Origin of the sequence: Tunturiibacter empetritectus, assembly GCF_014201375.1 — a bacterium.
Taxonomy (GTDB): domain Bacteria; phylum Acidobacteriota; class Terriglobia; order Terriglobales; family Acidobacteriaceae; genus Edaphobacter; species Edaphobacter lichenicola_D.
The window spans coordinates 345,502-399,776 of record NZ_JACHDZ010000003.1 but is presented as its reverse complement, the minus strand read 5'-3'; the positions used below and the strand labels follow the sequence as shown (position 1 = coordinate 399,776).

The window sequence follows — 54,275 nt, the reverse complement described above, 5'->3', positions numbered from 1 at the left end:
TGCCGCCCTTGGAGGCGCAGTAGGTGGAGAAGTTGGGGAAGACCATGTCCTCGTGGACGGAGGAGATGTTGATGATGCGGCCGGGGAGTTTGGCGTCGCGGAGGCGGCGGACGAAGGCTTGGGTGAGGAAGAAGGCGCCCTTGAGGTTGACGTTGAGGAGGGCGTCGTAGTCGGCTTCGGTGACGTCCCAGAAGGCGGCTTCCTTTTCGATGCCGGCGTTGTTGACGAGGATGTCGCAGCGGCCTAGCTGGGTGTAGGTCTGATCGACGAGGTTTTGTGTGTCGGCGAGAATGGAGACGTCGGCTTGGACGAGGATCGCTTTGCCGCCGGCGGCTTCGGCTTTGGAGGCGGTCTCCTGGGCCTGCTCGATGTGGTTACGGTAATCAACGACGACGGTGGCTCCTTCGCTGGCGAAGCGAATGGCGATGGCCTGGCCGATGCCGGAGCCTGAGCCGGTGACGATGGCTACTTTGCCTGCGAGACGACCTGACATGGAAGACTCCTATCTTTTGGTGGTTTTTTTTGCGGTCGACTTTGCAGGGACTTTCTTTTCCGCGGGAGCTTTTTTCGTGGCCTTCTTTGCTGTTTTCTTTGGAGCTTTTTTTGCTGCGGATTTTGTGGCTGGCTTTTTGGATTCTGGTTTTGTTTTGGCGATGATTTCGGAGAGAAGAGTTTTGGCTTTTTCCAGTTCGGCGTGGCGTTCCTGAGATAAGTTTTTGCCGGCGCGGTTGATGTAGAAGTTCAACATCTGCATGCCGGAGGCGGGACCCTTGGGCGAGACCTTCTTCGTGGCGAGGGCTTTGGCTATAGAGGAAGAGCTCTTTTTGAAGAGGCCCTCGTCGGGATGAGTTGAGTCGGTGTCTACCTCTGCGGACCATTTTTTCTTTGTCGCCATGAGTGTCTCCCTCGGTGCTTTCTCGGCAGTCTCTCTGCTCGCTGCTTCGTTTTGTAGGATGCGAGCCTGGGACTTTTCCTGACGGCGTTTACGGAAAAATGTTGTAAGGAGGGTGCTGCACTCTTCGGCGAGGAGGTTGGGGATGACTTCGACTCTGTGGTTGAGCTGGGGGTGGTTCATGACGGAGAGGACGCTGCCGCAGGCTCCGGCTTTGGGGTCGGGTGCGGCGTAAACGAGACGGCTGAGGCGCGCGTGGAGGATGGCTCCGGCACACATGGCGCAGGGTTCGAGGGTGACGTAGAGGGTGCAGTCTGCGAGGCGATAGTTGCGGAGGTGAAGGCCGGCATGGCGGAGGGCGACGATCTCGGCGTGGGCGGTGGGGTCGGAGTCGCGGAGGACACGGTTCTGGCCGCGGCCGATGATCTTGTCTCCGTGGACGACGATGGCGCCGACGGGGACTTCGCCGTTGGCTTCGGCGTCGTTGGCTTCGGCGAGGGCCTGGCGGAGGTAGACTACGTCGTTTTCGCTGGAGGGCATGGAGGCTAGTTTAGCTTCGCTTTGAGCTGATTGCGACTAGGAGAGATTGGGGCCGGCTTCGGATTCGAGGGCGTCGAGGAAGGATTGCATGATGTGAAAGCGGGGTATGGCGAGGGCTCTAGAGGTGTCGAGTTTGAGTTGATCGGGGAGGGTGGCGAGTTGCTTTTTGAGGGCGTGGAGTGCTTCGGTGAAGGTGCAGAAGCGTGTGTCGCTGCCGAGTTTGGCGAGGGTGCGGGTGATGCCGATGGCGCCCAGCAGCTCGAGGATGTCGGCGTCACGGGCGATGGTGGCTTCGAGGGTGAGGGGCGTGTCTTGCGGCTGGTGGGTGCAGATGACGTCGAGGACAGCGGGGATTTTTTCCGCGGGGAAGCCGACTTCGGTGAGGATGGCGGGGGCTTTCTCGACGATGTAGGCGACGTGGTCCCAGGTCTTGAGGGCTTCGGGGTCTTCGGGGCGTTGGCCGATGAAGACGCCGAGGTCGTGGAGCCAGACGGCGGCGAAGACTACGTCGTCGTCATATTTGCGGCCGTGGCCTATCTGCTGGGTGAGGGCGTACAGGCGGGGCTGATGGCCGAACTTGTGGGTCGGGTTCGCGTTCGCGGCGATGTAGTTCTCGATGGCGGCGCGATAGGGTGTTGTATTCACCGTCATGCGGGCTCCTGTTGGCTGAGGCAGTGAAGTGTGCCGAGGCCCCAGACGAGGTCTACGGCGTGGATGCCGATGATCTCGCGGTCGGGGAAGCAGGCGGCGAGGATGTTGAGGGCGTGGCGGTCGTTGGGGTCGTTGAAGGTGGGGACCAGGACGAGGCCATTGGCGATGTAGAAGTTGGCGTAGCTGGCGGGGAGACGCTGGCCTTCGAAGACGACGGGGGCGGGCATGGGGAGCTCGACGATCTCGAAGGGCTGGTTGGCCAGATTGCGGAAGCTGCGGAGGCGGTCGAGGTTTTCGGCCAGGGGGAGATGGTTTTCGTCGTGGGTGTTGGGCTCGACGGCTGTGAGGATCTTGTTTTCGCCTACGAAGCGGGTGATGTCGTCGACGTGGCCGTGGGTGTCGTCGCCGGCGCAACCTTTGTGGAGCCAGAGGACTTTCTCGATGCCGAGGTAGTCGTGGAAGGCCTGCTCGAGGCGCGCGCGGGTTTCGGCTTCTGTGCCGAGGCCGGGGTTGCGCTGCTGGATCTCGGAGAGGAGACACTCTTCGGTGGTGAGGAGCAGGCCGGCGCCGTTGGTGTCGATGCTGCCGCCTTCGAGGACGAGGCGGTGGGGGTGGCCGATGTGGTTGACGCTCTCGGGTTGCGACTGGGGCATGTTGTAGAGCTTGGCGACGTGGTTGGGGATCTGGTCGTCGCGATGCCAGTTGTCGTACTTGGCCCAGGCGTTGAAGTGCCAGTTGGTGATGGCTAGTTCGCCTTGCGGGTGTTTGGTGGAGGCTTCGGTCATCTTATTGATGGGGGCTTCGGTCATCTTTTTTACGAAGATGGGGCCGGAGTCGCGGAGCCAGACGCGGTCGGTGGGCCAGTGGTGGAAGTGGAGGCGGGCGAGGTTGGCTCCGGCGCGGCGGAGGAGGTTGGTGGCGCGGCGCTCGGCGGCGAGGTCGTTGACGAGGATGTGGACGTCTTCGACGCGGGACAGATGGCGAACGATTTCACTGTAGACCCAGGGGATGGGTTGGAACTTGCCGGGCCAGTCTTCGGCGTTATGAGGCCAGGCGATCCAGGTGGCGGCGTGTGGGGACCACTCGGCGGGCATGCGGTAGTGGGTCGGGTTGTCGGTCGTGCGGCTCACCTAGCTGCTCCCTCTTGGGAGGGTACCCCCTCCCCGGTCAAAAAGTGTGCAAAGTATTCCAATCATGCGGCTTAGTGGTGGACTTCCGAGGCGTTTAAGACAAAGTAACAACCTTGGATCACGGTTGGATGAACTGGCGTAGGCATCGGTCGCTTGCTGGCGAAAGAGCCCGCTTATTTAAGTATATCTGTTTGGAGATAACTGATACGCCACGCGAATGTGCTGGATTGAAGCGGGTTTCGCATAGTTTGGGGGTTGACAGAGTTATGGCGGCGGGAGTTGTTTGCCGGCATAGTGGGAAGGCGGTTCGCACTTCGTGCGAATGCCCACTCATGCGGTGAGACTGCATGAATGGGGCACCCGGCTTTTGGCGGATTGTGGGCATCGAGAAAAGCACACCCAGGGGCTAAAGCCCTTTCTTCCTAGCCGCGAGGGAGGGCCAAGCCTGAAGGCTTGGCTTACCTAGAAGCGGTTCGTGCGTGGCGCGAATGCCCACTCATGCCGTGCATAAATGGCACCAGCTTCTTCTATTGCTGTGACTGTGGACCCGGGTGAAAACGGTTGTTACTGATATGTGGAAGGATGTGTTGGCGCAATGTATCAGCTCTGCGTGAGATGGCATTGGTGGTCTCGAAATCGGTGCGCGCCTCGATTGGGATTAATCCGCGAAGTGAACGTCCCGCACGTGCAGCTGCGACCCATTCATCAAGTCCTTCTATATAGCGTTTGAACGCGTCTTGAGGGCTCCCGTAATCACGATCTTTCTCTAGATAGGCGGATGGAATATCTCCAACAAATACCCAGGTCCATTGGTCTTGGCCAAGGTTTGAGATATCAGCGCGAAATAGAAAAATCGCGAGGACGCCGCCGAATCCGTCTGCGAAGAAGCCTTCTTTCAGTTGCAAACACCAAGCGAATGAAAGGATGTAACGCTCAGCCTTATCGGCCATCTCTCTTAGAAGACGCGTGTCTGTGTCATCCTCGCCGACGATGCTGTCTAGTGCGATAACGCGCTCGGGTTTCAACATATCTAGTCGATGAAGCGGCTGGTGATGCCGTTGTAGGCGTCGATGCGGCGGTCGCGGAGGAAGGGCCAGTTGCGGCGGGTGTCTTCCTGGAGCTTGAGGTCGATCTCGCCGATGAGGATCTCTTCTTTGTCGTGGCTGGCTTGCGCGATGACTCGGCCGAAGGGATCGGCGATGAAGCTGCCGCCCCAGAACTCCAGGCCTGAGCTTGGGGTGTGGTCGCCGGGGCCGAGCATCTCGACGCCGTTGTGGATGACGTCGCCGTGCTCGTGGCCCACGCGGTTGACGGCGCCGACGAAGACTCCGTTGGATATGGCGTGTGCGCGCTGGGTGGTCTGCCAGGCGGAGTACTGGGCGTCGCCGTACTCGGCTTTTTCGCTGGGGTGCCAGCCGATGGCGGTGGGATAGAAGAGGGTGCTGGCGCCGCGGAGGGCGGTCTCACGGGCGGCCTCGGGGTACCACTGGTCCCAGCAGACTAGAGTTCCGACGGAGCCCTGGGTGGTGGCGAAGGCTTTGAAGCCGAGGTCGCCGGGGGTGAAGTAGAACTTCTCGTAGTAGAGGGGGTCGTCGGGGATGTGCATCTTGCGGTAGATGCCCTTGATGGAGCCGTCGGTCTCGATGACGGCGGCGGTGTTGTGGTAGAGGCCAGGTGCGCGGCGCTCGAAGACGCTGGCGATGACGACTACATTTTCTTCTTTGGCGACGGCGCATAGGCGCTCGGTCGAGGGGCCGGGGATGGACTCGGCGGTGTCAAAGAGGGCGTGCTCTTCGCGCTGGCAGAAGTATTGGGCGCGGAAGAGCTCGGGGAGGCAAATGACGTTGGCTCCGGCGCGGGCGGCTTCGCGGACACGGTCGGCGGCTTTGTCGAGGTTGGCTGCGGTGTCGGGGACGCAGGACATCTGGATGAGGCCGATGCGTTTGTTGGGGATGGTCTTGCTGTTGGTTGTCGTCATGATGATCCTGATTCAAGTTTATAGGCGTTTGTTGCTGAAGGTGAGGTCGTTGGCGGCCAGAGAATGGGTAATTTGCGAGAGCTTAATCTTTTGGGTGCTTGGCGCCTCGGTGGAAAGCGGTTCGCGCGGGGCGCGAATGCCCACTCATGCGATGAGACTGCATGAATGGGGCACCCGGCTTTGATTGTCCGGAGGATACTGACTCTCTGCCAGTGTCCTCCGGGGTCTAGCTCTTCGGCGTGACTGGTACTGTGCGGGCGATGGGTTCGAGGCGGTTGACGCTCTGGAATGGGAGCATCCAGCCGGGATATTCGGGCGGGAGTGCACTTACTTCGTCGAGCTGCTTGAGTTCTTCGGTGGTTAGTTTGAGGTCGACTGCGGCGAGGTTGTCTTCGAGCTGGTCTAGGCGTTTGGCTCCGATGATGATGGAGGTGACGACGGGTTTGGCGAGCAGCCAGGCGAGAGAGATGCGGGCGGGGCTGCAGTTGTGGGCCTTGGCGATAGGGGCCATGACGTCGAGGATGCGCCAGGTGCGCTCTTTGTCGACGAGAGGGAAGTCGAACTCAGAGCGGCGGGAGCCTTCGGGGCGCTGATTTTCACGGGAGAACTTGCCGGAGAGAAGGCCGCCGGCGAGTGGGCTCCAGACGAGGAGGCCGGTCTTCTCGGCTTCGAGCAGGGGGACGAGATCGCGTTCGAGGTCGCGGCCGGCGATGGAGTAGTAGGCCTGGAGGGTGTCGAAGCGGGCGAGGTTTTTGAACTGAGAGATGCCGAGGGCTTTGGCGATCTTCCAGGCCTGCCAGTTGGAGACGCCGATGTAGCGGATCTTGCCTTGCTGGACGAGGGTGTCGAGTGCGCGGAGGGTCTCTTCGATGGGGGTGACGGTGTCGTTGCCGTGGATCTGGTAGAGGTCGATGTGGTCGGTCTGGAGGCGGCGGAGGCTGGCGTCGACGGCGTCCATGATGTGGCCTCGGGAGGCGCCGACGTCGTTGCGACCCTGACCGGTGCGGCCGAAGACCTTGGTGGCGATGACTACGCTGTGGCGGGGGGTGTTGAGATTTTTGATGGATTGGCCGAGGGCCTTTTCGCTCTCGCCTTCGGAGTAGACGTCGGCGGTGTCGAAGAAGTTGATGCCGGCGTCGAGGGAGGCCTTGATGAGCTGGTCGGCTCCGGCCTGATCGACGGTGCCGATGGCGCGGAAGAGGCCGGTGCCGCCGTGGAAGGTCATGGTGCCGAAGCAGAGGGTGGAGACGAGGAGGCCGGTGTCACCGAGAGTCTTATATTGCATGCGTATCCTTTTCGCCGAGGGTTCGGACAGACATTTGATTAGACGTGTTTGCAGCGGACCACGATTCAGGCGCATGGATTCAGGCGCATGGAAGTGCGTTGGTCGTAGATGTTCTTTGCGTTGGATGGGTGAGTTTGCTTTCTTGCCGGTGAATTTTCTGTTAGTTTTGAGGTGTGGAGCGGTTTGATCAAGGTCAGGCGCGCCCTCTTCCAATCACCTAAAAACATCTTTCCCGGCAGTTGCAGTAAGACGTGTATCTCATTGCAGAAGGAGTGTTATTTTGAGCGAATTTCGTGATTTTCTGGAGCTTTCCTACGGCGAACTTGAGGACCTGAACCTGGCGGCCAAGGAGCAGCGCCGGAATCGGGTTGCGGCCGATGTGATTCGGGAGGAACGGTTGAAGTACCTGACCGATGAGCGGCGGATCAAGGCTGTGACGGTGTTGTTCAGCGATCTCGAAGGCCGTCTGCACATGCTGGACTACGACAAGAAGTTTCTGGTGAAGAGCTACGACAACCTGACCTTCGATGGCTCGTCGATTCGCGGATTTACGGCGCAGCGGGAGAGCGATCTGCGGCTGGGGATCGACTGGAGCGCGTTTTACTGGGTGCCGGCGGATGTATTTGGCGCGGGCAAGGTGATGGTGTTCGGCGAGGTGATCGACAAAAACGGTGCGACGTATGGCGCTGATATTCGCGGGGTGCTGAAGCAGTTTTCGCAGGAGCTGTTTGATAAGAACGGCTACACGCTGAATGCGGCGAATGAGATTGAAGGGTTCCTGTTTGAGGGGATCGATGCTGAGCGGAGCTATCACGAGACGGGCAGCTTCGAGTATGTGAACAAGGGCGGGTACTATCACTCGCTGCCTGGCGATCCGCTGCGGGAGTTCATCGATACGACGGCGGAAGTGCAGCGGGCGATGGGTTTTGAGAACGAGAAGGACCATCCTGAGGTTGCGCCTTCGCAGTTTGAGATCAACTACAGCTATGGAGAGGTGGTGGCTGCCGCGGATCAGATTCAGCTCTATAAGCTGATCTGTAGACAGGTTGCGACGCAGATGGGCATGACGGCGAGCTTTCTGCCGAAGCCTGTTGTCGGCGTCAATGGCAGCGGCATGCACACCAATGTCTCGATTACCAAGGGCGGCAAGAATCTTTTCTGGGACCCGAAGGGCGAGGAGAAGATCTCGAAGATGGCGTGGCAGTTTACGGATCGCATTTTGACGCATGGCAACGACATTTGCCTGCTGCTGAATGCGAGTGTGAACGCATATCGCCGGCTGGATCCTCACTTCGAGGCGCCGAATCAGATCAAGGCTTCGGCTACGGATCGTGGATCGATGGTGCGGATTCCGATCGGGAATGAGAAGTCGGCGCGGGTTGAGGTTAGGTCGGTTGGGCCGGATGCAAACCCTTACCTGGCGCTGTACTCGATCTTCAAGAGCGGTCTGCATGGGGATACTTCGAAGATCAAGAACCTGCGTCAGGCGGAGCGGTATCTGCCGGACAACGTCTATACGGCGCTCGAGAACTTCCGTGCGGCGGAGTGGACGACGGAGTTGCTGGGCGAGGATGTGAAGGCCCGGTATGCGGATCTGAAGCAGGCTTCGGCGGATCGCTGTGCCCGGTTGCTGGGGACGATTGTGAAGGCGCCTGAGGTGCAGTTCCACCACGATGTTTATAACCAGCTGCTCTGGAATATCTTTTAGTGGTTGTCCCAAAGAAGGAAGGGCCGATGAGATCTCTCGTCGGCCTTTTTTCTTTTCGATGGTCGCGAAATATAGCGCGTGCTAGAGTTCTACCGACATGAAGACTTGGGCCTTGTTGAGTTTCACGGCTTGTGGAATTAGTTTGCTGCTTTGTGGTTGCGGTGGGGGAAGTACATCGGCGACTGTAAGCCCATTGGCGGGAAATTGGCTTCTCGTCGGGCCGATGCCGACGAACGGGATTTCGTTTCCTCCTCCTTCGAGTGGTGTCAGACTTGCAATGACCTTCGATGTGGTGGGCGATCAGGTGATCGCGGGAGGTTTCGGTAGTAATTTCTGCGACAACGTTCAGGCGGGGTTCGGGTTTGGGGACGTGGCAGGCGGGATTCTTGCTGCGGATGGGAGTTTTACGGCGACTCCGGCAAACTCTCCTCTGGACACGATATCAATCAAAGGTACGGCTCCAAAGGGAAGCGGAGAGCCCTGGTCTGGCAGTTACACCGTGTCTTTGGGCGGACATGCGCCTGCGTGCGACGCGAATCTTTCGGGAACATTCACCGCGACATCGTTTCCATTGGTGAGCGGAGTCTATGTTGGAACCGGGAGCACTCTGGCTGGTCCGAATGGCGTTCCGAAGGCAGTGCCAGTGACACTCCAAGTGACGCTGCAGCAGGGCGGGACAGTGGCGAATCCGGGGAACGGAGCGGCTTCGAACTATTTCAGCAGCGCTTTGCTCAAAGGCAGTATCAAGGTGCAGGGATCTCCCTGTTTTAGTTCTGGCGCGACGCAATCCACGCCTGCGAGTGCTGTCTTCGGCAATATGGTGGAGGCAAGATTCCTGATGGATGACGGCTCTACGCTTATTGTTTCTGGCCCGTTGACCGATGTTACGGAGAGCCACATTGCGGCGGGCATCGTTCTGGTCGAGGGAGGGAAGTGCGGCGGTTTCACGAATGCTATCGAACTCCCTGGGCTTGACCGTCAGAGTTGATTCAATCTACGAGATGACTGGGCTTGTTGTTGACATAGGCTTTGTGCTGCTGCATTCTTCTGCTGTTGTTGGAGGGAGGGTTTCTCCTTGGATACGGAACGGTCTTCGCTGTTTGTTCCTGCTGCGGTTTTAGGGGTTTGTCTGCTGCTGGGGTTGGTGGTGGGTGGTTGGGTGCTCGGGTCGCAGATCAAGGACCTGAAGCTGGCGGACCGGTATGTGACGGTGAAGGGACTGGTGGAGCGGACGGTGAAGTCGGATACGGCGATCTGGCCGGTGAGCTTCAAGGAGGCGGGGAATGATCTGCCACAGGTGTTTGCGAAGAGCGAGACGGATAAGAACTCTGTGCTGAAGTTTTTTGCGGCGCAGGGAGTTCAACCGAACGAGATCTCGGTGGGGCAGATCAAGGTGACGGACAAGTTGGCGAATGAATACGGCGGGAACAATACCGGGCCGCGGTACATTGTGGAGCAGACGGTGACGGTGTAGTCGAAGGACGTGGATAAGATTGCGAAGGCGGGGCAGAAGACGGCGGAGCTGGTGCAAGCAGGGATCGTAGTTGGGGGCGGGAATGGGCAGGGTGGGATTCGGTATCAGTTTACGGGGCTGAATGCGCTGAAGCCGGACATGATTACGGAGGCGACCCGGAATGCGCGAGCGTCGGCGGATCGGTTTGCTGCGGACTCGGGGAGCCAAGTGGGATCGATCCGGTCGGCGAATCAGGGAGTGTTTTCGATCTCGGCTGCGGAGAGTGGTGCGGCTGCGGGTGACGAGGGAGATGGTGGCGGGACCAATGCGGACGCTAGCATCATGAAGAAAGTACGGGTAGTTGCGACGGTGGATTATTACTTGGTTCGATAAACGCACGCGTATGCCGCATACCGGTTGCCACTCGTCTTGCGCGGATGGTAGCCTCGGTCTTCGAATTCTTCTGCGGAGACGACGACGATGCAAACAAGCTACAACGGAATTCCAGTGCCGGCGAATGGGCAGGCGATCGAGTATAACAACGGAAAGTTTACGATTCCCGATCATCCGATTATTCCGTTCATCGAAGGAGATGGAACGGGGCGGGATATCTGGAAGGCCTCGCAGCGGGTGTTCGATGCTGCGGTGGCGAAGGCTTATGGGGGGAAGCGATCGGTTGTGTGGTACGAAGTGCTGGCGGGGGAGAAGGCCTATCGTCAGACGAAGAACTGGTTGCCGGATGACACGGTTAAGGCTACGGTGGACTTTCGCGTGTCGATTAAAGGACCGCTGACGACGCCGGTGGGCGGGGGGATTCGCAGCCTGAATGTGGCGTTGCGGCAGTTGATGGATCTCTACCAGTGTGTGCGGCCAGTGAAGTACTATGCCGGGGTGCCGAGTCCGGTGAAGCATCCGGAGAAGCTGAATGTGGTGATCTTCCGTGAGAATACTGAGGATATTTATGCCGGGATCGAGTTTCGGCAAGGTACGCCTGAGGCTGACAAGTTCATTGCGTTTGTGAACGATGACATGCTGAAGGGGACCAAGAAGAAGATTCGGCTGGACTCGGGTGTGGGGGTGAAGCCGATCTCGATTACGGGGTCGAAGCGGCTGGTGCGAGCGGCGATTCAGTATGCGCTCGACAACAAGCGCAAGACGGTGACGCTGGTGCACAAGGGAAATATTCAGAAGTTCACCGAAGGGGCGTTTCGCGAGTGGGGGTACGAGGTTGCGTCGCAGGAGTTCCGCGAGCAGACCGTGACGGAGCGGGAGAGCTGGATTCTGGGGAACGTGGAGGCGAATCCGAAGCTGACTGCCGAGGAGAACGCTGCGCTGATTGAGCCTGGCATTGAGTTTGCCGCGAAGGAGTTTGGGGAAGAGGTGATCGCTGAGGTGAAGTCGGTTCTGGCTTCGATCGGCGATTCGCATGGCGGTGGCAAGTGGAAGACGAAGATCTTGATCAACGACCGGATTGCGGACTCGATCTTTCAGCAGATTATCTTGCGGCCCGAGGATTACAGCGTGCTGGCGACGACGAATCTGAACGGGGATTACATCTCGGATGCTGCTGCGGCTCAGGTCGGCGGGTTGGGCATTGCGCCGGGTGGCAATATCGGCGATGGATACGCAGTGTTCGAAGCGACGCATGGGACTGCGCCGAAGTATGCGGATAAGGACGTGATTAATCCAGGGTCGGTGATTCTTTCGGGTGTGATGCTGTTTGATTTTCTCGGCTGGACCGAGGCTGCGCGGTTGATTGAGTCTTCGATGGAGAAGACGATTGGGCAGAAGTTCGTGACGTATGACTTTGAGCGTGGGATGCAGGGCGCGACGAAGGCCAAGACGAGCGAGTTTGCCAGCCGTATGATTGAGAATATGGGCTAGCTTCCGAGGAGGTCAGTGATGATCACAGGTGGCAATGCAACGATTTTTGTGGCAAACATGGATGCATCGCTGAAGTTTTACAGTGAGGTTCTTGGGCTGAAGGTAAGCAGTCATTATGGAGATCACTGGGCAACGGTTGAGGCGGGGTCCTTCACGATTGGGTTGCATCCGACGTCGGAGAAGCATCCAGCTCCGGGGACACCGGGGTCGATTATGATCGGTTTGGGCATTGACGAGTCGATTGATGCGGCTGCGGCTAGGCTGAAGTCGCTGGGTGTGAAGGACGTCGGTGAGGTTCAGCGTGATCAAGGTGGAAGCTTCGTTCACTTTAGTGACCTGGATGGGAACGAGCTTTACCTCTGGGAATCGGCTAAGTGGTCGTAACAAATTTTTTGAATAGTAAGACAAGGAGAAGGAATGCGGAAGAAGGTAACGATTGTTGGTTCGGGGAACGTTGGAGCGACGGCGGCGCATTGGATTGCGGCGAAGGAGCTTGCGGATGTGGTGCTGCTCGATGTGGTGGAGGGTGTGCCGCAGGGCAAGGCACTCGATCTGCTGCAGGCGATGCCGATTGAGAAGCGCGACTGCAGCATCATCGGAACCAATGATTATGCGGATACGGTGAACTCCGATGTGGTGGTGATTACGGCGGGGATTGCGCGTAAGCCCGGGATGAGCCGGGATGATTTGCTGACGACTAACCATGGGATTATGTCGAAGGTTGTTGGCGAGGTGGTGAAGGCGTCGCCGAATACGATCATCATTGTGGTGTCGAATCCGCTGGATGCGATGGCGCAGACGGCGTTCAAGCAGGCTGGGTTTCCGCGCGAGCGTGTGATTGGAATGGCTGGCGTGCTGGATTCGGCGCGGTTCCGGACGTTCATCGCGGAAGAGCTGGAAGTGTCGGTGGAGAATGTAACTGCGTTTGTGCTGGGTGGGCACGGCGACACGATGGTGCCGCTGTCGCGGTACTCGACCGTGGCGGGGATTCCGATTACGGAGTTGATTGAACCGGCCCGGCTGAAGGAGTTGGAGACGCGTACGGCCAATGGGGGCGCGGAGATTGTGAAGCACCTGAAGACGGGGTCGGCTTACTATGCTCCATCGGCTGCTGCGGTGGAGATGGTGGAGGCGATTCTGAAGGACAAGAAGAAGATTCTGCCTTGCGCGGCTTATCTGCAGGGGGAGTATGGGATCTCGGGCTTGTATGTCGGGGTGCCTTGCAAGCTTGGGGCCAAGGGGCTGGAGCAGATCATCGAGATCAAGCTGACACCGGAGGAGCAGGCTGCGCTGCAGAAGAGCGCGGATTCGGTGAAGGAGCTGTGCACGGTGATTGGTGTGGCCTAGAAGTTTTTTAGTCGATGGAAAGGGCCTGCTCGATGAGCAGGCCTTTTCTGTTGATCGTGCCTGGGAAGACAACGGGTTCTGATTTGGGAAAGAACTGGTGAGAGATACGAACAATAACTAATGGCGCGAAGTGTTGCGCCGATATTCACTCAAGGCAGATGGCAACAGGCCTGCGCTATCTTCGCGTTGAAGAGATAGTTTTGATACGTGCGAGGCTCCGGGTAATCGCACAGAACGAAGGTTAATTTGGACGGCACGCAGAGCTTCCATCAGATTTTGGATACGGCGGATAGGAGAGAACGATCGTCCGCGTGGTTTTTTCTTACTGTGTTGTGGATGCAGTTGGCGGCAGTGGTGGCGATCGGGCTGCTGATCTTTGCGAGTTTTGTTCGCTAGGGCTCTCGTTAGAGTGGGCTCTTCGCGGGTATAGATGTGGGGGTTTCTACTGCTCGTAAGTTGTTGAGGAAAGCTTACCGCTACGCTGTACTGTGAAGCATGGAATATCCGATGCATGCCATTGCTGCGCATAATAATGCGAACGTCAATATGAAGCGCATTACAATTTGGCGTCTCAGGTTGCTGGTGGGATAACTAATTCTGTGAACACGCCAAGCTGGGAGCCACCAAAAACGCCGAAGTGTCTATCGGGGTTGGCCTGTCTGCTCTCACTCACGAGCCGCCAAATTGCCCGCCAGATCATTGCATAGAAAATGAAGGCAGCCAAAAAAAGAAGGTAACTCGTAGTCTTCACCAACACTCCTAATCTTACGGAAAACCCTAGCACTAATAACCGAAGCAAATATCCCAGAAAGCCGCAAACAGAAGGCCTACTCCAAGAGTAGGCCTTTCTCGTTACTCAAAACGAAGTTAAGCTACGCGTTCGATGGTGACGGATTCGAGGACGACTGGGGTTTTGGGGCGGTCCATGCCATCTTTGCTGACCTTGGAGATCTTTTCTACGATGTCGTAGCCTTCGACGACTTCACCGAAGATGGTGTGTTTGCCGGTGAGCCAGCTGGTGTCGGCTACGGTGATGAAGAACTGGCTGCCGTTGGTGTTGGGGCCGGCGTTGGCCATGGCGAGTTTGCCCTTCTCCTGGAAGCCGTGTTTGGAGCCTTTGGTCTCGTCGGCGAACTTGTAGCCGGGGCCGCCCATGCCGGTGCCTTCGGGGTCGCCGCCCTGGATCATGAACTGGGGGATGACGCGGTGGAAGATAGTGCCGTCGTAGAGCTTGGCGCCCTTCTTGCTGCGGCTGTTCCACTCCTTGGTGCCTTCGGCGAGGCCGATGAAGTTGGCGACGGTTTCGGGCGCGTCCTTCTCGAAGAGCTCACAGACGACGGTTCCTTCGCTGGTCTTGAATGTTGCGTACGTGCCTGGTTTGGTTGGCATTTCGAAATCTCCTTGCAGTGACTGGTTGAGTGCTTTGTTAGCAGAGAGGCGTTTCCGTTGAGATCGCGGAGGCCGGAAGATTATTTGGGTGGCGCAGCGGTGGCGGCTGGTGTCGCAGGTACGGCGGGCGCCACTGGTAGCGGAGGCATCGGCTGGCCGTCGCGCACGATGGTGATGCGATTGATGACGACTGGCGTAATTGGCTTGTCGCTGGAGTTGCGTTCTACGCGCGCGATTGAGGCGACGAGTAGAGCGGTGTGGGCGTCGCACTGGCCGAAGATGGTGTGCTTGCCGTTGAGTTGCGGGACCTCGGCTTCGGTGATGAAGAACTGAGAGCCGTTGGTGCCGCCTCCGGAGGGGCCGGGGCCGGCGTTGGCCATGGCGAGGAGGCCGGGTGTGTCGAAGGTGAGGTCGGGGTCGATCTCGTCCTGAAAGAAGTAGCCGGGGTCTCCGGTGCCGTCGCCGACGCGGTCGCCGCCCTGGATCATGAAGTTGGGAATGACACGGTGGAAGGTTGTGCCGTTGTAGAAGGGCTGATGGTGCATCTTCTGGAGGGTCTTGGGGTCGGTCCAGTCTTTGGTGCCTTCGGCGAGACCGATGAAGTTGGCGACGGTGACGGGGGCCTGTTTGTCGTAAAGTTTGCAGGTGAGCCGGCCCATGGTGGTGTCGATGACGGCGGTGGGGCCGGTGGGGACGACGGGGGCTTTGATGTTGCTTGTGGTGCTGGGGGCGTCGGGTAGAGCGTCGGCTGGGGGCGGTGGGGTCGATTGCGCTGGGGGTGACTGTGCCTGGACGGATACGGCTAGGGCCAGGGAGAGTGCGAGAGTGCGAAGCATCATGCGGTTGTAGCTCCAACAAACAGGCTAACGCAGACGGGCGGTGGGAGCAACGTGGGGATGTCTTAGAGAATGCGTCGGAGGAGGCTGCGAACAAGTTCGAGAGAGCCTCCGTAGACGACGTGAGCTGCCCAGTGTTGGAGGTGATCAGTGGCGGGTGCGTCGGTGGTCGAGGGAGATAGCTGGAAGGCTGGGACTGCGACCTCGTCTGCGGCGAGGAAGAGTAGCGTGCCGTAGGCTGTGCCTGCACCGGTAGTGACTTCGGGCAGGAGTTCGGAGGAGACGCCGTAGACGACGCCCATTAAAGTGCCGAAGGTGTAGTGGACGGCCTGCCCGGCTTTCTTTTTTTCTTCCTTGCTGAGATCGGTGTGGGTTACTTCGGCGATCTTACGAGCGACGATCTCGGTTGAACCCTCTTGCTCCGCAGCCTTTTGCTCAGAAGCTGCTTGCTCGCGATTGATCTGCGATGGGGCTTCTCCGTCTGCAAGCTTCTTCTGCTTTTCGAGTGCTTTTCCTCCTGCGCTGCTTAGTTTCTGAAACTGATCCATGATGAGTGTGGCGACGATGCCGGCTGTGACGCCTGTAACGATTCCCCTGAGGATGGAAGGTTTATCTTTGCGCATGTTTTCCTCAAGCGATTGAGATGCAAAAGACAGTAACCAAGTAATGTTTTATGCATCTCACCCAGTGGAGGATCTACAAGATGGCGAAGTTTGCGTTGTATGCGGAGTTGAAGGCGAAGCCGGGGAAAGAAGCGGATGTTGAGGCTTTTCTGAAGCAAGGTGCGGAGATGGCGAAGGCAGAGGCCGGGACCGTGCACTGGTATGGGTTCAAGGAAGATAAAGGTGGGGTGTTCGGGGTGTTTGACACCTTCAATGATGAGGCGGGGCGTGAGGCTCACTTGAATGGTGAGATTGCGAAGGCTTTGATGGCGAATGCGGAGACACTTTTCTCTGAAGCTCCGAAGATACATAAGATTGAGTTGGTAGGCGAGAAGGTCTAGTTCTTAACCTTTGCATCGAATCGGTTATGGGTTGTGATCGGAGGCGGCCTGCACTTCGCGGAAGACGCGGAGCAGGTTGCCTCCGAGTAGTTTGTGCATGTTGTCGGCGGAGTAGCCGCGAGCCATGAGGGCGGCGGTGATCTTGGGGAGATCGGCTGCGGAGTCGATGCCGGCGGGTGGGACGGGAATGCCGTCGAAGTCGGTGCCGATGCCGACGTGATCGATGCCGGCGACCTTGATGACGTGGTCGAAGTGATCGATGAGGGAGTTGAAGGGCGCGCGGCCGATCTTGTCGGCGAACTCGCGATCGACCTTGTCGGAGGCGGTGTAGGGGACTGGCTGCCCTTTCGCTCTGTACTCAGCTTCGAGGGTTTTTTGCGCTTTTTTGCGTTCGGGCTCCTGCGCGGCCCAGGCTTTGCGCCAGTCTTCGTCGATGAAGGCGGGGAAGAAGTTGACCATGACGACGCCGTTGTTCTTCTTCATGGCGAGGAGCATCTCGTCGGTCATGTTGCGCGCGGCGTGAGTGAGGGCGCGGGCGGAGGAGTGGGAGGCGATGATGGGGGTGCGTGTGGTGGCGATGACGTCCGAGAAGGTTTTATCGGAGACGTGGGAGATGTCGACCATCATTCCGAGGCGGTTCATCTCGGCTACGACTTGTTTGCCGAAGGGCGTGAGGCCGTTGTGGTGGTGGACTTTTTCGTCTTCGATGTCGCCGGAGGAGTCGGCCCAGTTGTTGGTGTTGGACCAGGTGAGGGTCATGTAACGGACGCCAAGACGATAGTAGTCGCGAAGGAGGCCGAGGTCGTTTTCAATGGAGTGGCCGCCTTCGATACCCATGAGGACGGCGAACTTTCCTTGGGCGTGGGTGGCGAGGATGTCGTCGGAGGAGAGGCAGAGAGCGAGTTTGTCGGGGTGTTTGCGGACCTGCTCGAGGGTGCCGTCGATGAGCGAGAGAGTGCGGTGGGCGCTGGCGTTGGCGGGGTATTGGTTGGGGTCGACCCAGATGGAGAAGAACTGTGCGTCGAGATTGCCTTGTTTGGCGCTGTCATAGTTGAGCATGCCGCCGTTGAGGGGATCGGTGAAGTCCCAGTGTTCGTCGATGAAGCGTTGGGGGGTGTCGGCGTGGGTGTCGATGACGATTGCGGATTGGTGGACGGCGGCGGGATCAGTCATTGATTTTGGGGAGTTTGTTTGGGAGTGGGCTTGCAGGGTGAGAAGGAGAAGGATAGAGACGAAGATGCCGCGTTTGTGCATGTTGGCTCGCCACTCTTTCGGTTGCGGAATAGCCGATTGTAACAAGTGTGTTTTTTTCCTTGCTTGTGGTTTTTTGAGGCGATAGTTTGCGATTTTTTTCTGTGCGTGGGAAAAGGTGTTTTTGTGTGGGATTTTGGGAAAAAGCGTGGGGTTGACGTGGTGTTTTTGTGGTGAGAACGTGGTGAATTGTGTGGCTAACGTGGTGTTGTTGCACCACATTTTTGTGCGTCGAAAAATACGCCATTCTTTCTAAGTTTATTTTCGTTTTTTGTTGAGAGCTGGATGGTGCGTTGGAGCAACCTTCATGGTGTGCGATGCCATCTGTTGAAGGAGAGGTGATGTTATGGCACAGGGTATGAATTCTTCGAAGACCGGCGCACGTCCTTCGCACGAAGCGATTGAAGAGGGGAGTACCGCGACAGAGGTTGGCAAGACCGATCAGCAGAAGATGGATCATGCAGCGATGGAGAGTGCCAAACGCGCTCAGAACCGGATTCATTCGAATGAGGAGAGGACTCCGGCGAACTCGATATTTTCGAAGTAACTTTCGACAAACAGCTTCCTGTGTAGAGCAGTAACGAGGCGGAGATGCCCCGCGGGCCGGCGGGGCATCTCCGTATTTGTTTGCGTGGCTTAGAGTGCGGCTGTGCCGGCTTCGGCTACGGCGTGGTCCTGTACGCCGGAGCCTCCGCTGACTCCGATGGCGCCTACAACTTTGCCTTCCTTCTTGAGTGGGATGCCGCCGGCGAAGATCATGACCTTGCCGTCGTTCGAGGCGTGGATGCCGAAGAACTGGTTGCCGGATTGAGAGTTGTCGCCGAGGTCTTTGGTGGTGATGTCGAAGGCGCGGGAGGTCCAGGCTTTCTTCTGGGCAATGTCGATGGAGCCGAGCCAGGCGTTGGTCATGCGCTCGAAGGCGATGAGGTTGCCGCCCTCGTCGACTATGGCTACGTTCATGGGCTGGCCTAGTTCTTCGGCCTTCTTTTCTGCTGCGGCGATGATGCGGCGGGCGTCTGCTAGTTGGATCATTTTTTCTCCTGATACGAGCTTATCGGTTTGACGCTTGCGGTGTGTGCGGAAGGCTTGGAGTTCATAAGCAGATGAGTCAAAATTTTACATTCCCACCCATCGCGGTGAGACTGCCATGATGGGGCACCCTAAGATTTAGGGCTGCGTGACGGAAGACGGTTCGCGCGTGGCGCGAATGCCCACTCATGCGATGGGGCCGCATGAATGGGGCACCCGGCTAGCTTTTGAAGTGGACCTGGACGTTGAGTTCGACACGAACCGGTTGGCCGTTTTTTCTGGAGGGTTTGAATTTGTAGCTCTGCACAGCCCCAATGGCACTTTCTTCGAGTTCTTTCACTGCCTGCTGATCTGCAGGGCTGTTAGCTCCCTTGATTATGGTGTGGGCGACGTGGACGTTGCTTGTCGTTCCATCGGGTTCAACATAGCAGTTCACAATGACAAAACCATCAAGCTTTGCCTTGTGAGCAGCTTTTGGGATCTTTGGTTCGGTTGAATGAGTCAGGATCGGCGATGAAACGTCTTTCCCGACCTTCGCGACTTCCAGCGTTTGTGATTGAGAACCCGTTAGTGGCGCCGTAGCTGTGGGATTATCTTGCAGTGTCTCTGGTCGTGCCAGAGCCGGAAGAAGCAAGAAAACGACTAAAGAACTTATATTTCTAAGCGGTTGCGGCATCAGAGGATGATTCAAATCGGCCATCCTAACGGGCGAAGAGGTCTTTTACTTGTTGGATGAAGACGTCGCGGCCCATGTCGCTGATGGCTTCGGTGAGGGGGAGCTGTTTGGGGCAGGCCTGGACGCAGTTTTGTGCGAAGCCGCACTCCTGGATGCCGCCGTCTCCGGCCAGGGCGCGGAGGCGTTCTTCTTTGAGGACGGAGCCGGAGGGGTCCATGTTGAAGAGCTTGGCCTGGGCAATGGTGGCGGCGCCGACGAAGTTGGTGACGTCGTTGAACTGGGGGCAGACCTCCATGCAGATGGTGCAGCTGATGCAGTTCGAGAGGGGGTAGCGCTGTTCTTGAATTTGAGGAGCCTGACGTGGGCCGGGGCCCAGGTCGTAGGAGCCGTCGATGGGGACCCAGGCTTTGACCTTCTTGAGGTTTTCGAAGAGGACGGAGCGGTCTACGGCGAGGTCGCGTACTACGGGGAACTTCGAGAGCGGGGCGAGGGTGATGGTCTGGTCTTTGTTGGGGCCGGTGAGCTTGTCTACGAGGGCGGAGCAGGCCATGGTGGCCTTGCCGTTGATCAACATCGCGCAGGAGCCGCAGATCTCCTCGAGGCAGTTGGAGTCGTAGGTGATGGGCGTGGTCGGCTTGCCGGAGACGTCGACGGGGTTGAGCGCTATTTCGCCGAGGAGCGAGGTGATGTTCATGCCCGGACGGTAGGGGATTGCGAAGGTCTCGGTGGTGGAGGGGGCGTCCGGGGTGGACTGGCGCTTGATCTCGACTTTGATGGTGCTGGGCATGCGACTGCTCCTTAGGGCCTGCAGATATCCTGTGCCTTCGGCGTGGGGTTGAGCTGGAGGCGTTTGGTGGTGCGGGCTGCAGTCGCTAAGGGTGGAGTTAGAAGCTGCCGGTTTTGTGGAGGCGTTCTTTTTCCAGCGTGGCGACTGCTATGCCTTCTTCTTTGCTGACCGGAGGACGGCCCTTGAGGGCCATGGTCCGCTCGTTGGGGTGAAGGTGCGTGGTGTAGAGGTACATATATGCCATGACTGCTGCGAATATGACGGACAGGGCGATGTAGACGAGATCTATGCGTTCCATGCCGCATTAGACGGCGGAAACGCAAGACAAGGCAACTGTTGCCTACGATCTTTTCGCTCTTTTCTAGTGCAACGCAGCGCATCATTCGTCACTCAGCTTCTTGCAGATAGGTCTTCAACTCGTCTTGTGAAATTTCTTTTTCGCACCATAAGCAGGTTGTAGTGGTGATAGAGCTAGATTTGCCAAGATCTATTCGGACTCCTAGTCCATCTCCAGTTGAAGCAACGGTAAAGCCGGAATCTGGATCCTTCAGAGCCGTCCGCATCTCTTCGCAGCACATGGAATGACTCCGTACATTTAGGCGGTGGCGTCGTAGCGGCGGGGGCGTGGGGTGATGTGGCTGATGTCCACTTCTTCGAACTCGAAGGCGGGGGCGTTGTCTTTGAAGCTGGCTTTGGTGGTTTTGAGGAACTTTTCGTCGTTGCGTTCGGGGAAGTCGGGTTTGTAGTGGGCTCCGCGGGACTCGTCGCGGAGGCGGGCGCCCTGGACGATGACGCGGCCCAGCTGGAGCATGTTGTAGAGCTGGCGGGTGAAGGCGAAGCTGGTGTTGGCCCACTGGCTCTTGTCGGAGAGGTTGACGTTCTCGTAGCGCTCGAGGAGTTCGACGATCTTGGCGTCGGCTTCGTCGAGGCCGGCGTTGTAGCGGATGATGGTGGCGTGCTTGGTCATGGTTTCGCCGAGCTCGCGCCAGAGCTTGAAGGGGTTCTCGGTGCCGGGGTTGTTGAGGAGCTGGTTGTTGAACTTCTTCTGACGGGCGAGCTCGGCGGCGTGGCCACCGTCGCCCTCTTGCGGGGGGAGGGCCTTGGCGTAGGCGAGGGCGTGGGGGCCGGCGACGAAGCCTCCGTAGATGCAGGAGAGGAGCGAGTTGGCGCCGAGACGGTTGGCTCCGTGGATGGAGTAGTCGGCCTCGCCTGCGGCGTAGACGCCGGGGATGTTGGTGCGCTGGTCGAAGTCGACCCAGAGACCGCCCATGGTGTAGTGCATACCGGGGAAGATCTTCATGGGGACTTCGCGGGGGTCGTCGCCGACGAACTTTTCGTAGATTTCGAGGATGCCTTCGAGCTTGTTGAGGCGTTCGGCGGGGAGGTGGGTGAGGTCGAGGTAGACCATGGGTTGGCCGTCGATGCCCATGCCGTGCTCGTAGACGACTTTGAAGATGGCGCGGGTGGCTACGTCGCGGGGGACCAGGTTGCCGTACTTGGGGTACCACTCTTCGAGGAAGTACCAGCGGTCGGTCTCGGGGATGGAGCGGGCGGTGCGCTTGTCGTTCTTGTCTTTGGGGACCCAGACGCGGCCGCCTTCGCCTCGGGCGGACTCGGACATGAGGCGGAGCTTGTCTTCGCCGGGGATGGCGGTGGGGTGGACCTGGATGAACTCGCCGTTGGCGTAGAAGGCTCCCTGTTGATAAAGTGCTGATTGAGCTGATCCGGTGCAAACTACTGAATTGGTGGACTTTCCGAAGATGGCTCCGTTGCCTCCGGTGCAGATGATGACGGCGTCGGCGGGGAAGGTGCGGGTGTCCATTGTGCGGAGGTCCATGGCGCAGATACCGCGGGCTTCGCCTTTCGAGCCGAGGACTGCGGAGAGGAACTCCCAGCCTTCGTACTTGGTGACTTTGCCTTCGGCTTCATAGCGGCGAACCTGTTCGTCTAGTGCGTAGAGCAACTGCTGGCCGGTGGTGGCTCCGGCGAAGGCGGTGCGCTGGTAGAGGGTGCCACCGAAGCGGCGGAAGTCGAGGAGGCCTTCGGGGGTGCGGTTGAAGGGGACGCCCATGCGGTCGAGGAGGTCGATGATGGCGGGGCCCTGGGCGGTCATGTTTTTGACGGGGGTCTGGTTGGCGAGGAAGTCGCCGCCGTAGACGGTGTCGTCGAAGTGCTTGAGGACGGAGTCGCCTTCGCCTTTGAGGTCCTTTGCGGCGTTGATGCCTCCCTGGGCGCAGACGGAGTGGGAGCGCTTGACGGGGACGATGGAGAAGAGGTCGACCTTGCCGCCGGCTTCGGCGATCTTGATGACTGCGGCTAGTCCGGCTAGGCCGCCGCCTACTACGATGATTCTGGGTGTTGCTGCCATGGTGACCTCAGTGCAGTATCAAAAAGCATGTTGTGAAAATACTTACTATTACGCCGACGAATCCTGTGATCGCGGCTACGCCCGCCGTCCTATAAATCAATCGAATCTTCGATTCAGGGTGCATCAACGTATGTCTATGCAGCACTGATTTTGACTTTGCACTCGTTATCCACAAAATTGAAAAACTCTCGCGAATCGAATTCGGCGGGCTTATCTCCCAACTCATGCGCTGGAACATGAGATTGCTCACGAGCATTCCTATTGCCACCATGCCGAGACACAGACAAAACAGGATATCCGTAGCGGCAATAAAGAACATTTATCTGGTTTCCCCCGGCTGCTCTGGGTTTGTTGAGTTTGGCGGTGGGACTGTTGGTGCGGGTAGGTCGATGCCGGCGGGTTGGGCGGGCATCACGTTGTCGGGGGCGTTGGGGTACTTCCAGACTACGGCGTAGATGCTGGCGAGGCCCATGAGGCAGAGGGCCAGGCCGAAGGCGGTGCAGACGTAGCCGAATCTCTTACGGGCCTTTTCGCCGGGGGTGATGCCCCACTTGGCGGCGAAGAGCCAGATGCCGTAGGCGAAGTGCCAGGTGGTGGCGATCATCGCGATGACGTAGATGGCGAGCATCCAGGGGTTCGAAAGTTCAACCTGTACTTTATGGAAGGCTGCGCCGGGGTTCTCAGGGAGGGAGATGCCGCTGAAACGTTGTCGCCAGATGTGCTGGACGATGTAGAAGAAGGCGATGATGCCGGTGATGCGCTGGGAGACGTACATCCAGTTGCTGGCCCAGGGGTAGACGTTGACGCTGACGCGGCCGCGGAAGGCGATGAAGAGTCCGTAGAGGGCGTGGAAGGCGAGAGGGATGAAGATGAAGGTCCACTCGAGGACTCGGACGAGCGGGAGGGAGTTGAGGAACTTTACCTGCTGGGCGTAGGCGAGGGGGCCGTTGAGGGTCTCGAAGTTGGAGATGATGTGCTCGACGAGGAAGGCGCCGATGGGGACGATGCCGGAGAGGGAGTGGAGCTTGTGCCAGAGGAAGGAGTGGCCCTGGCCGGCGCGGAGTGGCTGCACACCTTTGAGTGGCGGGGTGGCAGGAGGGGCTGGCGGGGCGGCGGTGGCCATGGGGACTCCTTGAAATCGCGATGGATGCACTTATGGAGATAAGAAAAAGTGCAGCATCGCGATTATTCCGCCGTGGGATTAGCAGCGTCAAGGAAAGTAAAGGAATTTGTGCGGTTATCGTTAAGTTTGTGCGATTAAGTTGCATCGCGTCGAATAGCGGGCGGATTGTGACGCTTCAGAGTCGCTATTTCTAGGCTGGCCGGCAGTAGAACTCGAGGCGAAAACCGTTGGGGTCGTTGAACCAGATGTACTCTTTGCCTCCGTGCGAGTCGATGCCGATGCCACTGTGCTTGAGGCCGGATTTGTTCAGGTGATCCTCGATCTTGCGAAGGTCGGCGGGATCGTGAACTCCGAAGGCGCAGTGGTTGAGGCCGGGCTGCTCCTTGTCGTAGGGTGCGATGGGCTTGGTGGATGGGGTGAAGAAGAGGGTGGTTTCGCCGATCTGGTAGACGAGGAAGTCTTTGCCCTGAGCGACGGGTTCGCCAAAGAGGGCGCGGTAGAACTTCTCGGTCGGTTCGAGGTCTTCGACGCGGAAGACGAGGTGATCGATATGGAGGTTGGGTAGCATGGGTGGAAGTCTATCAAGCGTGGGGTTCGAGGTAGGGAGCGAGCTCGTCAAGGAGGCTGGCGAAGGCTCGGCCACGGTGGCTGAAGGTGAGCTTGGTGGTGGTGTCGAGCTCGGCCATGGTCTTGTGCTGGGCGGGGAGGTAGAAGAGGGGGTCGTAGCCGAAGCCGTCGGTGCCGCGGGGGGCGGTTAGGATCTCGCCTTCTACGGCTCCGTGGGCGATGGCGAGGATGTGTCCGTTGCGTGCGGCGGCGAGGACGCAGTGATAGCGGGCGCTGCGTTCGGTGAGAGGGATGTCCGTGAGGTTCATGATGAGGTAGAGGTTGTTGCGCTCGTCGGGTGTGAGGGGGGCGGAGTCTGTTGGGGCAAAGTTGTGGTCTTCGGCGTAGCGGGCGGAGCGGACGCCCGGGGCTCCGTGGAGTGCGTCAACTTCGAGACCGGAGTCGTCGGCGAGGACGATTTCATTGGGGGCGTGGAGGGAGTAGTAGATGGCCTTGAGGCGGGCGTTGCCTTCGAAGGTGGGCTCGTCTTCGGCGGGGGCGAGGATTTGTTTGAGATTGGGTAAGGGAGCGAGTGTGATCTGCGGAGAGGCGGCGGCGGCGAAGTCTCGGAGCTTGCCGGGGTTGGTGGTGGCGAGGTAGAGGATGGGAGGGCTTTGGGGCATTTGGGTTTAGGGTACACGCCGCAGGATGGCTGGGTGAAGCCACCCGGTATTGGAGTTTTACATTCCCACCCATCGCTGTGAGACTGCGATGGATGAGGCAACTCGGGGATTTGTACGTGGGTGAGGGAAGACGGTTCGCGCGTGGCGCGAATGCCCACTCATGCGATGAGACTGCATGAATGGGGCACCCGGCACCCGGCGAATGCCCACCTTAGCGGCGATGAGACCGTCGCGAGGATGGGGCACCCGGCCGGGTGCTCCGCTGATGGCGATTAAATTTTATTGGTGGATTGCATGTTGTTGGATTGTCCTGCTGGAGTTAGTTACCGGTGATTCTGAAACGGACGAAGGCTACTACTCCCCAGGGATGGGCTCCGTAGGTGGAGACTAGGGCGCTGGGTGTGGTGTAGGTGGTGAACTGGGCTCCTGGGGCGGTGAGCAGGTGAGGGAGGACGCGGTAGTCGCGATCGTAGCCGAAGGAGTAGGCGGCGACGTGGCCGATGGGGGATTCGGTGAAGTTGGGAGGGAGTGGGGAGCCGGGGGGGATGAGGAGTTCGTTGGAGCGGCCGGCGTTTTCTATGCGTGTCCATACGTAGTTGCGGGTGCGGAATTTGAGGAGGGATTCGAGGAGGTAGGAGTTTACTTTGCTGTTGTCGGTAAGGGATTTTGTGCGGCCCCATATGAGAGTGGTGGACCAGTTGTTGGTTGCTGTGGTGCCCATGTCCATGCCGGGCATGCTGGTGGTGTTGTGGTGAATGCCGAAGGGAAGGTTGTAGATGACGGAGGCGGTCTGGCGCTGCTGGTCTTCGTGGGGGTAGAGGGCTTCGGGGCTGACGATGTGGGCGACGGAATATTGGGTGCTGAGGTTTTTTGTTGGGGCGAAGGTGATGCGCGAGGAGTAGCTGTCGACGGCGTGGCCGTTGGGGGAGGGTTGGAAGCCCCAGCGCTGCTCGGTGGGCTCGGCGCCGTGGAAGCCGGACTCTTCGAAGCGGAGCCAGCGCCATGTGATGCCGCCGGTGAAGACGTTGAAGGCGATGTGGGTGGAGTCCTCCTGGTGGTGGCCGAGGGCGGCGATGGGATCCTCGGACGCGGAGAGGCGGTGGGGGTAGGCGGTGGGGCCGATGGCGGGGTCGCCCACGGGGGCGGCGTAGAGGCTGAGGAGGGTTTGTTTGCCGAGGCGGAGGTCGTAGAGGGCGGCGACCTCCATGAAGAAGTCGTGGGGGTGCTGGCCGTCGATGATGGGTTTGCCGAAGGCGGTTTCGCCTTGCTGGAAGAGCTCGGGGAACTGGCGGCTGGAGATAGTGGCGGGTTCGAGCGAGAGCATGGTGCGGAGGGTGAGCTGGCCGTATTGGCCGTGGGAGCCGAGCTGACGAATGGCCATGGGCATGATCCAGTTGGTGGAGTAGACCTTGTCGCCGCCGCGGGCGTTGGCGGGGCTGGGGCAGGAGAGGTTGAGTTGGTTGCAGGCGTCGGGGGATGGCCCGGTGGGATTGGATGCTGTGTGTTGCTGGATCGCGGAGATGGAGGCGGTGCCGTGGAGCATGAGCATCCATCCGTGGGTTGAGTGCATGAGCATGGAGACGGGAGTGGAGGCGGGTTCGGCGCTGGTGCCGGAGGTGGTGTGATTGAGGATGGCGTCGATGAGGTTTGATGGCGGCTTCATCATGTCCATGCTCATGTTCATTGGCATGGTGGTCTTGTCAGGCGGGGATGTCTGATCGGAGTCCATCTTCATGCCGGGCATGTTTGGCATGGGTTGGTTTGTCTGAGCCAGTGTCAGCGATGGCGTGAGAAAGGCCAACGAAAACAGGGCCGCTGTGAGGATGGAGCGCATGAGAGTTCCTTGTCTTGAGGCGTGCGTTGTTGAGGACAGCGTTGAAGGCGCTGTAACGCGGGGAGGCTCAAGAGGGAATCAGATACGAAGCGGGGTGCGAGGAGGGAGTGGAGGCGGTGCCGTGAGTCGAAGGACGGGTGCGAGCAGTGGGGATGAGATCTCGTAGCCGAGTGCTGAGACAGGGATTGCGTGGAGTTGGAGCTGCGGCTCAGTCTGTGTAGAAGCTACTGCAGGTGCTTGCTGCTGCTGTGCGCTGCAACAGGAGGGATCGAGGGGCGATTGTTTGGGGCAGTGATCGCAGGAGGATTGCTTCGGCTGTGCGATCGTGACGCAGGTGGCTGCGCTGACGAGAAGAGTCAGGAGGCAGAGCAGCGTCGCGAAGAGGTGCACAGCTTTTTTCATCGTTGTACGGTTTGACGAAGATATCGGGGCAAGGGATACATATGCCCGTGGAATTATTTTGCTGTTGCGATTGTATTCTCAAGTGAGTTGGAGGGGAAGGTATTCGGGCTGGTGTTTGATTTCGTGTTGCAGCAGCCAGCGTTTTCGCTCGATGCCTCCGCCGTAGCCTGTGAGCGAACCGTTGGATCCGACGATGCGATGACAGGGGACGACTACACCGATGGGGTTGGAGCCGTTGGCTAGTCCGACTGCTCTGACGGCCCTGGGTCTGCCGATCTGTTCGGCGAGCTTTGCATAGGAGACGGTTGTGCCATGTGGGATCGTGCGCAGCGCGCGCCAGACGTCGCGTTGAAATGGGGTGCCGGCTGTGCGTACGGGGAGTTCGTCTATAGCGGCGAGCTCTCCTGCAAAGTAACGCTTCATCACGTCGGATAGTCCAGACGGATTGCTGGCTGGCTCAAGCCTGAACCCGTTGTGGCCATAGTGAAGCCGGAGGGACTTATGCAGGCGGTCTTCATGGTCTGTCCATTCAACGGCTCGCAGGTTTCCGTCGTGATCGGCTACGATGACCATCTCGCCGATCGGCGTGTCGAATCGATCTATCAGCAGATTTAGGGGTTCATGCATGTGCTCTCTCGCTAGGAAAAACTTCGTTTGCGTTGGCGGCCCACAGGTGTTGTGCCGCGTAGGCGCGCCAGGGTCTCCACGACTCGGCGCGGGTGAGGAGGCTGGTTGGAGTCGCGGGGGTTCCATCGACCTTTGCGGCGCCACGGAGCAGGCCGATGTCGGATGCGGGGAAGGCGTCCATCTCGCGAAGTGCGCGGAGGGCGATGTATTGGGCGGTCCAGTCGCCGATACCAGGAATGGTGCGCAGACGCGCGATGGCTTCTTCGGTTGTTCCAAGCGGACGGAAGAGGTTGGGGTCGTCGGCTGCTGCTTGCGCGAGCGCTTTCAAGGAGGCGAGGCGTGCGGCGGGCATGCCCAGGCCTAGTGATTTTGCGGTGGCGATGCGCTTTGCTGTGGGGAAGGTGTGGGTGAGGCCTGCAGGTATGCTGGGGCTCTTTAGTAACGGCTTGCCGTGGAGGGCGACGAGTTGTCCTGCGAGTTTGCGGGCGGCAACGACGCTGATCTGCTGGCCGAGGATCGCGCGAACGGCTAGTTCGAATCCATCCCAGCCGCCTGGGGCACGCAGGCCCGGGCGTAGGGCTACCCACGGCGCCAGCTGCGGATCGTGCGAGAGATGTGCGTCGATGGTCTCGATGTCTGCGCCGATGTCGAAGAGGCGACGCACGCGGGCTACGATTGCCGGAAGAGACTTCACGGATGGGAAGATGATTGTGACGCTCAAGCTATTCTTCTGCGGCAGGTGCGCCACCGCGATGCTTCCCACCGAGCCATCAACTTCGACCGTGCGTCGATAAGTTTCTTTTTCGATCACTTCGACACCGGGGATTGCTCGAGCTTGAAGGAAGCTAAGCATGGATTGCCAGTCGTAAGGCGGGCGATAACACAGGCGGAGTGTGATGCCTGCCTCGGCAACTGGACGACTTGCGGAAGACTTTCGCCGCAGTGTGCTGGGTGGGCGATGGAAGAGTTTTTGAAAGAGTTCATTGAACCTGCGCAGGCTACTGAAGCCTGCAGCGAGCGCAACTTCGGCCATGGGCATTTGAGTTTCGTGGATGAGATGTTTGGCGAAGAGGATGCGCCGGGTTTGGGCTACGGCGATTGGTGAGGCTCCCAGGTGCTGAAGGAATAGCCTTCGTAGTTGGCGCTCACCGACGCCAAGACGTTCGGCGAGTGCTTCGACGGTCTTGTTTTTGCCGTCTAGCGCGCCGTCGGCGATGAGGGCCAGAGCGCGCGAGACGGTGTTGGAGGTTCCTCGCCATGAAGCTGACTCAGGGGCGGTTTCGGGGCGACAACGGAGGCAGGGTCGATACCCAGCTTCGTGAGCGGCTGCGGCGGATGGGAAGAAGGTGCAGTTTTCGTACTTCGCGGTCCGAGCCGGACAGATGGTGCGACAGTAGATGCCGGTGGACTTGATGCCTACAAACATCAGGCCGTCGAAGCGAGGATCGCGGGTTTGGAGAGCCCGGTGGCAAGTCGCTTTATCCGGCAGTTCCATCCATGAAGTTTCTCATGCGGGGCTCGTGAAACTCGCGGTTTTCGGACGCGTACAGTTTTTTGAATTGCAGATGCTGGATTAGGGTACTTTGATGCCTGGGAGATTCATTGAGACGCTGCGGCGTGTCGCAGGAGGATGATGTCGACGCGGCGGTTCTGGGTGCGTCCGTCTTCGGTGTCGTTGCTGGCGACGGGGTGAAACTCGGCGTAGCCAGCGGCGGCGAGCTTGGCGGGATCGATAGGGCCGCGTTCGAGGAGGAGGCGCGCGATGGCGGTGGAGCGGGCGGTGGAGAGCTCCCAGTTGCTGGCGAACTGCGCGGTGTGGATGGGGACGTTGTCGGTGTGGCCTTCGACGCGGAGTGGACCTGCGGGGAGGGTGTTGGCGAGGATCGAGATCATGGGGATCGATGCCGGGCGAATCTCTGCGGAGCCGGAGGGAAAGAAGCCGGCTTCGTGAAGGGAGATAACGAGGCCATCTGGGGTGATGCGCATGGCGATGCCGCCGGGAGGGATGCCACCGGCGGCGACCTGTTCGGCGATGAGTTTGCGCAGGCGGGCTTCGGTCTCTTCTAACGTTTCCTGCGGGCTCTCTGCGCTGCTTGAGGATGGAAGGGGACGCACGATCGGCGAGGGGATGGAGTTGGTGATCGCGGAGGCGTTGATGTCGGTGAGCGGCGGCGTCTTCGAGTGAGCGTCGAAGGTGCCGAGGGGAGTGAAGGCGGTCTGCATGGCTTCGGAGAGCTTGAGCTGCTTTTTCTTGTCCGACTGGCTGGAGGCGAAGAGGACGACGAAGAAGGCGAAGAGCAGCGTGATGAAGTCGGCGTAGGATACCAGCCAGCGCTCGTGGTTGACGTGCTCGGGATGTTTCTTCTTGCTCATGCGCCAGCCTCTGCGGCCTTGCCGGACTTGGGTGGATGCGAGTCGAAGAGGTAGGTGCGGAGCTTGGTCTCGATCATGCGCGGATTCATGCCCTCGAGGATGGAGATGACACCTTCGAGCATCATCTCTTTGATCATCTGCTCTTCGCGGTGGCGGAACTTGAGTTTGCCTGCGGCGGGGAGACAGATGAGATTGGCCATGGCGACGCCGTAGATGGTGGCGACGAAGGCGACGGCGATGCCGCGACCAACCTCATCGATGTTGGAGAGATTCTTCATGACCTGGATGAGTCCGAGGACTGCGCCGATGATGCCGACGGTGGGAGAGTAGCCGCCGGCGGCCTCGAAGACAGCGGGGATCTTTTCTTCGATCTCGGATTTGTTGTCGAGTTCGAGCTGCATGATCTTGCGGACCTCCGACGGTTCGGTGCCGTCGACCGCGAGCATGAGGGCTTGTCGGAGGAAGGGGTCGGAGACGGTGGAGAGGTCGGCGTCGAGGGAGACGATGCCACTTCTGCGGGCCTTGTTGGCGAAGGCGACGATCTGGGCGAGCGTGGCTTCTCCGTTTGATCCTTTGTGGAGGAAGACTTTTGCGGCGGCCTTGATGGCGGCGAGGAAGATGTTCATCGGAAACTGGAGCATGACGGCGCCGAGTGTGCCCCCGATAACGATCATGGCCGCAGTGGGCTGGGTGATCTGGGCGATGCTGCCGCCTTCGACCATCATGCCGGCGAGAATGCCGATGAGGGCGAGAGCGATACCACCAATGCTGGCGATGTCCATGGGTCTCCTCTTCCAGGGTGAAGTTGATTATTCGTGAGAGGCTTTGCGGTCTGGATTCTTGTCTGCGTTGCGAAGCTGCTGGTCGGCGTCGTGCGCGGACCTTGCGATGAGAGCGGGTGCGGCCTCGGGCCAGGCCTGGCGAAGGACGGCGGCGCGGAACTCGAGGGTGAGCTGCGAGACCTGGCTGCAGGGCTCGAGGACGATGAGCTTTTCGCCGGTGATCAAGGTGAGGACGGTGTCGGGTGAGGCTTCGGCGTATTTGATGAGGTCGCAGTTTACGGCGAGAGGACTACCGTTGAGGCGTGTCAGTTCGATCATGTGTTTAAGGACTCCTCCCAGATGTCTCATCGGCGGGGAAGTTGCTGTCAATAGGAGCATGTGGAAGGTGACCATGACGGTGGAGCGAAATGAGATTTGCGTAAAGTCGGCGCGGGTGACGCCGATGAGGGGTTTGAACGCGGAGCCTACCGCTAGGTGAACCGGATCTCACAGACTGCTTCGGCAGTGAGGTGAGTTCGCCGGTCGGACACCCGGGACTGGCGTCGCGGTAACTCAAACCGAGCAGTACAGGAGCGTTTACCCATGTCCTTGGGCATTCTTACCAACGTTGCAGCAACCTATGCAGAGAACAACCTCAACCAGACACAGGGCAGTCTCCAGAATGTCCTTCAACAGCTCTCTTCTGGTTCGCGCATCAACAGCGGCGCGGACGACGCGGCCGGCCTTTCGGTTGCTGACGGTCTTCGCGCCAACGAAGCTGCTTTGACCCAATCGGCCCAGAATGCCCAGAACGGTGTTGGCTTGCTGCAGACCGCCGATGGCGCTCTGTCGCAGGTGACGAACCTGCTCGACCGGGCGACGACACTGGCGACTGAGGCTTCTAACGGTGGTTTGACCGCGGCGCAGTCGACTGCGGCCGATACGGAGTTTCAAAGCATCATCACAGAGATCGGCAACATCGGCGGCAAGACGAACTTCAACAGCACCGGTGTCTTTTCAGCGGTTGCGACGAACTTCGTGGTCACCGACGGTACCACAGCGGGAACGACGACGATTGCCACCACGACCGGTGCTTTGAGTTCGACCAGCATTGGCGGGGTCACGTTCGCTCCCGCTACCGACACGCTGACGACCGCAGCATTGGCCAAAACCACGCTGACCGATATTACCAATGCGATCTCCGGTATTTCGGCGCAACGCGGAACCCTCGGCGCCGGCATCAACCAGTTGAACGCCGCTGCGAACGTTGCCAGTTCGGAAGAGGTGAACCTTTCGTCTGCTGAGAGCAGCATTCGTTCGACCAACTACGGTCAGGCGACCAGCGATCTGGCGAAGTTCCAGGTGCTGAGCCAGACCGGTATCAGCGCGCTGGCGCAGGCCAACAGCGTGCAGCAGGAGATTTTGAAGCTGCTGCAGTAAGACGTGGAAGCGAGCGGCGGCCGGATGAGATGGTCCGGTCGCCGCTGCTTCGGTTATGGGCCTCCGATGATCACACTTAGAGATTTCTAATTCAACGGGCCATCAGGCTGGCTCGACGATTGCTTATTGCCGTGTAGGAAAGCGGGAAGATGACATGGGTACAGTTGGATTAAGTTTCGGATCGGCGACCAGCGGCCAGGGATTTGACGTAGCGACAACCGTCACGGCGATTCAGGCGTCGGAACAGGCGATTGAAACTCCGTGGAAGAATCAACTGACTACGCTGCAGGCCCAGGATACGGTCTTCAGCGGGCTTGGGACTGACCTCGGAAGCCTCACGACAGCCTTGCAGTCGCTGACGGATTTTAACGGAGTCTTTGCGGAGAAGCAGGGATCGAGTTCCAATACCGATCTGTTAAGTCTTACCTCTGCTGGTTCGTCGGCTGTGGCCGGTAGTCACACGGTCACGATTACCCAATTGGCGCAGACCTCATCCGATGTTTCGACCGGGATCCCGAGTGCCAGCGATACCCTTACCGGTACCGTGACGATTCAGGGCAAAGTGTTTGACACTGCTACCAATGGCAGCAATACGCTTACGGGCCTGGCTGCCGCGATCAACTCGGCCGCCATCGGTGTCACTGCCAGCGTGATTACGGATTCTTCCGGGTCGCGGCTCTCGCTTGTAAGCGGAACCAGCGGTGCGGCTGGACAACTGGCCGCCATCACCAGCACCCTGGCCGATGGTGCCACCAGCATAACGTTTCCGGGCCCTCCCAATAGCGGTCAGCAGGGACAAGACGCTCAAATAACCGTGGATGGGGTTCACGTCACGAGTCCGTCCAACACCGTGACCGGAGCGATCTCCGGTGTGACCTTTCAGCTGCTCTCGTCTGCCTCTCCTGGGACGCAGGTACAAGTGCAGGTTACCGACAACACGACGGACATAGAAACGGCTGTGAGTAACTTTGTCTCCGCCTATAACACGGTGGTTAAGGACATTAATACCGAGGAGACGAATAGCTCTACAGGCACTGCTCCAGCTCTTCTGGGGAGTCCGATATTGGCTCAGTTGCAGAGCCAGCTAACGGGGGCGCTCTTCGGAGGGTCGGCGAGCGGCTCGATCAACAATTTTGGCCAGTTGGGAATCAGTCTGAACAACGACGGGACTCTGACACTGGACTCGAGTACGCTCAGTAGCGCGCTCAGTTCGAATCTCTCCGACGTTACCGGGTTTTTTCAGAGTTCAGGCAGCTTCGGCCAGACGCTCACAACGGCGGTGAACAATCTCGGCACGCAGGCTCCCAACGGCGCGATCTATCTTGCGCAGCAGCAGAATGCGGCGCAGGAGAAGGCGTTGAATGCAGACATCGCTAACGAAGATACGTTGCTCTCGGAGCAGAAAACACAGCTTACAAATGAGCTGAATGCTGCGAACCAGATCCTGCAGTCCATTCCCAGCCAACTGAACCAGGTGAATGAGATTTACAGCGCCGTTACCGGCTTCAACCAGAATCCGAGTGGATAAATCAATGAGTGAAAGAAACTATCAGCAGCAGTCTTTGGGGGGCGCAACCGGAGTTGAGCAGATCGTTGCGCTTTACGATGGCATGGTTCGGTTTCTTTATCGGGCGATGCAGTGTGTGGAGGAGGACGACGTTCGCGGGCGACGCATCGCGGTGAAGAAGGTGCTGGATATTCTGACGTATCTTCAGGCCCGGCTGCGTCCGGATCTGGGCGGAACGGTGGCTGCTTCGCTGGCAGACTTCTACGCGACGATGTTCACGATGACGCTGGAGGCATCGCATCTGGAGTCGAAGGAGCAGTTTGAAGAGGTGATCGGGTTTGTTCGCAATGTTCGGGAGGCATGGATGGTAGTGGCACGCGATCCGGAGGCAGGCAGGGTGTTGCCAAGAGAGCTGCGGACGCGGGAGGAGCGGTTCGTTCCGCAGGCGGAGGTGTATGGGCCTGTCGGTGAGGTTGCTGCTTCGGGGTGGTCGGCGTAGTTTTGTCAGCTGGTCAGCGAGTCAGCTAGTTAGCCAGCAGCATGTTGGCAAATACGATTCGTCTCCTCGTCAGGCTTACAGCTAACTAGCCGGCTGGCTTGCTAACTTGCTGACTCGCTAGGTGGTTACGGCTAGCTCTTCTTCGAGGCGTTGCTTTTCGAAGAGGCTGGTGTAGTAGCCGTTGCGTGCGATGAGTTCTTCGTGGGTTCCCAGCTCTGCGATGCGGCCGGCTACGAGGACGGCGATCTGGTCGGCGTTGCGGGCGGTTGAGATTCGGTGGGAGATGAAGATGGTGGTGCGGGTGCACATGCCTTGGCGCAGGCCGTTGAGGATGCGCTCTTCGGTGTAGGTGTCGACGCTGGCCAGGGCGTCGTCGAGGATGAGGATGCGGGGCTCGCGGATAATGGCGCGGGCGATGGCGGTGCGTTGCTTCTGGCCGCCGGAGAGGGTAATTCCGCGCTCGCCTACCATGGTTTCGAAGCCTTTGGGGAACTCGAGGATCTCGTTGCCGATGTGCGCGATGTTGGCCGCGTCCTGGATCTGCTCCTGCGAGGCGTCGGGCCGGCCGAAGGCGATGTTCTGGCGGATGGTGTCGGAGAAGAGGAAGGTCTCTTGCGGGACGAAGCCGATCTGACGGCGGATGTCGGCAAGTGGGTAGGAGCGGATGGGTTCGCCGTCTACGAGAACCATGCCGGGAGCGGCGTCATGCAGGCGTGGGACGAGACCGACGAGGGTTGATTTTCCGGAGCCCGTGGGGCCTACGATGGCGAGGCTGGTGCCTGCGGGGATGCGGAGGTTGATGTCCTTCAGGACTGCGGGTGCATCAGGGTAGGCGAAGGTTAGATTGCGGAACTCGATGTCGCCGGCGATCTCTTCTGCGTCTTCGAAGCGATGGAGTTGCTGCGGGGTGACGTCCTGATCGGTGATGGCGGGTTGTTGCTTGAGGAGCTCGTCGATGCGGACGATGGAGGCGGTGCCGCGCTGGAAGAGGTTGACGACCCAGCCTACTGCGATCATGGGCCAAGTGAGCTGCACCATGTAGACGTTGAAGGAGGTGAACTGGCCTACGGAGATGTGGTGGGCTACGACCTCGTGGCCGCCTACCAGCAGCGTGATCATCAGCGAGAGGCCGAGGACGAACTCGAGAGTGGGCCAGAGCATGGCCATGAGGCGAACCAGATGAAGGCTGCGCTTGATGTACTCGAGATTGGCGGTTTCGAAGGAGTCGATCTCGGCGTCTTCCTGCGCGAAGGCCCGGATGAGACGGGCGCCGGAGAAGTTCTCCTGGGCCTTGGCGGAGATGTCGGAGAACATGGCCTGGATGCGCTCGAAGCGGCGGTGGATGCGGTTGCCGAAGTACTGGACGAGAATCGAGGCGATGGGGAGGGGGACGAAGGCGAAGAAGGTGAGCCGAGGGCTGATGCGGTACATGAAGGGCAGCGCGGCTGCGGTGAAGACGATGGTGTTGGCGCTGTACATGATCGCCGGGCCGAGGAGCTGGCGGACGGCGTTCAGGTCGTTGGTGGTGCGCGCCATGATGTCGCCGGTGCGGGTGGTGTGGTAAAAGCTGGGGGCCTGACGTTCCAGATTGCTGAAGAGATCGTTGCGGAGATCGAACTCGATCTCGCGGGAGGCTCCGATGATGACCTGGCGGGTGATGTAGAGGAAGATTGCGGAGAGGACCGCGATGAGGAGCAGGCGAAGGGTGTGGTGGACGACTTTGGATTCGGTGATGCCGTTCTGCATGTCGTCGATGGCGTGGCCGATGACGATGGGGATGAGCACCTTGATGGTGTTGTAGAGGATGACCGCGACACCGCCCCAGGCGAGATTCTTCCAGTATCGCCTGAGGTAGGGTGCGAGCGGTTTAAGTCGTTCCAGCATATTGGTTTCTGAGTGTCCTTGGGGTTGCTAGGGATCAGATGAGGCTAGAGGGTCTCAGGGTGCGGAGGATTGGTGGTTGGAGTGGTTGGAGTACTCGGAGCAGTTGGCGTGGTTTGAGTTGTCGGCGTAGTTTGAGTGGTTGGGGTTGTCGGGGTGGTTTGAGTCGACGGCGTTGTCGGAGTGGTTGGAGTCGACGGAGTAGTCGGTACGGTCTTTTGAGGGGATTCGGGCGCAGTTGGTGCAGCAGGAGGTGTCTTGGGTTGGGGCGGCGTGTCGGACATGGAGACTAGTTCGACGTCGAAGATGAGGTCCGCTTTGGCCGGGATGACGGGGGGACGGCCGGATTCGCCGTAGGCCAACTGGTATGGAACGAAGAGGCGGCGTTTGCCCCCGACGTGCATTCCTTGGAAGCCCGTGTCCCAGCCCATGATGACGCGATGTGCGCCGTAGGGGAAGGTGATCGGCTCGCCACCTGGGTGGTCGAAGGAGGAGTCGAACTTGGTGCCGTTGGTGAGCCAGCCGGTGTAGTGGACGGTGTAGTACTTGCGCTCTTCGGCGGGTGCGCCGGTGCCGATTTTGGTGTCGATGTACCTGAGCGTGTAGAGGGGTCTGGGGAGGCCGACTACCTTGGGGATGTTGGGAGGTGTGGTGACGGTCTTTGCGGTTGTGGTGGTGTGGTGCGGGGTGGTGGTTGTTGCCTTCGGGGTGGTTTGGGCGGTGGCGGCGGTGGTTAGAGCGGCCAGGAGGGCTATCGAGGAGAGCTTTGCAGTCATTGTGGTTCCAGTTTAGGACGTTTGGGCGAATCGGAGGTGAACTGGTGGTTTTTTGGTGCGGCGGCAAAATCTATTTAGTTATTTGGTTGAATAGTTTTGGGTTTTGGGTTATATTCAACCGCATGGTTGAATTGTCAGTTACTTCTTTGGATTCCGTGTTTCATGCACTTTCGGACGCTACGCGTCGGGCGATTCTGCGGGACGTTAGCCGGGAGGCCCGGACGGTGGGGCAGATTGCGGAGCCTTACAACATGTCGCTGGCGGCCGTTTCGAAGCATCTGCAGGTGCTGGAACGGGCGGATTTGATTCGGCGGGAGAAGAAGGGCAACTTTCGGATGGTGCAGTTGAATGCGGATAGTTTGCGGGCAGCGCAGGAGTGGCTTGCCTACTACGAAACCTTCTGGACGGGCCAGTTGGATGCCCTTCAGAATTACCTGGAGACGGCGGAGACGCCGGGAGAGGATGTGCGGAATGGCAACTCTGGAACTGGAACAGAAGAAGAATGATGGAAGTGATTTGAAGCTTGAGTTGACACGAGTGATTCGTGCGAGCCGGACACGGGTCTATGAGGCTTGGACGCGACCGGAGATTCTGCAGAAATGGCATGCGCCCGGAGATATGACCTTTGTGAGCGCAACGCTCGATGTGCGTGAGGGAGGAACTTACGAAGTTTTGTCGCAGGGGATGATGTGTGCCAAGGAGGGAATGACGGAGGAAGAGAGAAAGCGCCAGGTAGCGGTTCGCGGGGAGTATCTACGCGTGATTCCGAACGAGCTGCTGCAGTTTACGTGGAACGGAAGTTGGGCTCCGACGGAGACCTCGATGGTGACGGTGTTTTTGAGAGATGTCGAGGGCGGAACGGAGATTCGGTTGCGGCATGAACAGTTCGCTACTGAGGGTTCGCGAGATGGTCATGGGATGGGCTGGGAGAGCTTGTTTAACAAGCTGGCCGCAGCTATCGAGGCTTGATGAAAAAGAGCGGCGGCGGACGGGTGGGTCCGCTGCTGCTTGGAGCTATCGGTACATTCGAAGATTCGAAAACAACAGCAGATTCCTTCGCTTCGCTGCGGAATGACAAACAAAAAGCAGCAACAGAGGTAGGGGCGAGGTAACAACGTTTTCGTTCGAATGACGGCTAAGTAGGGGTGCGCAGGAGTAGGTAGGTGCCGGTGATGCCGAAGAGGAGATCGGGTGTCCAGGCGGCGAGGACTGCGGGCAGGGTGTTGACGTTGCCTAGGGATTCGAAGATGAGCGCGACGACCCAGTAAGTGATGGCGAGGCCGATGGCTGTGGCGATGCCGGTGAGCGAGCCCTTTTTGCCCATCGATAGGGCGAAGGGGATGGCGAGGATGGCCATGACTAGAGTGATGAGCGGGTAGGCGATCTTTTTGTTGAGCTGTACGCTGAGGCGCTTGGTGTCGAAGCCGGATTGCTTGAGGTCGGTGATGTAGCGGGAGAGCTCGGTGTAGCTCATCTCCTGCGAGGGGATGTACTCCTTCTTGAAGTAGGTTGGCTGCTCGCGAATCTCGGGGAAGGTGGCAACGGTGAAGGGTTGGTAGCTGGCGATGGTTTCGCCGGAGAAGGTGCGCTGCCAGCCGTTGTCGAAGACCCAGTTGTTGACTTTGGGGTCCCATTGGGCGGTTGCGGCGAAGATGCGCCGCTGAAGTGTGAATGAGGCTGGGTCGAACTCGAAGACGGTGAGGTTGGCGAAGGTGTCTTTTTCCGCGTTGAAGTACTGGTAGTAGAAGATGCGGGAGGGTTCGCCGGCGTTGTTGGTCTGGCCGGAGATCCACTGGCGGTCTGGGCGCAAGAAGGTTTGGGTGGGCTTGTCTTTGATGATGGAGAGGAGAGCTTCCTGGCGGCGGTTGGCGGCGGGGAGGTAGAGCTCGTCGAAGACGAAGAGGCCGGCGGAGATGAGGATGGTGACGATGAGGACTGGCGTGATGATGCGGTAGAGGCTGATGCCGCTGGACTTCATTGCGGTGAGCTCTGAGGTGCGGCTGAGGGAGCCAAAGGTGACGAGGACTGCGACGAGCGCGCACAGGGGTGTGATGTTGTAGAGGATGTAGGGGATGAGCGTGACGAGGTATTCGCCTACGGTGATGAGGGGAGTGCGGTTTTTGAAGATGGGACCGATGAGCTCGAAGAAAGTGAAGATGAGGAAGAGGGTGGAGAAGGAGCTGAGGACGATGGCGAAGTTAGTTGCGTACTCGCGCATGACGTAGTCGTCGAGCAGAAGAGGGAACTGGATGCGGATGATGCTGCGGAAGCGGCGGAGGAGGGTGGCGACGTCGTGGTTGGAGCGGGCGTTGGCGGACTCGTGGCCGTTGCTGGTGAGGCGTGTGATGAGCTTGCTGAGCCAGACGCCGATGGTGGAGACGAGGCTGAGGGCGATGCCTCCGCGGGACATTTGATAGAGGAGAAGCGCACCGGCGGCAGCGAAGAGAAGGTTCGCTCCCCAGACGCCGAGGAAGGGCGAGAGCTTGCCTGATTGCGCGAAGGCTACTCCTACGGACGAGAGGAAGTAGTAGATGAAGACGAGGAGGATGGTGAGGACGAAGCCGGTGGATTTGCCTCCGCGTTTGGAGGAGATGCCGAGCGGAACGCCGACGAGCATGAGGACGAGACAGGCGAAGGGGTAGGAGAAGCGCTTGTTGAACTCGATGCGGTAGACGGAGGATTCGTGGCCGCTGGTGGCTTGATCGGCTTTGGCGCGGCGCCAGAGTTCGGGTAAAGAGAGCGCCTGGATAGGCGTGTTGACGCGGCCGAGGTGTGCGTCTTCCGGGGCTTCGGTCTCGATGGGGACGTCGGTGCTCGAGAAGGTGGAGATGTTGTATTGGTTGGGGTCGGTGGAGGAGGTATCGTGCTGGCCGCCGTTGAGCAGATGAAGGCGGATGGTCTGCGCGTCGGCTGTGTTGGGCGTGCCGTTGACGACGATGGCCTGGTCGGCGGTGGTGATGTGCGGGTCGGCCGGCTCTGTGAGGTCGGCGAGGAAGACGTGATGCCAGAGGGCGGCTCCGGCGGCGGGGCTGACGTCCTGGATGTAGAGGACGCGGTCTTTGAACTCTTCGTAGAATACCCGGGGCTGGACTTCGAAGGAGGCTTGCGAAGACTTTAGAGATTCGCCGAGGGCGATGAGGCCGGAGGCGGCGCGTGGGGCGAGGTAGAGTGAGTTGAAGAGGCCGAGCGCGAGGGCTACGGCGGAGACGATGGAGACGATGCGGACGAAATCGATGGCACCCATGCCGCTGGCGCGCATTGCGGTGATCTCGCTGTCGGCGGCGAGGCGTGAGAGGCCGAGAAGGATGCCGACCAGGACGGCCATTGGAATGGTGACGGTGAGGGCTGGAGGCAGGGTGAAGGCGATGATGCGGGCGACGTCTCCCATGGTGGCGGAGTCGCGTACGACGAAGTCGAGGATGCGCCCGAGGTCGCGCATGAAGATGACGAAGGTGAAGAGGGCTCCGCCGAGGAGGGCGTGCGAGGTGACTTCGCGGAGGATGTAGCGGGTGATGATGCGCATTTGTTTGCTGCTTGGTGGAACTGGTTCAAGTGTATCGCGTGTGTGGACAATTGCTGATTGAGAGAGAAGGAGTTAGGCGCTGAGTTTGTGCTGAGGCAACTCGCGGAGAGATTGTGCACTCCATCTTCCGAGAGCAACATGCTGAATGCGAGGATCTCGCGTGGCTGTTGATGCCGAATGCGAGCCGGGAGTTTGAGACGTGGTGGTGGTGGAAGTTGGAGCCGAGATTCAGAACAACTATGTGATTCGCCGATGTCGTTAGATATTTTTGCCTCTGAGCGTCGTGCTGTTGAGCTTTCGCCGAGCAGGATTTTGCTGGTGGATGACGATCCGGATATGCGGGCGCTGACGCGGACGTTTTTGGAACATGAAGGCTATGGAGTCTTTAGCTCCAGCGACGCCGAGCGGGCTGCGCAGATCTTTCGCAGTGTGCCGGAGATCGATCTGCTGGTGACGGATCTGTATATGCCGGGCAAGTCGGGGATGGAGCTGGCGCGGGAGCTGAAGATGATCCGCGGCGGGCTGCCGGTGTTGATGATCTCGGGTGGGATGGTGGACAGCGCGCAGAAGCTGCGGCTGGAGCAGGAGGGCTGGAGCTTTTTGGCGAAGCCCTTCCGGTTGCCGGAGTTGCTGAGCAAGGTGCATCGGATTCTTGCACCGGAGGAGGCGCGGAGGTGGAAGGAGGCGCGGTAGGCTTTCCTCGGTTCGGCTGCCGATTGGCGTTTACCTGGCGGCGTTAGTTGGAGTTTTCTGCGCCGGCGTTGGACGTCGGAGCGAGACTTTTTTCCATGAGAATGAAGTGGCAGGGAAGGATAAGAACTTCGGGGCGGACGTAGGGTGCTTCGCCGACGATTTGATATCCCTTCCGCTGATACCACGCGACGAGGTCTGGCCGGAGATTGACGACTGAGATCTCGATGACACGGGAGCCACGGTTGCTGCAGAACTCTTCGCCGATCTGCAGTAGATGCGTTCCGATTCCGCCGCGCTGACGGTCGGGATCGGTCGCGATCATTCCGATATAACCGCGGCTGTTCTCGCGCAGTTCGGTGTAGACCAGACCGAACAACCCGCCTGCGTCTTCGAGGAGCAGGAAGAAGCCATTGCGGAGGTACTCTGCGACCTGCGAGGGATTGGTGCGCTCGGTGCGCTTGAAGTAGTTGTCGGGGGCGAAGGTGCGGTTGAGGAAAGGGACCAGCCAATCGGCGTCCTCGGTGGTGGCTAGCCGCAGACCGGCGACTGTGTTCTCTGTTTGGAGCAGGCTCATGTTTTTTCCTGACTGGATTTAGGGGAGGACTTGGCGGCAGACTGTCGGACGTTTTCCGTGACCATCGTCTGGGGGCCTCCCATTAATTTAGATGTTCTAGGGGTTGGCGAGGAAGCGATAGCCGATGCCGCGGACGGTGACGAGGTGTTGGGGGTCGGCGGGATCGTCCTCGATGTAGCGGCGGAGACGGACGATGAAGTTATCGATGGCACGGGTATCGGTGTCTTCGTGGACTCGCCAGACGTCTTCGAGGATGGCTGAGCGTGAGACGATCTGGCCTTCGCGCTCGGTGAGGTAGCGAAGGAGATCGGCCTCCATGAGAGTGAGGTGGGTGATGCGGTTGGGGGCGATGAGCTCGAGAGTGTCGAAGCGGATGGTGCGATGATTGAAGGCGTACTCGTCAGTCTGATCGGCAATGGCGGGCGGTGGGGTCTCTGGCGTTGAGGCGTTCTGCCAGGCGGTGCGGCGGAGGAGCGATTTGAGGCGGACGAGAAGGATGTTGAGGTCGAAGGGCTTGGCGAGGTAGTCGTCGGCGCCGGCCTCGATGCCTTCGAGAACCTCTTCGGGGCGGGAGCGGGCGGTGAGCATGAGGATGGGTGTGTAGTGGTGGGCTTCGCGGAGTGCGCGGACGATGGTGAATCCGTCGGCGCCAGGGAGCATGCCGTCGAGGAGAATGGCGGCGATGTGTTCTTCGGGGGTGGTTTTTTCGGCGAGGAGATAGGCGAGGGCGGCGTCGCCGTCGGATTCGTGGCGGGTGCGATAGCCTTCGGCCTGCAGGTTGAAGAGGAGGCCCTGGGCAAGATGCTCTTCGTCTTCGACGAGAACGATGAGTGGGGCGGTGGGTTCGGTCATGGCGTTTCCGATTTAGCTTTTTTGTAACTTGTTGCGTTACGATCTTTGCAGTAGAGGCGTGAGGAGGTCGCTGAGGCCGTTCCATGCTATCTGAACTCCGATGCAAAGCAGAATGAAGGCGACGACACGGAGGATGCCGTGCGCGGTGGCCGGTGAGATGGTGCGGGCTATTTTCGGGGCATAGGCGTAACAGAGATAGATGAGAGCGCTGAGCACGATGACGGCGATGAAGAGGCCTGCGTGGGCGAGGACTTTGTCTTCGAGGGTGGTCTGCTCGGTGTGCACACTGAGGGTGAGCATGACTACGATACAACCGGGACCGGCGGTGATGGGGAAGGTGAAGGGGTAGAAGGCTTTCTGCTGCAGGCTGTCGATCTCTGCGGGTGTGACGGCAGGGGCTGCGGCTTCGGTCTTCTCTGGGCTGGGAGTGCTGTCCGGTTGGTTCAGGAGCGACCAGGCGATCATGGCGATGACCATGCCGCCGGAGACCTGGACGATTGGCAGAGAGATGCCGAAGAAGCCGAGAAGATACGAGCCGATGAGTTCGATAACGGCGAAGAAGATGACGGTGTTGATGGCGATTCGGCGGGCGAGACCACGATAGATGTCGATGGGCGCAGCGCCAACAAGGCCCAGGAAGATAAGCGCGGAGCCGAGGGGGTTGACGAGCGGGAGAAGCGCGCTAAATCCCAAGGCGAAGTATTTCCAGAGCAGAAACATGGAGGTCACGGATTCGGTTGAGATGAACTACGAACTTTGATGCGATTGTACGTTGGGTGGCGGCACGGAATACAGGGATCTCTCCACTGCCCCTTCGACTGCGCTCAGGGTCCGGTCGAGATGACGTTTTGCTTTTTATCCTGAGACGAAGGAGCGAAGATTGCTCTAGTTAGAAATTGAGGAGGATGCTGGCGCGGCGAGGGGAAGGGTGATGGAGATGGTGGTGCCGAGGCCGGGACCGGGGCTGGTGGCAGTTGCTTCGCCGCCGTGCTGACGGGCGATGTTGCGCACGAGGAAGAGGCCGAGGCCGGTTCCCTTGATCTTGGCCATGGCGCGGCCGGGGACGCGGTAGAAGCGCGTGAAGATGCGTTTGAACTGGTTGGCGGGCAGACCGACTCCGGTGTCGGTGACGCGGAGTGCGACCCAGGTGTAGTTGGAGATGGCGAGCGAGCAGCGGATGGCAACGCCTTCAGGGGAGTATTTGACGGCGTTGTCGAGGACGTTGAGAACGGCGGTGCGGAGGTCTTCGGCGATGCCCTGAGTGTAGAGGCGGACGACACCGGAGATGGGTTCGAGGACGATGCTTTCGGCGGGGAGGTGGTGGCGCTGGAGTGTGATGGCGATGCAGTCGGCTACGAGGGACTCCATGTTGATGAGGGTGCGGTTTTGCTGGCGTTGGCGTTGGCCAAGCTGGCCGGCTTTAAGGACCTGCTCGACGGTGGCGAGGAGACGGTCGGAGTCGGAGAGCATGATCTTGTAGAACTCCTGGCGCTGGGGTTCCTCTATGGGGCGGCGCTGGAGGGTTTCGAGGTAGAGGCGGATGCTGGCGATGGGGGTTTTTAGCTCGTGGGTGACGGCGTTGAGGAAGGAGTCCTGACGCTCGTTGCGGCGGATCTCGCGGACGAGGAAGACGGTGTTGAGGACGACGCCGGCGATGAGTGCGGCGAAGAGGATCACGCCGAGGACGGCGATGGCTACGGTGCGCTTGTTGAGAATGATCCAGGTGATGTTGAGAGTGATGAGGCCACCGACCAGGAGAGCGCCGAGTGTGATGAAGAAAGCGATAGCTCCGCGACGTCGGGTGATGTTCATGCTACATGAGAATATAACTGGTAAGTCTCATGGGTCGGTTGCGGCTTGGGTTATAGAGAGCGATGCTTTCGGCGAGGTGGCAGTGGGAGTCCTGGAAAGGGTTCGGTGGTCGCTAGAAAACCGTGGAGTGGCGGGAACGGTGACGTCGGCGGCCAAGAGCATAGGACGCAGGCTGAGGCGGCCTGATGAGGTGCGAGCGGCTCATCCGTTTGACGTACATCACGGAGTGAGGACCGACGGATTGATCCCTGGACATGATCTGGCGGTCGGGCATGCTAACGACAGATTTATTGCGGGATATGCGGCGATACCACCTTCGCGCTTTAGAGGAGCGATGAAGAAATGGTTTGAGTCTGGGCCTGCGCATGCCATCGGGGACTACACCTTTGTCGACTTTGGATGTGGGAAGGGGCGCGCGGTGCTGCTTGCGTCTGAGATGCGATTTCGCGAGGTCGTCGGGGTGGAGTTGAATACGGGACTGGCTGAACTCGCGCAGGAAAATGCAGAGGTGTGGACGAAGGCTGGTAAGGCGCTGTCGCCGATACGGATTGTGTGTGGTGATGCGTTGGAACTGGAGTGGCCGGAGGGGCCCTGCCTCTTATATATGTACAACCCGTTTGGAGAGCAGGTGATGCGGCAGCTGGTTGAGAGGATTCAGAGTCGATTTGCCGGAAGGCCGCGCGATCTCGAGGTGATGTATCAGAAGCCGGAGCAGGCGGTTGTTTTTGGAGACGGGTTTCAGATGGTGTGGTGTGAGGCGATTGCGATGTCAGAGGAGGACCGGGTGGCGGATCCGGTGGCAGACCCGAAGGATGAGAGCCAGGCGTACCGCTTGCGCGTGTCGTGATGTTTGATTGGTGGGGCTTTGGTCACGGGGTTAGGTAGCGCCGGGCTAGATTATCCATGAGTTTTTCAGGCTCGTCGCAGAGGCCAGTGTGAACGGGGGAGACTTGGATAATCGTGCTGCGCGGCGAGGCGAGCCAGTGGAAGCGTTCGCGTTGGCTGAGTTGCGAGATGGGACCGGCTGTGGGATCTGCGGCGCAGATTTTCGGGAAAGCTTCGAGGTGGTTACGAACCAGATCGAGGTTGAGGTCTGGCCACAAGGCACGAAGGCGTTGATTGTCGATGTGGATGCGGGCTTCGAGGAAGCGCTGTTGCAGGCAGAAGACGACGACGCCTGCGTTGAGGAACTCTTCGCGCTCGACACGGGGGACGACGCGAATAACTGCGTAGTCAAATGAGATGGGCGCGAGCACGGATGGCCTCCTGGGTGAAGATTGGGGATGCTGCCAGACGGCGGGTGAGGAGATCGAGATAGGCTGCGCGTGCCTCGGCGGGAGTGGGATGGCTGGACTGAAGCCAATCGTCGGGAATCTGCGCGAGGATCTCGTTGAGGACCGAAGAGTTGAGGCGGGTGGTTGCTTGAGCCGCAATTTCTTCGAGCTTCGATGCCCAGGGCAGAAGGATGTGGTTGCGGATGTCGGCGAAGGGAGAGTCGGCGAGGCGGCCGGCGTCGGGCCAGTTGTGGTGAAAGTAGAGGGCGGCTCCGTGGTCGATGAAGTAGAGCTGGCTGTGCCAGTTGAGGAGATTGGCGTTGCGGGGGGTGCGGTCGACGTTGAGGGTGAAGGCGTCGAACCAGACGGCGAGGGAGGCGGTGTGGGGGTCGGCTTTGTCGCCGGCGGCGGGGTCGAACATGGAGGAGCCGGGGAGATAATCGAGGGCGAGGTTGAGTCCGGCGCTGGCGCGAAGGAGGTCGCGAATCTCCTGATCGGGCTCGTTGCGTCCGAGTGCGGGATCGACGTGAGCGAAGACAAGCTCGGGGATGTTGAGACCGAGGGTGCGGCCGATTTCGCCGGCGACGAGTTCGGCCACCAACGCGAGGGGACCCTGACCGGCGCCGCGAAATTTGACGACGTAGAGACCCAGGTCGTCGGCCTCGATAATTGCGGGAAGAGAGCCGCCTTCGCGGAGGGCGGTGACATACTGAGTGGCGCGAATGGTGCGAAGCATTGCTGCTTAGTGTAGCCGCAGGAAGCCGATTCGGGTGTAATCGACTTCCTGCGGGGTAGTGTTAGCGGACTCGAAAGTCGGCGCGGCAGCCTCGGTCAACCCAAAGGCCTCGTCGGTCCACATCCCAGGTCTGGCCACGAACGCAAGGGGAGCCGCTGATCTGCCGGACGAGTCTTACATCGCGGCTACGGCCTATGTCACACCATCTTCTGCCTCCGTCGTTGGAGGAGCAGGTGACGATAGCACCGGAGCCGGGTCCAGGCGGCGGAGGTGGTGGTCCTGCACGGCCGACGATGAACTCGGCGCGGCAGCCGCGGTCGACCCAGAGGCCACGGCGATCCACTCCCCAAGTATTGTCGCGGATGCAAGGGGAGCCGCTGATCTGGCGGACCAGGCGGACATCGCGAGATGGCCCGATGTTGCACCAGTTTCTGCGGCCGTCGTCGGAGGAGCAGGTAATTCTCGGGGGTGGACCGCCGTAGCCGGGTTGCGCGGCTGCGGGTGTGGGTGTGGCGCAGGTGCCCGCGATCAGGAGGGTGGCTATCAGGAGGAGCTTGGTTGTGAGCTTCATCTTGCCTCTTTCGAGTTGAAGATTGGCACGGTCTTTGAAGTGGTTGCGGTTCCGAATGAGGATAGCGTGGAGTTGGATGCTTGTCGAGATTGGTTGCAGAGATTTTAAAAAGCCGTCACCCCTTTCGGAGGACGGCTTTTTGGTTTGGTGATGCTCGGCTAGCGGGCTTCGAAGTCGGCGCGGCAGCCTCGGTCTACCCACAGGCCGCGATTGTCGATGTTCCAGGTCTGGCCGCGGACGCAGGGAGATCCGCTGATCTGCCGGATGAGACGAACCTCGGTTCGGGAGCCGATGTCGCACCAGTTTCGTTCTCCGTCGTTGGAGGAGCAGGTGATTGTGACGGGAGGAGGAGGCGGTTCAAAGCGACCAACGAGGAAGTCGGCGCGGCAGCCACGGTCTACCCAGAGGCCGCGTTGATCGACGCCCCAGGTGTCGTCCTGGATACAGGGAGAGCCGCTGATCTGTCGCGCCATGCGGACGTCGCGATCGCGAGAGGGGCCGATGTCGCACCAGTTTCTGCGTCCGTCGTTGGAGGAGCAGGTGACGGTGATAGGAGGAGGTGGCGGTTCTCTGCGGCCGATGAAGAACTCGGCGCGGCAGCCACGGTCGACCCAGAGGCCACGACGATCGACGCCCCAAGTGTCGTCCTGGACGCAGGGGGAGTCGCTGATCTGCCGGACCAGACGGACGTCGCGAGAGGGACCGATGTCGCACCAGTTTCTGCGGCCGTCGTCGGAGGAGCAGGTAATCCTGGGGGGTGGGCCGCCGTAACCGGGTTGCGCGGTTGCAGGCGTGGGTGTGGCGCAGGCGCCGGCGATAAGAAATGTGGCTGTCAGGAGGAGCTTCGTTGTGCGCTTCATTTTGCCTCTTTTCGGGTTGAGGATTTGCCATTGGCCCTTGAAGCGGTTGCAGTTCCGGATGAGGATAGCGCGGAGTTGGATGCTTGTCGAGATTGGATGCAGAGATTGAAAAGGCCGTCACCCCTTTCGGAGGACGGCCTTTTGTTTTGCTGACGTTCGGTTTAGAAGACCGGTTTAGAGGACGCCGGCGGGTTTGGGATTCTTTGGATCGAATTTGGCGATCTGAATCTTTTCCGCGAGCCCGACTTTGCTGAGGAGCCAGATGCAGTAGTAGTTGATGTCGAACTCGTACCAGGCGAGGCCGTGGCGGGCGCTGACGGGATGGGCGTGGTGGTTGTTGTGCCAGCCTTCGCCGCCGGTGAGCATGGCGACCCACCAGTTGTTGCGGGAGTCGTCTTTGGTCTCGAAGCGGCGCTTGCCCCAGAGGTGGGTGGCGGAGTTGACCAGCCAGGTCGCGTGGAGGCCGATGGTTACGCGGAGGAAGGTTCCCCAGAGGACCATGCCGAGGGCGCCTACGAAGTGATGGCCTGCAGGTGCGAGGGCTGCGCCGAGTGCAACCTGAAGGACGCCGGTGACGACCAGGGGAACGTAGTGGTATTTGCTGAGCCAGACGTGGACGGGGTCCTTGGTGAGGTCGGGGGCGTAGCGGCCAAGGAGGGCGGTCTCGGAGTGAAGGGCGCGGCCGGAGAGGATCCAGCCGGCGTGAGCCCACCAGGTGCCGTCGTGCGGAGTGTGCGGATCGCCTTCCTGATCGGAGTTTTGATGGTGAACGCGGTGGGTGGCTACCCAGAAGATCGGGCCGCCCTCGAGCGCGAGGCAGCCGCACATGGTAACGAAGTATTCGACCCACTTGGGAACTTTGTAGCCGCGATGGGTGAGCAGGCGGTGATAGGCAACGCCGATGCCGACGTTGATCGCGAAGAAGTACATGACCACGAAGACAGCCAGATTTTTCCAGGAGAAGAAGAAGAGGGCAGCGATGGCTCCGACATGGAAGAGCCCCATGGCGATGGTGGTGATCCAGTTGATGCGGCCTTCCTGGTGCTCGCGGCCCATGCGGAGGTCCTGCTTGATCTTCTGGGTGACTTCGGCGACGGCTGGAACTACGGCGGCGAGCTTGGGCGCCTTTACCGGGGCTTCTTCGATGGTGCTGAGGGGAGTCATATTTATTCGCTGTCCTTGTGTTTCGGGTGCTTCTGAACTGCTAGTACTGACGCTATCAGGGGTGAACGGAGATGTGGTGTAAGAGTTTTGTAATGCCACCCAAAGGTGGGAGTTGATACCCTTGAAGTATGACAATTGGGACCAGAGTTGCGCCGTTTGGATTGAAGCCGTGGTTTAGCGAAAGAGTTTGGGGGAAGAGCGATCTGAAGCCCTGGTTTGATGAGACTGGCACGACGGAACTGGTAGGGGAGGCCTGGCTGACTGGGCCGCAGTGTGTGGTGGAGAGTGGAGCGTTCAAGGGGCTGACGTTGGCTTCGGTTGCGGAGAAGATGGGTGGCGAGTTTCCGCTGCTGGTAAAGATTTTGTTTCCGGCAGATAAGCTTTCGGTGCAGGTGCATCCGGATGATGCGCAGGCGAAGGCAATGGGGGAGACGCGGGGAAAGACCGAGTGCTGGTACGTGCTGGAGGCGGAGCCGGATGCGACGGTCGCGCTGGGGTTGAAGGCGGGCGTGGGCGCGAAGGAGGTTGCGGCTTCAGTCGAGAGCGGGACGATGGAGTTGCTGCTGGAGCATGTGCCGGTGTCGGTGGGGGACATGCTGTTTGTGGACGCTGGGACTGTGCACGCCATCGGGCCTGGGGTGGTGCTGCTGGAGACGCAGCAGACCAGCGATGTGACCTATCGGCTGTATGACTATGGACGGCCTCGGGAGCTGCATCTGGAGAAGGGCTTGCAGGTGATCAAGGCTACGACGGACGCGGGTAAGGTTGCGTCACGGGAGATGGACGGATTTACGAGGTTGATTGAGCAGAGGTATTTTGTGGTGGATCGATTTGAGATCTCTGCGACGAGCGAACGGACGGTTGACTTTGCGGGAGCCGGTTGTCTTGTTGGCCTGGCGGGGAGTGGCGTGGTGAGGACACCTGACGGAGAGTTGGAGTTGACTCCCGGGCGGGCTGTCGTGGTGCCGATGGGAGATGGGGATGTTGCTGTGGAGACGAAGACTGGAGTAACGTTTGCGCGGTGCGTGGCGCCGGTCTAAGCCGGTCTAGGAAGGTGACCTGATGAAAGCGAAGGCGACCATGAAACACGTTGCGTTGCTGCGCGGCATCAACGTGGGCGGAAAGAATATGCTGCCGATGAAGGAGCTGGCGGGTCTCTTCGTCGCTGCCGGATGTGGCGAGGTGGTGACCTACATTCAGAGTGGGAATGTGGTCTTCTGCGCTGACGACAAAGTAGTGGGTAGACTACAGAATGCCATTACGCAACAGGTGGAGTTACAGTTCGGATTGAAGGTGCCGGTGGTGCTGCGGACGGCTGTGGAGATGCAGGCGGCGGTCCGGGGGAATCCGTTATTGAAGGCTGGGGCTGCGGAAGAGATGCTGCATGTTTCTTTTCTCGCGGACCGGCCAGGGCCGGATCTGGTTGCTGGGCTGGATGTGATGCGATCAGCGCCGGATGAGTTTGCAGTCATCGGGCGGGAGATTTATATGAAGCTCGCGACCGGAGCGGCGAAGACGAAGTTGACGAATGCGTATTTTGATTCGAAGCTGAAGACGGTGAGCACGATGCGAAACTGGCGGACGGTCTTGAAGCTCGCGGAGATGATGGCTTGACGCGCGCTTAGTTCGCCAGAATGTGCCGATGTTACATCAGATTGCTTTAAGGTGTCGGGCTAATCGAACAGCAGATTCCTCCGCTACGCTGCGGAATGACAACAAGAAAGACACGGTGCTGCACACCATCAGGAAATCCGCTCTAGTTGAGGAAGGCGCTTAGCTCGTTGGCAGCATTGCGAAGATGGCTGAGGAAGCGGCTTTGCATCTCGAGGACGGAGATGCGAGGGGCGTTGCCGCTAAGGTTCAGCGTGGCTACGACTCGGCCCGAGGAGGCAAAGACGGGGACGGCTAGAGAGCGGAGGCCGACCTCGTACTCCTGATCGACGAGGGCGTAGCCGTTGCGGCGCACGTTGCGCAGGGTGAGGCGGAGCTTCTCGACGGAGGTGATGGTGCGCGTGGTGTGTGGGGTGAGGACAGCTTTGGCGAGATACTGCTCGAGCTGTTCGGGCGGGAGATAGGCGAGGAGAATGCGGCCCATGCTGGTGCAGTAGGCGGGTAGGCGGCTGCCGATGTGGAGATCGACGGCCATGACGCGGTTGACCTGGGTGCGGGCGATGTAGACGATGTCCTCGCCGTCGAGCGTGGCGACAGAGAAGGACTCGCGGAGAGCGGCGGACATGCGCTCAAGGATAGGCTGGGCGGCGGTGGAGAGAGTGTTCGAAGTGGTGTAGGTGTGGGAGAGGGTGAGCATTCGCGGACGGAGGGAGTAGCGCGAGCCGTCTTCTGCGCCGGCAAAGCCGAGCTTGGTGAGGGTGTAGAGGCAGCGGCGAACTGCGGCGCGGGAGAGGCCAGTCTTTACGCTGAGTTGCGAGATGGTCATCTGCGGAGATTGCTGGGTGAAGGCCTGAATGACTATAAGACCGCGGGCGAGCGAGGTCATGAAGTTGGGATCGCCGGTGAAGATGTCGAGAGAGGAGGCCGGGGTGGGTTTGGGTGCTGCGGGAGGAGCGGGTGGCGGGGAAGTTTCGGATGATGCGAGGGTTTGGCGTGGGGTGAGGCTCATGCGTGTCCCTTTCCGTGACGTTATCGACCAGATGTTCGATAGACGGACTATAACTACGATAAACGCACGGTTCGAATATCGCAAGATGTTGCCGTGAGCCGGCTCAGATACCTTCTAAATCGTGGAGGATGGCTTATCGGGTGAGAGCGGCGAGGACGTCGGCGGGTTCGGGGCGCACACGGAAGTCGGCGTGGCCTTCGGCGAAGAGGATGGTGTTGGTCTGGTCGATGACGAAGACGGCAGGGATCGGGAGGCGCCAGCTGGCTTCGGTGGCATTGTGATAGCTGAGGCCGGCGTTGTTGAAGGGGATGTTGATGAGGATGGACTGGTAGTAGCTGCGGAGGTCCTGCGGGATGGTATGGGCTATGCCGAATTTTTCTGCAGTGGTTGCGCCGGGGTCGGAGAGTAGAGGGTATTGCATGCCATGCTGCTCGAGGGTGAAGTTGTTTTGGCGGGTGGTCTGCGGGGAGATGGCGACGAAGATGGCACCGCGTCTGCGGAGGTCGGCGTGAAGGTCGCGCCAGGCTTCGAGTTCGGTGACGCAGTAGGGGTCCCAGCGGCCACGAAAGAAGTTGACGACGAGCGGGCCGAGGGCGAGGAGATCGGCTGAGCTGACGGGCTTGTGAGTGAGGGCGTCTTCGAGGGTGAAGGACGGAGCGTGTGCCCCGGCTTTCAGGATGCGGTCTTCGATGCCTGTGTTGAAGAGGTCTTCGGTCGCCCGTTCGGAGACAGCGAGGCGCTCGGGCTGGACGAGGGCACGGGTGTTTTGCGTGATGCGATCCAGTTGATCCTGAAGCGAGATGTTGAGAGCAGCGGCCACAGCTACATTATTGCAGTTGTCTCTATGGGTTGTGGTGTCGGGTTAGCTTTTGCAGTATCCGTGTTGGCGTGGCAGGAGGCCGCGGGCTGTGATCTTTGCGCTACGGTCTTGTTGCGCCTGGCGTTGGCGGCAACCGGGGCTGCCTTCATCTCTTTGATGAGGGTGACGAGACGGGTGAAGGCCTGTTCGCGTGCGGTTTTGTTGCCGGGGACGGTGTTGCCGGGATCTTCGCCGGCGCGCATGAAGCCGTGGCCTGCGCCGTCGTAGGTGATGGGCTCATATTTTTTTCCGGCAGCCTTCATAGCATCGGTGGTAGCAGGCAGGGTTGCGCCGATGCGGGCATCATTGCCAGCGTAGAAGCCGTAGACAGGGGCGGTGATTGTGGTGACATCCGAGGGGCCCGGACCGTAGAAGACGAAGGCGGCGGAGAGATCTTTGCGGTGAGCGGCGAAGGCGAAGGATTTGCCGCCTCCCCAGCAGAAGCCTGTGACGGCGAGCTTGCCATTGGCTGCCGGTAATTTTTTGCCGTAGTCTGCTGCGGCGTCGAGGTCGGCGTTGACTACGGCGGGATCAAGACCGGAGACGGCTTTAACGGAGGCGTCCTGATTGGGGAAGGCGTCGGAGCCGCCCCCGTTGGGGCCGAAGCCGGTGAGCAGGTCGGGCGCGATGACGATGAAGCCCTGCGCGGCTAACTCGTCGGCCATCTCTTTGGCCCAGTCGCTCAGCCCGAAGATCTCGTGGATGAGAATGACGACGGGAGCCTTCGTTTTGACCTCGGGGTAGACGACGAAGGCCTGAACGGTGCGGTCGCCGTGTTTGAGCGGGACGTATTCGTGATGGCGGGGCGAGGCCTCGAGACGGGTCTTGGCCCAGTCCTGAGCCTGCATGGCGCCAGTGGCGAGGGGGAGGAGAAGAGCTGCGACGACGAGCTTGAGGGTGCGAGGCATTGTGAACGTCATGGGGAGGAGTGTAGTACGCGATTGAGGGGACGGACAAGGTGGCGACTACGATTTTGTCGGGACATTGATGAGATTGATAAAAGGGTTGAAGCGGTTGTAGTTGACTGAGAAGACTGCGAAGCGAGGCATGTTCAGAACCGCTTTTTATACACTTTTCGGATGGAAAGATTTCATTTGCGGATTGCTACCTCGGACGATGTGGCTCAGATTCGTAGTCTCATAGTTGCGTCGGTGCGGGGACTTCAAACTGCGGACTATTCTCTCGCGCAGAGAGAGGGCGCATTGGCTACGGTCTTTACGGTGGACAGCCAGCTAATTGCGGATGGGACTTACTTTGTAGCGGTCGCTGAAAGCGGTGAGATCGCTGGATGCGGTGGATGGAGTTTTCGGAAGACACTCTATGGCGGGGATCACCAGGTGGAGAAGATTGCGCCAGAGAGATTGGATCCGCGGCAGGATGCGGCGAAGATTCGGGCTATCTTTGTCCATCCTGGGTATGCGCGGACGGGTTTGGGGGCGCTGATTCTTGGGGCGGCTGAGAAATCGGCGATGGCGGAAGGGTTCACCAAGTTTGAAATGGGCAGTACGCTGACCGGAGTGTCGCTGTATGCGCGAAAGGGATATCAGGAAATGGATCGGAGGCAGGTTCCGGTAGGCGGTGGGGAGACGATCGAAGTGGTACGGATGGTGAAAGATCTCTAAAAGATGAAAGACCTGAGATCCTTCTACGTCGTTGTCATTTTTAGGGTGATTCCAATATCTGCAGTTGGCGGAGGATTTGTGGGCAGCGTTACGGAGAGTTCGTCAGCGCCCTGAACAAACATTAGACTTTCGTCGCGTCCGAGGAGTTTAACGCTAGTAATCTTAGGCGGGTTCTGTGCGCGATTCGTAGCGAGTGATGAAATGATCGCAGGTCCTTTGGGCCAGCCTTGAACGAAGGCATAGATAGTCGAGCCTTTTGTCGTGAAGCGGATATCTGAGGCGTTGAGATCTGGTTTCTTGCTTTCGTTGGGATCAAACTCTTTGCCTGACGAAGATATAGTCACTTTGGTAGAGGGGCCTTCACCGTAGATCTTCCATGGACGGGTGGCATAAATGGCTTCGCTGTTGACGGACATCCAGGCAGTGATACCGTCAAGAATCTCGCGCTCAGCAAAA

The 54,275-nt window shown here is 59.5% G+C and carries 59 protein-coding genes and 1 pseudogene (2 of these 60 only partly in view); 18 read left to right on the top strand and 42 right to left on the bottom strand.

Annotated elements, in window-relative coordinates:
- The 7 genes from HDF10_RS10810 to HDF10_RS10780 all read right to left on the bottom strand — a co-directional run.
- On the bottom strand, positions 1–493 hold the 5' portion of the coding sequence (locus tag HDF10_RS10810; protein ID WP_183813198.1) for an SDR family NAD(P)-dependent oxidoreductase. 281 nt of this gene lie to the left of the window's left edge; 493 of the gene's 774 nt are visible here — the first part of the coding sequence; the start codon lies at positions 491–493; its stop codon lies off the left edge, out of view.
- A 9-nt stretch (positions 494–502) separates the two neighbouring features.
- A complete protein-coding gene (gene tadA / locus HDF10_RS10805; protein ID WP_183813196.1) occupies positions 503–1,432 on the bottom strand; it encodes a tRNA adenosine(34) deaminase TadA in 930 nt (309 codons plus the stop codon).
- 36 nt (positions 1,433–1,468) lie between these two features.
- Positions 1,469–2,083, bottom strand: coding sequence for an HD domain-containing protein (locus HDF10_RS10800; protein WP_183813194.1), 615 nt, complete (start codon positions 2,081–2,083; stop codon positions 1,469–1,471).
- Entirely contained in the window at positions 2,080–3,177 is a 1,098-nt protein-coding gene (locus HDF10_RS10795; RefSeq protein WP_183813702.1) for an agmatine deiminase family protein, read from the bottom strand. The genes HDF10_RS10800 and HDF10_RS10795 overlap by 4 nt, the downstream gene beginning before the upstream one ends.
- A 563-nt stretch (positions 3,178–3,740) precedes the next feature.
- Positions 3,741–4,241 (bottom strand): hypothetical protein, encoded by a 501-nt coding sequence (locus tag HDF10_RS10790; RefSeq protein ID WP_183813192.1) that lies wholly within the window; start codon positions 4,239–4,241, stop codon positions 3,741–3,743.
- Between the two features lie 2 nt (positions 4,242–4,243).
- Positions 4,244–5,191 carry a carbon-nitrogen hydrolase gene (locus tag HDF10_RS10785; RefSeq protein WP_183813190.1) on the bottom strand — a complete coding sequence of 316 codons (948 nt, stop codon included), beginning with the start codon at positions 5,189–5,191 and terminating at the stop codon, positions 4,244–4,246.
- Positions 5,192–5,417: 226 nt separating this feature from the next.
- The gene (locus HDF10_RS10780) at positions 5,418–6,476 is read right to left on the bottom strand and encodes an aldo/keto reductase (RefSeq protein WP_183813188.1); all 1,059 of its coding nucleotides are present in this window, start codon (positions 6,474–6,476) and stop codon (positions 5,418–5,420) included.
- A 277-nt stretch (positions 6,477–6,753) separates the two neighbouring features.
- On the opposite strand from HDF10_RS10780, the gene HDF10_RS10775 reads away from it, so the two are divergent.
- The 6 genes and pseudogenes from HDF10_RS10775 (at position 6,754) to mdh (ending at position 12,868) form a co-directional block, all read left to right on the top strand.
- Positions 6,754–8,184, top strand: a complete 1,431-nt coding sequence (locus tag HDF10_RS10775; protein WP_183813700.1) for a glutamine synthetase family protein — start codon at positions 6,754–6,756, stop codon at positions 8,182–8,184.
- A gap of 97 nt (positions 8,185–8,281) precedes the next feature.
- The gene (locus HDF10_RS10770) at positions 8,282–9,172 is read left to right on the top strand and encodes a hypothetical protein (protein ID WP_183813186.1); all 891 of its coding nucleotides are present in this window, start codon (positions 8,282–8,284) and stop codon (positions 9,170–9,172) included.
- A 156-nt stretch (positions 9,173–9,328) separates the two neighbouring features.
- A pseudogene (locus HDF10_RS10765) lies at positions 9,329–10,030 on the top strand (SIMPL domain-containing protein).
- A gap of 87 nt (positions 10,031–10,117) precedes the next feature.
- Positions 10,118–11,521, top strand: coding sequence for an NADP-dependent isocitrate dehydrogenase (locus tag HDF10_RS10760; RefSeq protein ID WP_183813184.1), 1,404 nt, complete (start codon positions 10,118–10,120; stop codon positions 11,519–11,521).
- 18 nt (positions 11,522–11,539) lie between these two features.
- Positions 11,540–11,905, top strand: a complete 366-nt coding sequence (locus HDF10_RS10755; RefSeq protein ID WP_183813182.1) for a VOC family protein — start codon at positions 11,540–11,542, stop codon at positions 11,903–11,905.
- 33 nt (positions 11,906–11,938) lie between these two features.
- Positions 11,939–12,868 (top strand): malate dehydrogenase, encoded by a 930-nt coding sequence (gene mdh, locus HDF10_RS10750; protein WP_183813180.1) that lies wholly within the window; start codon positions 11,939–11,941, stop codon positions 12,866–12,868.
- A gap of 867 nt (positions 12,869–13,735) precedes the next feature.
- Here the strand turns inward: mdh and HDF10_RS10745 are convergent.
- The 3 genes from HDF10_RS10745 to HDF10_RS10735 all read right to left on the bottom strand — a co-directional run bounded on the left by HDF10_RS10745 (position 13,736) and on the right by HDF10_RS10735 (position 15,716).
- Positions 13,736–14,257 carry a peptidylprolyl isomerase gene (locus tag HDF10_RS10745; protein ID WP_183813178.1) on the bottom strand — a complete coding sequence of 174 codons (522 nt, stop codon included), beginning with the start codon at positions 14,255–14,257 and terminating at the stop codon, positions 13,736–13,738.
- Between the two features lie 80 nt (positions 14,258–14,337).
- A complete protein-coding gene (locus tag HDF10_RS10740; protein ID WP_183813176.1) occupies positions 14,338–15,096 on the bottom strand; it encodes a peptidylprolyl isomerase in 759 nt (252 codons plus the stop codon).
- A 62-nt stretch (positions 15,097–15,158) separates the two neighbouring features.
- On the bottom strand, positions 15,159–15,716 hold the full coding sequence (locus HDF10_RS10735; protein ID WP_183813174.1) for a DUF1440 domain-containing protein: 558 nt from the start codon (positions 15,714–15,716) through the stop codon (positions 15,159–15,161).
- A 50-nt stretch (positions 15,717–15,766) separates the two neighbouring features.
- Between HDF10_RS10735 and HDF10_RS10730 the strand changes: the two genes are divergently transcribed.
- Positions 15,767–16,096 carry a putative quinol monooxygenase gene (locus HDF10_RS10730; protein WP_455685151.1) on the top strand — a complete coding sequence of 110 codons (330 nt, stop codon included), beginning with the start codon at positions 15,767–15,769 and terminating at the stop codon, positions 16,094–16,096.
- A gap of 24 nt (positions 16,097–16,120) precedes the next feature.
- On the opposite strand, the gene HDF10_RS10725 is transcribed toward HDF10_RS10730, so the two are convergent.
- A complete protein-coding gene (locus tag HDF10_RS10725) occupies positions 16,121–17,395 on the bottom strand; it encodes a dipeptidase (protein WP_311732732.1) in 1,275 nt (424 codons plus the stop codon).
- Positions 17,396–17,693: 298 nt separating this feature from the next.
- Between HDF10_RS10725 and HDF10_RS10720 the strand changes: the two genes are divergently transcribed.
- Complete coding sequence (locus HDF10_RS10720) at positions 17,694–17,894, top strand: hypothetical protein (RefSeq protein WP_183813172.1); 201 nt, start codon at positions 17,694–17,696, stop codon at positions 17,892–17,894.
- A gap of 89 nt (positions 17,895–17,983) precedes the next feature.
- On the opposite strand, the gene HDF10_RS10715 is transcribed toward HDF10_RS10720, so the two are convergent.
- The 15 genes from HDF10_RS10715 to HDF10_RS10645 form a co-directional block, all read right to left on the bottom strand.
- Positions 17,984–18,379: a GlcG/HbpS family heme-binding protein gene (locus HDF10_RS10715; protein WP_183813170.1), complete on the bottom strand. Its 396-nt coding sequence runs from the start codon at positions 18,377–18,379 to the stop codon at positions 17,984–17,986.
- A gap of 217 nt (positions 18,380–18,596) precedes the next feature.
- Positions 18,597–19,067 carry an energy transducer TonB gene (locus HDF10_RS10710; protein WP_183813168.1) on the bottom strand — a complete coding sequence of 157 codons (471 nt, stop codon included), beginning with the start codon at positions 19,065–19,067 and terminating at the stop codon, positions 18,597–18,599.
- A 10-nt stretch (positions 19,068–19,077) separates the two neighbouring features.
- A complete protein-coding gene (sdhB, locus tag HDF10_RS10705; protein ID WP_183813166.1) occupies positions 19,078–19,839 on the bottom strand; it encodes a succinate dehydrogenase iron-sulfur subunit in 762 nt (253 codons plus the stop codon).
- A gap of 97 nt (positions 19,840–19,936) precedes the next feature.
- Positions 19,937–20,137, bottom strand: a complete 201-nt coding sequence (locus HDF10_RS10700; protein ID WP_183813164.1) for a hypothetical protein — start codon at positions 20,135–20,137, stop codon at positions 19,937–19,939.
- Between the two features lie 297 nt (positions 20,138–20,434).
- A complete protein-coding gene (gene sdhA, locus HDF10_RS10695; protein WP_183813162.1) occupies positions 20,435–22,207 on the bottom strand; it encodes a succinate dehydrogenase flavoprotein subunit in 1,773 nt (590 codons plus the stop codon).
- 319 nt (positions 22,208–22,526) lie between these two features.
- Entirely contained in the window at positions 22,527–23,330 is an 804-nt protein-coding gene (locus HDF10_RS10690) for a succinate dehydrogenase/fumarate reductase transmembrane subunit (protein ID WP_183813160.1), read from the bottom strand.
- 190 nt (positions 23,331–23,520) lie between these two features.
- Positions 23,521–23,898: a VOC family protein gene (locus HDF10_RS10685; RefSeq protein WP_183813158.1), complete on the bottom strand. Its 378-nt coding sequence runs from the start codon at positions 23,896–23,898 to the stop codon at positions 23,521–23,523.
- A 13-nt stretch (positions 23,899–23,911) separates the two neighbouring features.
- Entirely contained in the window at positions 23,912–24,559 is a 648-nt protein-coding gene (locus tag HDF10_RS10680) for a non-canonical purine NTP pyrophosphatase (RefSeq protein WP_183813156.1), read from the bottom strand.
- Positions 24,560–24,878: 319 nt separating this feature from the next.
- On the bottom strand, positions 24,879–26,393 hold the full coding sequence (locus tag HDF10_RS10675) for a hypothetical protein (RefSeq protein WP_183813154.1): 1,515 nt from the start codon (positions 26,391–26,393) through the stop codon (positions 24,879–24,881).
- Positions 26,394–26,471: 78 nt separating this feature from the next.
- A complete protein-coding gene (locus HDF10_RS10670; RefSeq protein WP_183813152.1) occupies positions 26,472–26,795 on the bottom strand; it encodes a hypothetical protein in 324 nt (107 codons plus the stop codon).
- 78 nt (positions 26,796–26,873) lie between these two features.
- Positions 26,874–27,422 (bottom strand): methylated-DNA--[protein]-cysteine S-methyltransferase, encoded by a 549-nt coding sequence (gene ogt / locus HDF10_RS10665; RefSeq protein ID WP_183813150.1) that lies wholly within the window; start codon positions 27,420–27,422, stop codon positions 26,874–26,876.
- Entirely contained in the window at positions 27,415–28,917 is a 1,503-nt protein-coding gene (locus HDF10_RS10660) for a DNA-3-methyladenine glycosylase 2 (RefSeq protein WP_183813148.1), read from the bottom strand. The genes ogt and HDF10_RS10660 overlap by 8 nt, the downstream gene beginning before the upstream one ends.
- A 104-nt stretch (positions 28,918–29,021) precedes the next feature.
- Entirely contained in the window at positions 29,022–29,795 is a 774-nt protein-coding gene (locus tag HDF10_RS10655; protein ID WP_183813146.1) for a flagellar motor protein MotB, read from the bottom strand.
- The gene (locus HDF10_RS10650) at positions 29,792–30,577 is read right to left on the bottom strand and encodes a flagellar motor protein (RefSeq protein WP_183813144.1); all 786 of its coding nucleotides are present in this window, start codon (positions 30,575–30,577) and stop codon (positions 29,792–29,794) included. Before HDF10_RS10650 ends, HDF10_RS10655 begins: the two co-directional genes overlap by 4 nt.
- A 27-nt stretch (positions 30,578–30,604) precedes the next feature.
- Positions 30,605–30,895: a flagellar FlbD family protein gene (locus tag HDF10_RS10645; RefSeq protein ID WP_183813142.1), complete on the bottom strand. Its 291-nt coding sequence runs from the start codon at positions 30,893–30,895 to the stop codon at positions 30,605–30,607.
- A gap of 264 nt (positions 30,896–31,159) precedes the next feature.
- On the opposite strand from HDF10_RS10645, the gene HDF10_RS10640 reads away from it, so the two are divergent.
- From HDF10_RS10640 to fliS, 3 genes are all read left to right on the top strand, one after another.
- Positions 31,160–31,996: a flagellin gene (locus HDF10_RS10640; RefSeq protein ID WP_183813140.1), complete on the top strand. Its 837-nt coding sequence runs from the start codon at positions 31,160–31,162 to the stop codon at positions 31,994–31,996.
- Between the two features lie 154 nt (positions 31,997–32,150).
- Positions 32,151–33,524: a flagellar filament capping protein FliD gene (gene fliD / locus HDF10_RS10635; protein WP_183813138.1), complete on the top strand. Its 1,374-nt coding sequence runs from the start codon at positions 32,151–32,153 to the stop codon at positions 33,522–33,524.
- Positions 33,525–33,528: 4 nt separating this feature from the next.
- Complete coding sequence (fliS, locus tag HDF10_RS10630; RefSeq protein WP_183813136.1) at positions 33,529–34,002, top strand: flagellar export chaperone FliS; 474 nt, start codon at positions 33,529–33,531, stop codon at positions 34,000–34,002.
- Between the two features lie 117 nt (positions 34,003–34,119).
- Here fliS and HDF10_RS10625 read toward each other — a convergent pair whose 3' ends face one another.
- Both HDF10_RS10625 and HDF10_RS10620 read right to left on the bottom strand, forming a co-directional pair.
- The gene (locus HDF10_RS10625; RefSeq protein WP_183813134.1) at positions 34,120–35,886 is read right to left on the bottom strand and encodes an ABC transporter ATP-binding protein; all 1,767 of its coding nucleotides are present in this window, start codon (positions 35,884–35,886) and stop codon (positions 34,120–34,122) included.
- Between the two features lie 44 nt (positions 35,887–35,930).
- Positions 35,931–36,659 carry an FKBP-type peptidyl-prolyl cis-trans isomerase gene (locus tag HDF10_RS10620; protein ID WP_183813132.1) on the bottom strand — a complete coding sequence of 243 codons (729 nt, stop codon included), beginning with the start codon at positions 36,657–36,659 and terminating at the stop codon, positions 35,931–35,933.
- Positions 36,660–36,814: 155 nt separating this feature from the next.
- Here HDF10_RS10620 and HDF10_RS10615 point away from each other — a divergent pair, with 155 nt between their 5' ends.
- Positions 36,815–37,165 (top strand): ArsR/SmtB family transcription factor, encoded by a 351-nt coding sequence (locus HDF10_RS10615; RefSeq protein WP_221271622.1) that lies wholly within the window; start codon positions 36,815–36,817, stop codon positions 37,163–37,165.
- Entirely contained in the window at positions 37,131–37,628 is a 498-nt protein-coding gene (locus HDF10_RS10610; RefSeq protein WP_183813128.1) for an SRPBCC family protein, read from the top strand. Before HDF10_RS10615 ends, HDF10_RS10610 begins: the two co-directional genes overlap by 35 nt.
- Before the next feature lie 166 nt (positions 37,629–37,794).
- Here HDF10_RS10610 and lptF read toward each other — a convergent pair whose 3' ends face one another.
- Positions 37,795–40,182 carry an LPS export ABC transporter permease LptF gene (gene lptF / locus HDF10_RS10605; RefSeq protein ID WP_183813126.1) on the bottom strand — a complete coding sequence of 796 codons (2,388 nt, stop codon included), beginning with the start codon at positions 40,180–40,182 and terminating at the stop codon, positions 37,795–37,797.
- Between the two features lie 252 nt (positions 40,183–40,434).
- Here lptF and HDF10_RS10600 point away from each other — a divergent pair, with 252 nt between their 5' ends.
- The gene (locus HDF10_RS10600) at positions 40,435–40,875 is read left to right on the top strand and encodes a response regulator (protein WP_183813124.1); all 441 of its coding nucleotides are present in this window, start codon (positions 40,435–40,437) and stop codon (positions 40,873–40,875) included.
- A gap of 43 nt (positions 40,876–40,918) precedes the next feature.
- Here HDF10_RS10600 and HDF10_RS10595 read toward each other — a convergent pair whose 3' ends face one another.
- From HDF10_RS10595 to HDF10_RS10580, 4 genes are all read right to left on the bottom strand, one after another.
- The gene (locus HDF10_RS10595; RefSeq protein ID WP_183813122.1) at positions 40,919–41,449 is read right to left on the bottom strand and encodes a GNAT family N-acetyltransferase; all 531 of its coding nucleotides are present in this window, start codon (positions 41,447–41,449) and stop codon (positions 40,919–40,921) included.
- A gap of 96 nt (positions 41,450–41,545) precedes the next feature.
- Positions 41,546–42,301 (bottom strand): response regulator transcription factor, encoded by a 756-nt coding sequence (locus tag HDF10_RS10590; protein ID WP_183813121.1) that lies wholly within the window; start codon positions 42,299–42,301, stop codon positions 41,546–41,548.
- Between the two features lie 36 nt (positions 42,302–42,337).
- The gene (locus tag HDF10_RS10585) at positions 42,338–43,021 is read right to left on the bottom strand and encodes a MarC family protein (protein ID WP_183813120.1); all 684 of its coding nucleotides are present in this window, start codon (positions 43,019–43,021) and stop codon (positions 42,338–42,340) included.
- 165 nt (positions 43,022–43,186) lie between these two features.
- Positions 43,187–44,113, bottom strand: a complete 927-nt coding sequence (locus HDF10_RS10580) for a sensor histidine kinase (RefSeq protein WP_183813119.1) — start codon at positions 44,111–44,113, stop codon at positions 43,187–43,189.
- A gap of 334 nt (positions 44,114–44,447) precedes the next feature.
- Here HDF10_RS10580 and HDF10_RS10575 point away from each other — a divergent pair, with 334 nt between their 5' ends.
- The gene (locus HDF10_RS10575) at positions 44,448–44,960 is read left to right on the top strand and encodes a methyltransferase domain-containing protein (protein ID WP_183813118.1); all 513 of its coding nucleotides are present in this window, start codon (positions 44,448–44,450) and stop codon (positions 44,958–44,960) included.
- A gap of 22 nt (positions 44,961–44,982) precedes the next feature.
- Here the strand turns inward: HDF10_RS10575 and HDF10_RS20930 are convergent, their stop codons facing one another.
- From HDF10_RS20930 to HDF10_RS10550, 5 genes are all read right to left on the bottom strand, one after another.
- Positions 44,983–45,369 (bottom strand): DUF3037 domain-containing protein, encoded by a 387-nt coding sequence (locus tag HDF10_RS20930; protein WP_183813117.1) that lies wholly within the window; start codon positions 45,367–45,369, stop codon positions 44,983–44,985.
- Complete coding sequence (locus HDF10_RS20925; RefSeq protein WP_183813100.1) at positions 45,347–46,123, bottom strand: HipA family kinase; 777 nt, start codon at positions 46,121–46,123, stop codon at positions 45,347–45,349. Before HDF10_RS20925 ends, HDF10_RS20930 begins: the two co-directional genes overlap by 23 nt.
- A gap of 61 nt (positions 46,124–46,184) precedes the next feature.
- Positions 46,185–46,694: a DUF3011 domain-containing protein gene (locus HDF10_RS10560; RefSeq protein WP_183813098.1), complete on the bottom strand. Its 510-nt coding sequence runs from the start codon at positions 46,692–46,694 to the stop codon at positions 46,185–46,187.
- 158 nt (positions 46,695–46,852) lie between these two features.
- The gene (locus HDF10_RS10555) at positions 46,853–47,554 is read right to left on the bottom strand and encodes a DUF3011 domain-containing protein (protein ID WP_183813096.1); all 702 of its coding nucleotides are present in this window, start codon (positions 47,552–47,554) and stop codon (positions 46,853–46,855) included.
- A gap of 174 nt (positions 47,555–47,728) precedes the next feature.
- Complete coding sequence (locus HDF10_RS10550; RefSeq protein ID WP_183813094.1) at positions 47,729–48,718, bottom strand: acyl-CoA desaturase; 990 nt, start codon at positions 48,716–48,718, stop codon at positions 47,729–47,731.
- 128 nt (positions 48,719–48,846) lie between these two features.
- Here HDF10_RS10550 and HDF10_RS10545 point away from each other — a divergent pair, with 128 nt between their 5' ends.
- Together HDF10_RS10545 and HDF10_RS10540 are read left to right on the top strand one after the other, a co-directional pair.
- A complete protein-coding gene (locus HDF10_RS10545; RefSeq protein WP_183813092.1) occupies positions 48,847–49,758 on the top strand; it encodes a type I phosphomannose isomerase catalytic subunit in 912 nt (303 codons plus the stop codon).
- A gap of 22 nt (positions 49,759–49,780) precedes the next feature.
- Positions 49,781–50,332 carry a DUF1697 domain-containing protein gene (locus tag HDF10_RS10540; RefSeq protein WP_183813090.1) on the top strand — a complete coding sequence of 184 codons (552 nt, stop codon included), beginning with the start codon at positions 49,781–49,783 and terminating at the stop codon, positions 50,330–50,332.
- A 142-nt stretch (positions 50,333–50,474) separates the two neighbouring features.
- On the opposite strand, the gene HDF10_RS10535 is transcribed toward HDF10_RS10540, so the two are convergent.
- The 3 genes from HDF10_RS10535 to HDF10_RS10525 form a co-directional block, all read right to left on the bottom strand.
- Complete coding sequence (locus HDF10_RS10535; RefSeq protein WP_183813088.1) at positions 50,475–51,338, bottom strand: IclR family transcriptional regulator domain-containing protein; 864 nt, start codon at positions 51,336–51,338, stop codon at positions 50,475–50,477.
- A 133-nt stretch (positions 51,339–51,471) separates the two neighbouring features.
- Complete coding sequence (locus HDF10_RS10530; RefSeq protein WP_311732731.1) at positions 51,472–52,158, bottom strand: peroxiredoxin family protein; 687 nt, start codon at positions 52,156–52,158, stop codon at positions 51,472–51,474.
- A gap of 2 nt (positions 52,159–52,160) precedes the next feature.
- Entirely contained in the window at positions 52,161–53,105 is a 945-nt protein-coding gene (locus tag HDF10_RS10525; RefSeq protein ID WP_183813086.1) for a dienelactone hydrolase family protein, read from the bottom strand.
- A 186-nt stretch (positions 53,106–53,291) separates the two neighbouring features.
- Between HDF10_RS10525 and HDF10_RS10520 the strand changes: the two genes are divergently transcribed.
- Positions 53,292–53,819 carry a GNAT family N-acetyltransferase gene (locus HDF10_RS10520; protein ID WP_260177805.1) on the top strand — a complete coding sequence of 176 codons (528 nt, stop codon included), beginning with the start codon at positions 53,292–53,294 and terminating at the stop codon, positions 53,817–53,819.
- Positions 53,820–53,842: 23 nt separating this feature from the next.
- On the opposite strand, the gene HDF10_RS10515 is transcribed toward HDF10_RS10520, so the two are convergent.
- Positions 53,843–54,275 carry the 3' end of an alpha-L-fucosidase gene (locus HDF10_RS10515; protein ID WP_183813084.1) on the bottom strand. It continues 1,136 nt past the right edge of the window, so only the last 433 of its 1,569 coding nucleotides appear in the window; the start codon falls outside the window, past its right edge; its stop codon occupies positions 53,843–53,845.

Bases quoted from the DNA above. Each gene is read 5' to 3' on its own strand.
- HDF10_RS10740 (WP_183813176.1), bottom strand. From the start codon at position 15,096: ATGATGCTTCGCACTCTCGCACTCTCCCTGGCCCTAGCCGTATCCGTC.
- HDF10_RS10700 (WP_183813164.1), bottom strand. From the start codon at position 20,137: ATGGAACGCATAGATCTCGTCTACATCGCCCTGTCCGTCATATTCGCA.
- sdhB (WP_183813166.1), bottom strand. From the start codon at position 19,839: ATGCCCAGCACCATCAAAGTCGAGATCAAGCGCCAGTCCACCCCGGAC.
- HDF10_RS10610 (WP_183813128.1), top strand. From the start codon at position 37,131: ATGGCAACTCTGGAACTGGAACAGAAGAAGAATGATGGAAGTGATTTG.
- fliS (WP_183813136.1), top strand. From the start codon at position 33,529: ATGAGTGAAAGAAACTATCAGCAGCAGTCTTTGGGGGGCGCAACCGGA.
- HDF10_RS10770 (WP_183813186.1), top strand. From the start codon at position 8,282: ATGAAGACTTGGGCCTTGTTGAGTTTCACGGCTTGTGGAATTAGTTTG.
- HDF10_RS10715 (WP_183813170.1), bottom strand. From the start codon at position 18,379: ATGATCCAACTAGCAGACGCCCGCCGCATCATCGCCGCAGCAGAAAAG.
- HDF10_RS10690 (WP_183813160.1), bottom strand. From the start codon at position 23,330: ATGGCCACCGCCGCCCCGCCAGCCCCTCCTGCCACCCCGCCACTCAAA.
- HDF10_RS10650 (WP_183813144.1), bottom strand. From the start codon at position 30,577: ATGGACATCGCCAGCATTGGTGGTATCGCTCTCGCCCTCATCGGCATT.
- HDF10_RS10645 (WP_183813142.1), bottom strand. From the start codon at position 30,895: ATGATCGAACTGACACGCCTCAACGGTAGTCCTCTCGCCGTAAACTGC.
- HDF10_RS10550 (WP_183813094.1), bottom strand. From the start codon at position 48,718: ATGACTCCCCTCAGCACCATCGAAGAAGCCCCGGTAAAGGCGCCCAAG.
- HDF10_RS10590 (WP_183813121.1), bottom strand. From the start codon at position 42,301: ATGACCGAACCCACCGCCCCACTCATCGTTCTCGTCGAAGACGAAGAG.
- HDF10_RS10685 (WP_183813158.1), bottom strand. From the start codon at position 23,898: ATGCTACCCAACCTCCATATCGATCACCTCGTCTTCCGCGTCGAAGAC.
- HDF10_RS10660 (WP_183813148.1), bottom strand. From the start codon at position 28,917: ATGGAACTGCCGGATAAAGCGACTTGCCACCGGGCTCTCCAAACCCGC.
- HDF10_RS10790 (WP_183813192.1), bottom strand. From the start codon at position 4,241: ATGTTGAAACCCGAGCGCGTTATCGCACTAGACAGCATCGTCGGCGAG.
- HDF10_RS20925 (WP_183813100.1), bottom strand. From the start codon at position 46,123: ATGCTTCGCACCATTCGCGCCACTCAGTATGTCACCGCCCTCCGCGAA.
- lptF (WP_183813126.1), bottom strand. From the start codon at position 40,182: ATGCGCATCATCACCCGCTACATCCTCCGCGAAGTCACCTCGCACGCC.
- HDF10_RS10745 (WP_183813178.1), bottom strand. From the start codon at position 14,257: ATGCCAACCAAACCAGGCACGTACGCAACATTCAAGACCAGCGAAGGA.
- HDF10_RS10780 (WP_183813188.1), bottom strand. From the start codon at position 6,476: ATGCAATATAAGACTCTCGGTGACACCGGCCTCCTCGTCTCCACCCTC.
- HDF10_RS10670 (WP_183813152.1), bottom strand. From the start codon at position 26,795: ATGAAAAAAGCTGTGCACCTCTTCGCGACGCTGCTCTGCCTCCTGACT.
- HDF10_RS10755 (WP_183813182.1), top strand. From the start codon at position 11,540: ATGATCACAGGTGGCAATGCAACGATTTTTGTGGCAAACATGGATGCA.
- HDF10_RS10720 (WP_183813172.1), top strand. From the start codon at position 17,694: ATGGCACAGGGTATGAATTCTTCGAAGACCGGCGCACGTCCTTCGCAC.
- ogt (WP_183813150.1), bottom strand. From the start codon at position 27,422: ATGCATGAACCCCTAAATCTGCTGATAGATCGATTCGACACGCCGATC.
- mdh (WP_183813180.1), top strand. From the start codon at position 11,939: ATGCGGAAGAAGGTAACGATTGTTGGTTCGGGGAACGTTGGAGCGACG.
- HDF10_RS10680 (WP_183813156.1), bottom strand. From the start codon at position 24,559: ATGCCCCAAAGCCCTCCCATCCTCTACCTCGCCACCACCAACCCCGGC.
- HDF10_RS10760 (WP_183813184.1), top strand. From the start codon at position 10,118: ATGCAAACAAGCTACAACGGAATTCCAGTGCCGGCGAATGGGCAGGCG.
- HDF10_RS10575 (WP_183813118.1), top strand. From the start codon at position 44,448: ATGAAGAAATGGTTTGAGTCTGGGCCTGCGCATGCCATCGGGGACTAC.
- HDF10_RS10730 (WP_455685151.1), top strand. From the start codon at position 15,767: ATGCATCTCACCCAGTGGAGGATCTACAAGATGGCGAAGTTTGCGTTG.
- HDF10_RS10560 (WP_183813098.1), bottom strand. From the start codon at position 46,694: ATGAAGCTCACAACCAAGCTCCTCCTGATAGCCACCCTCCTGATCGCG.
- HDF10_RS10595 (WP_183813122.1), bottom strand. From the start codon at position 41,449: ATGAGCCTGCTCCAAACAGAGAACACAGTCGCCGGTCTGCGGCTAGCC.
- HDF10_RS10535 (WP_183813088.1), bottom strand. From the start codon at position 51,338: ATGAGCCTCACCCCACGCCAAACCCTCGCATCATCCGAAACTTCCCCG.
- HDF10_RS10735 (WP_183813174.1), bottom strand. From the start codon at position 15,716: ATGCGCAAAGATAAACCTTCCATCCTCAGGGGAATCGTTACAGGCGTC.
- HDF10_RS10625 (WP_183813134.1), bottom strand. From the start codon at position 35,886: ATGCTGGAACGACTTAAACCGCTCGCACCCTACCTCAGGCGATACTGG.
- HDF10_RS10655 (WP_183813146.1), bottom strand. From the start codon at position 29,795: ATGAGCAAGAAGAAACATCCCGAGCACGTCAACCACGAGCGCTGGCTG.
- HDF10_RS10585 (WP_183813120.1), bottom strand. From the start codon at position 43,021: ATGTTTCTGCTCTGGAAATACTTCGCCTTGGGATTTAGCGCGCTTCTC.
- HDF10_RS10580 (WP_183813119.1), bottom strand. From the start codon at position 44,113: ATGAACATCACCCGACGTCGCGGAGCTATCGCTTTCTTCATCACACTC.
- HDF10_RS10675 (WP_183813154.1), bottom strand. From the start codon at position 26,393: ATGCGCTCCATCCTCACAGCGGCCCTGTTTTCGTTGGCCTTTCTCACG.
- HDF10_RS10795 (WP_183813702.1), bottom strand. From the start codon at position 3,177: ATGCCCGCCGAGTGGTCCCCACACGCCGCCACCTGGATCGCCTGGCCT.
- HDF10_RS10545 (WP_183813092.1), top strand. From the start codon at position 48,847: ATGACAATTGGGACCAGAGTTGCGCCGTTTGGATTGAAGCCGTGGTTT.
- HDF10_RS10620 (WP_183813132.1), bottom strand. From the start codon at position 36,659: ATGACTGCAAAGCTCTCCTCGATAGCCCTCCTGGCCGCTCTAACCACC.
- HDF10_RS10555 (WP_183813096.1), bottom strand. From the start codon at position 47,554: ATGAAGCGCACAACGAAGCTCCTCCTGACAGCCACATTTCTTATCGCC.
- HDF10_RS10640 (WP_183813140.1), top strand. From the start codon at position 31,160: ATGTCCTTGGGCATTCTTACCAACGTTGCAGCAACCTATGCAGAGAAC.
- tadA (WP_183813196.1), bottom strand. From the start codon at position 1,432: ATGCCCTCCAGCGAAAACGACGTAGTCTACCTCCGCCAGGCCCTCGCC.
- HDF10_RS10800 (WP_183813194.1), bottom strand. From the start codon at position 2,083: ATGACGGTGAATACAACACCCTATCGCGCCGCCATCGAGAACTACATC.
- HDF10_RS10785 (WP_183813190.1), bottom strand. From the start codon at position 5,191: ATGACGACAACCAACAGCAAGACCATCCCCAACAAACGCATCGGCCTC.
- fliD (WP_183813138.1), top strand. From the start codon at position 32,151: ATGGGTACAGTTGGATTAAGTTTCGGATCGGCGACCAGCGGCCAGGGA.
- HDF10_RS10600 (WP_183813124.1), top strand. From the start codon at position 40,435: ATGTCGTTAGATATTTTTGCCTCTGAGCGTCGTGCTGTTGAGCTTTCG.
- HDF10_RS10540 (WP_183813090.1), top strand. From the start codon at position 49,781: ATGAAAGCGAAGGCGACCATGAAACACGTTGCGTTGCTGCGCGGCATC.
- sdhA (WP_183813162.1), bottom strand. From the start codon at position 22,207: ATGGCAGCAACACCCAGAATCATCGTAGTAGGCGGCGGCCTAGCCGGA.
- HDF10_RS10525 (WP_183813086.1), bottom strand. From the start codon at position 53,105: ATGCCTCGCACCCTCAAGCTCGTCGTCGCAGCTCTTCTCCTCCCCCTC.